The sequence below is a fragment of the Flammeovirga sp. AWQ4_249 genome (assembly GCF_056161045.1).
The window spans coordinates 1-53798 of the sequence record NZ_JBSWYJ010000035.1 but is presented as its reverse complement, the minus strand read 5'-3'; the positions used below and the strand labels follow the sequence as shown (position 1 = coordinate 53798).

Annotated in this window: 37 protein-coding genes; 11 read left to right on the top strand and 26 right to left on the bottom strand. The window is 32.7% G+C overall.

The window, feature by feature from the left end; translation table 11 throughout:
* Positions 1–474 precede the first annotated feature (474 nt).
* A complete protein-coding gene (locus tag ACXAHM_RS20130) occupies positions 475–3396 on the bottom strand; it encodes a PAS domain S-box protein (RefSeq protein WP_474963846.1) in 2922 nt (973 codons plus the stop codon).
* Between the two features lie 107 nt (positions 3397–3503).
* Here ACXAHM_RS20130 and ACXAHM_RS20125 point away from each other — a divergent pair, with 107 nt between their 5' ends.
* Together ACXAHM_RS20125 and ACXAHM_RS20120 are read left to right on the top strand one after the other, a co-directional pair.
* Positions 3504–4361, top strand: coding sequence for an aldo/keto reductase (locus tag ACXAHM_RS20125; RefSeq protein WP_474963844.1), 858 nt, complete (start codon positions 3504–3506; stop codon positions 4359–4361).
* A 19-nt stretch (positions 4362–4380) separates the two neighbouring features.
* Positions 4381–5343 (top strand): ion channel, encoded by a 963-nt coding sequence (locus tag ACXAHM_RS20120; RefSeq protein WP_474963842.1) that lies wholly within the window; start codon positions 4381–4383, stop codon positions 5341–5343.
* A 41-nt stretch (positions 5344–5384) separates the two neighbouring features.
* On the opposite strand, the gene uvrC is transcribed toward ACXAHM_RS20120, so the two are convergent.
* The 11 genes from uvrC to ACXAHM_RS20065 form a co-directional block, all read right to left on the bottom strand.
* Positions 5385–7187, bottom strand: coding sequence for an excinuclease ABC subunit UvrC (gene uvrC / locus ACXAHM_RS20115; RefSeq protein WP_474963839.1), 1803 nt, complete (start codon positions 7185–7187; stop codon positions 5385–5387).
* A gap of 70 nt (positions 7188–7257) precedes the next feature.
* Positions 7258–7755, bottom strand: a complete 498-nt coding sequence (locus tag ACXAHM_RS20110) for a transglycosylase domain-containing protein (protein ID WP_474963837.1) — start codon at positions 7753–7755, stop codon at positions 7258–7260.
* A 319-nt stretch (positions 7756–8074) separates the two neighbouring features.
* Positions 8075–8629, bottom strand: a complete 555-nt coding sequence (locus tag ACXAHM_RS20105; RefSeq protein WP_474963834.1) for a DUF2911 domain-containing protein — start codon at positions 8627–8629, stop codon at positions 8075–8077.
* Between the two features lie 85 nt (positions 8630–8714).
* Positions 8715–9821 (bottom strand): bifunctional histidinol-phosphatase/imidazoleglycerol-phosphate dehydratase HisB, encoded by a 1107-nt coding sequence (gene hisB, locus ACXAHM_RS20100; protein ID WP_474963832.1) that lies wholly within the window; start codon positions 9819–9821, stop codon positions 8715–8717.
* Between the two features lie 26 nt (positions 9822–9847).
* Positions 9848–10681, bottom strand: a complete 834-nt coding sequence (locus tag ACXAHM_RS20095) for a GWxTD domain-containing protein (RefSeq protein WP_474963830.1) — start codon at positions 10679–10681, stop codon at positions 9848–9850.
* Positions 10682–10941: 260 nt separating this feature from the next.
* Positions 10942–11514 carry a MarC family protein gene (locus ACXAHM_RS20090; RefSeq protein ID WP_474963827.1) on the bottom strand — a complete coding sequence of 191 codons (573 nt, stop codon included), beginning with the start codon at positions 11512–11514 and terminating at the stop codon, positions 10942–10944.
* A 17-nt stretch (positions 11515–11531) separates the two neighbouring features.
* The gene (gene aroA, locus ACXAHM_RS20085) at positions 11532–12740 is read right to left on the bottom strand and encodes a 3-phosphoshikimate 1-carboxyvinyltransferase (protein WP_474963823.1); all 1209 of its coding nucleotides are present in this window, start codon (positions 12738–12740) and stop codon (positions 11532–11534) included.
* A gap of 7 nt (positions 12741–12747) precedes the next feature.
* Positions 12748–13473 carry a lipoyl(octanoyl) transferase LipB gene (lipB, locus tag ACXAHM_RS20080; RefSeq protein WP_474963819.1) on the bottom strand — a complete coding sequence of 242 codons (726 nt, stop codon included), beginning with the start codon at positions 13471–13473 and terminating at the stop codon, positions 12748–12750.
* A 142-nt stretch (positions 13474–13615) separates the two neighbouring features.
* Complete coding sequence (locus tag ACXAHM_RS20075; protein ID WP_474963815.1) at positions 13616–13987, bottom strand: hypothetical protein; 372 nt, start codon at positions 13985–13987, stop codon at positions 13616–13618.
* Between the two features lie 238 nt (positions 13988–14225).
* Positions 14226–15161: a UDP-glucuronic acid decarboxylase family protein gene (locus ACXAHM_RS20070; RefSeq protein ID WP_474963812.1), complete on the bottom strand. Its 936-nt coding sequence runs from the start codon at positions 15159–15161 to the stop codon at positions 14226–14228.
* A 29-nt stretch (positions 15162–15190) separates the two neighbouring features.
* Positions 15191–15817, bottom strand: a complete 627-nt coding sequence (locus tag ACXAHM_RS20065) for an L-threonylcarbamoyladenylate synthase (protein ID WP_474963809.1) — start codon at positions 15815–15817, stop codon at positions 15191–15193.
* 120 nt (positions 15818–15937) lie between these two features.
* Here ACXAHM_RS20065 and ACXAHM_RS20060 point away from each other — a divergent pair, with 120 nt between their 5' ends.
* The 3 genes from ACXAHM_RS20060 to ACXAHM_RS20050 all read left to right on the top strand — a co-directional run bounded on the left by ACXAHM_RS20060 (position 15938) and on the right by ACXAHM_RS20050 (position 18133).
* A complete protein-coding gene (locus tag ACXAHM_RS20060; RefSeq protein ID WP_474963807.1) occupies positions 15938–16489 on the top strand; it encodes a GNAT family N-acetyltransferase in 552 nt (183 codons plus the stop codon).
* Positions 16490–16493: 4 nt separating this feature from the next.
* Entirely contained in the window at positions 16494–17075 is a 582-nt protein-coding gene (locus ACXAHM_RS20055) for a non-canonical purine NTP diphosphatase (RefSeq protein WP_474963805.1), read from the top strand.
* 104 nt (positions 17076–17179) lie between these two features.
* Positions 17180–18133 (top strand): hypothetical protein, encoded by a 954-nt coding sequence (locus tag ACXAHM_RS20050; RefSeq protein ID WP_474963803.1) that lies wholly within the window; start codon positions 17180–17182, stop codon positions 18131–18133.
* A 91-nt stretch (positions 18134–18224) separates the two neighbouring features.
* Here ACXAHM_RS20050 and ACXAHM_RS20045 read toward each other — a convergent pair whose 3' ends face one another.
* From ACXAHM_RS20045 to hemC, 3 genes are read right to left on the bottom strand one after another with little or no spacing between them, the layout of a single operon-like run.
* Complete coding sequence (locus ACXAHM_RS20045) at positions 18225–18719, bottom strand: NADH-quinone oxidoreductase subunit C (protein ID WP_474963801.1); 495 nt, start codon at positions 18717–18719, stop codon at positions 18225–18227.
* Positions 18719–19243 (bottom strand): NADH-quinone oxidoreductase subunit NuoB, encoded by a 525-nt coding sequence (nuoB, locus tag ACXAHM_RS20040; RefSeq protein ID WP_474963798.1) that lies wholly within the window; start codon positions 19241–19243, stop codon positions 18719–18721. Before nuoB ends, ACXAHM_RS20045 begins: the two co-directional genes overlap by 1 nt.
* Positions 19244–19267: 24 nt before the next feature.
* A complete protein-coding gene (gene hemC, locus ACXAHM_RS20035) occupies positions 19268–20197 on the bottom strand; it encodes a hydroxymethylbilane synthase (protein ID WP_474963793.1) in 930 nt (309 codons plus the stop codon).
* Between the two features lie 383 nt (positions 20198–20580).
* Between hemC and ACXAHM_RS20030 the strand changes: the two genes are divergently transcribed.
* Together ACXAHM_RS20030 and ACXAHM_RS20025 are read left to right on the top strand one after the other, a co-directional pair.
* Positions 20581–20982: an ArsR/SmtB family transcription factor gene (locus ACXAHM_RS20030; protein ID WP_474963789.1), complete on the top strand. Its 402-nt coding sequence runs from the start codon at positions 20581–20583 to the stop codon at positions 20980–20982.
* Between the two features lie 9 nt (positions 20983–20991).
* Complete coding sequence (locus ACXAHM_RS20025) at positions 20992–21522, top strand: RNA methyltransferase (protein WP_474963785.1); 531 nt, start codon at positions 20992–20994, stop codon at positions 21520–21522.
* Between the two features lie 205 nt (positions 21523–21727).
* Here the strand turns inward: ACXAHM_RS20025 and guaA are convergent, their stop codons facing one another.
* Positions 21728–23257, bottom strand: coding sequence for a glutamine-hydrolyzing GMP synthase (guaA, locus tag ACXAHM_RS20020; RefSeq protein ID WP_474963781.1), 1530 nt, complete (start codon positions 23255–23257; stop codon positions 21728–21730).
* A gap of 189 nt (positions 23258–23446) precedes the next feature.
* Here guaA and ACXAHM_RS20015 point away from each other — a divergent pair, with 189 nt between their 5' ends.
* Complete coding sequence (locus ACXAHM_RS20015) at positions 23447–24691, top strand: hypothetical protein (protein ID WP_474963777.1); 1245 nt, start codon at positions 23447–23449, stop codon at positions 24689–24691.
* A gap of 209 nt (positions 24692–24900) precedes the next feature.
* On the opposite strand, the gene ACXAHM_RS20010 is transcribed toward ACXAHM_RS20015, so the two are convergent.
* The 7 genes from ACXAHM_RS20010 to ACXAHM_RS19980 all read right to left on the bottom strand — a co-directional run bounded on the left by ACXAHM_RS20010 (position 24901) and on the right by ACXAHM_RS19980 (position 41448).
* A complete protein-coding gene (locus ACXAHM_RS20010) occupies positions 24901–26358 on the bottom strand; it encodes a SusD/RagB family nutrient-binding outer membrane lipoprotein (protein WP_474963772.1) in 1458 nt (485 codons plus the stop codon).
* A 32-nt stretch (positions 26359–26390) separates the two neighbouring features.
* Positions 26391–29552 (bottom strand): SusC/RagA family TonB-linked outer membrane protein, encoded by a 3162-nt coding sequence (locus ACXAHM_RS20005; protein ID WP_474963770.1) that lies wholly within the window; start codon positions 29550–29552, stop codon positions 26391–26393.
* A gap of 523 nt (positions 29553–30075) precedes the next feature.
* Complete coding sequence (locus ACXAHM_RS20000; protein WP_474963767.1) at positions 30076–31542, bottom strand: RagB/SusD family nutrient uptake outer membrane protein; 1467 nt, start codon at positions 31540–31542, stop codon at positions 30076–30078.
* A gap of 6 nt (positions 31543–31548) precedes the next feature.
* Complete coding sequence (locus tag ACXAHM_RS19995; RefSeq protein WP_474963763.1) at positions 31549–34683, bottom strand: SusC/RagA family TonB-linked outer membrane protein; 3135 nt, start codon at positions 34681–34683, stop codon at positions 31549–31551.
* A gap of 601 nt (positions 34684–35284) precedes the next feature.
* Complete coding sequence (locus ACXAHM_RS19990) at positions 35285–36679, bottom strand: RagB/SusD family nutrient uptake outer membrane protein (protein ID WP_474963759.1); 1395 nt, start codon at positions 36677–36679, stop codon at positions 35285–35287.
* A gap of 11 nt (positions 36680–36690) precedes the next feature.
* On the bottom strand, positions 36691–39741 hold the full coding sequence (locus ACXAHM_RS19985; RefSeq protein ID WP_474963755.1) for a SusC/RagA family TonB-linked outer membrane protein: 3051 nt from the start codon (positions 39739–39741) through the stop codon (positions 36691–36693).
* An 831-nt stretch (positions 39742–40572) separates the two neighbouring features.
* Positions 40573–41448 carry a TIGR01777 family oxidoreductase gene (locus tag ACXAHM_RS19980; protein WP_474963751.1) on the bottom strand — a complete coding sequence of 292 codons (876 nt, stop codon included), beginning with the start codon at positions 41446–41448 and terminating at the stop codon, positions 40573–40575.
* 171 nt (positions 41449–41619) lie between these two features.
* On the opposite strand from ACXAHM_RS19980, the gene ACXAHM_RS19975 reads away from it, so the two are divergent.
* The 3 genes from ACXAHM_RS19975 to ACXAHM_RS19965 all read left to right on the top strand — a co-directional run bounded on the left by ACXAHM_RS19975 (position 41620) and on the right by ACXAHM_RS19965 (position 46850).
* Positions 41620–44580: an amidohydrolase family protein gene (locus ACXAHM_RS19975; protein ID WP_474963748.1), complete on the top strand. Its 2961-nt coding sequence runs from the start codon at positions 41620–41622 to the stop codon at positions 44578–44580.
* A 54-nt stretch (positions 44581–44634) separates the two neighbouring features.
* Entirely contained in the window at positions 44635–45924 is a 1290-nt protein-coding gene (locus tag ACXAHM_RS19970; protein WP_474963744.1) for an amidohydrolase family protein, read from the top strand.
* Positions 45925–46061: 137 nt separating this feature from the next.
* Positions 46062–46850, top strand: coding sequence for an alpha/beta hydrolase (locus ACXAHM_RS19965; protein ID WP_474963740.1), 789 nt, complete (start codon positions 46062–46064; stop codon positions 46848–46850).
* Here ACXAHM_RS19965 and ACXAHM_RS19960 read toward each other — a convergent pair.
* The 3 genes from ACXAHM_RS19960 to ACXAHM_RS19950 form a co-directional block, all read right to left on the bottom strand.
* Positions 46847–47713: a hypothetical protein gene (locus ACXAHM_RS19960; RefSeq protein WP_474963737.1), complete on the bottom strand. Its 867-nt coding sequence runs from the start codon at positions 47711–47713 to the stop codon at positions 46847–46849. The two genes, ACXAHM_RS19965 and ACXAHM_RS19960, sit on opposite strands and share 4 nt — an antisense overlap.
* Before the next feature lie 161 nt (positions 47714–47874).
* Positions 47875–48636: a triose-phosphate isomerase gene (tpiA, locus tag ACXAHM_RS19955; protein WP_474963735.1), complete on the bottom strand. Its 762-nt coding sequence runs from the start codon at positions 48634–48636 to the stop codon at positions 47875–47877.
* A 1175-nt stretch (positions 48637–49811) separates the two neighbouring features.
* Entirely contained in the window at positions 49812–53039 is a 3228-nt protein-coding gene (locus ACXAHM_RS19950; RefSeq protein ID WP_474963733.1) for a T9SS type A sorting domain-containing protein, read from the bottom strand.
* Positions 53040–53798 lie beyond the last annotated feature (759 nt).

Sequence of the window (53798 nt, the reverse complement as noted above, 5' to 3'; positions counted from 1 at the left end):
TGAACCGAAGTTCAATGATCTGTTATTCAGATTTTTATTTACTTTAAACCGTTGTTTAAAGCTGCCTCGTTTTTCAGAAGCGAGTGCAAAGTTAAGAACTTTTCTTTTTAACTTCCAAATCTTTCTTGAAAAAATTTTGAAGTTTTTTTTGAGTCAATTTTCATTCTCACAACACACTGTTTTTAGCACATCAAAAAGATGTTTTTAAAAATGCCTTTCGTTAAAGGCGAGTGCAAAGGTAAGAAAGGAAATTTAATCTGCAATATCTATTTTGTTTTATTTAGAAACTCATTTAGATAGCTGACTATCAATCCTTTAGGCGTATGCTATACGCCTCTACACACATCATGTTTTTCCTTAGCCGTTTACTGAAGGGAGTGCAAAGGTAATAGAAGGTTTTTTAAATGCAAGAGGTTTTTAGTGTATTTATTTTAAATAAAAATCAACAAACTGATAGCTTCCTGATTTTCAACATTAATTATACCTAATTAATTCCGGTATGTATAAAGAAATTTTACACCCCTTCCCTTTTGTGGAGTTTAGAGAAATAGAACCACCTAAAATATCAACTGCTTCTTTTACGATGAATAATCCTAAACCTGTACCTTCTTTCATTTCTGAAGCTCTGTAGAACATATCAAAAACTTTAGATTGTTCATTTTTGGATATTCCTTCTCCATTGTCTTCAAAAATTATTTCTATTCCTTTATTTAATCTATGAATAGATATATTCAAGTATTTATTCTTCTTTTTTTCATCACAGTATTTTACACTATTCGTAAATAGATTAGTAAGTATACTTCTTAATCTAATTTTATCTGATATAAATTCATGATCAACATTTATATCAATATTAATTGTAAAATCATTGTATAAATAAGATTGATGGGTATCAATTATTAATTTAACTTCATGAAATAAGTCTATCGGTTTTGGCTCAAGTTTTTGTCTATTATTTCTTAAAAATTCTCCAAAGTCTTTTATTAAGTCTAATACTCTATCAACGTTTTTATCCATCATAGGTAGATAAACATTTTTCACTTCATCTGCAGGTTCTTTAAAAGCTAGGTTTAATAAACCTTTCAAAGAAGTTATTGGTCCCTTTAGATCATGAGTGGTACTGTAAAGGAACCTATCTAATTCTTTATTGGTAATCTCTAATTCTTTGTTCTTTGCCAATAATCCTTGTTCGTATTCTTTTCGTTTAGTTATATCATGTGCATTAAAAATTGTATATAACCTACCTTGTATTTTAGCTAAATTGGCTGACAACTCTACATCTACAACTGAATTGTCTCGCTTTTTCATACGCACTTCGATTTTTGAAGGGGTAGAAATATCACCACTTCTACATTGGTTTCTATATTCAAGAATTTTGGAATGATCATCTTTATGAAAGAAATCTAAAAATGTTTTTCCACGAAGATCAAAGTAGTGACTATAACCTAGTAATCGTTGTAGCCCTTTGTTATAATTTGTGACACGTCCTCCAAATTCTGCAATGAAACTATCTTTTGCAGCATTGATCATTGACTTTAGCCAAATTTTCTTGCTTTTATTCAGCTCTTCTGCTCTTTTTCTTTCCGATATATCAGTGACAGCACCTACAAATCTTTTTAATTCTCCATTTTCACCATAAATAACACGGCCTTGAATATTTAAATATTCTACACCATTGATATTTTTAAGTCTATCATTACATTTTATATCGAAGTCGATAGGTTGATGTTTTTGAGATAGTTTTTTAACTGCTTCTTTAAATACAAAACGATAAGGTAAATCGACATAACTTAATTGTCTTCTAAAAGATGGAATACCATCACTCTTTTTAAAGTTAAGTAATGTGTATAAATAGTCAGACCAATAGCTTTTGTTCTCTTTTGCTTCAAAAACCCAGTTTCCAACATGAGTGACTCTTTGGATTTCATCAATGTAGCTTTCGTTTCTTTCAAAGAGTTTCAACTGTTTTTTTTGTGCTGTGATATCTTGAATTCCACCATAAAGTCCCACTACTCTATCATGTCTAATTATAGGTCTTCCTGTTAATCTTATCCATTGCTCTCCTCTATATTTCCTGTAAATCCTTAATTCAAGATCAAAATCAGATTGAGTCCTATATGACTTTAGAAGCTCTTTGTGTGCTTTATTGTAAGATGCCTTATCACACATAGTAAGTACAGCTGAAGGGTTTTTATAAATAAACTCTTGAGATATACCAATCACTTGTGCAACTTCTTCTGTTACATTCATGGTCTTTGAAAAACGATCATAAACCCATCCACATGCTTTTATCAAACGCTGCATTTCTTTAAGCATTTGACTATTTTGTTCTTTTTGGGTAACATTTTTCAACGTAGCAAAAACAGCATATTTATCATCTGATATCTTTACTTTTCGTGTTTGAACATCAAATAATAATGTATTTCCTTGTTTACACCTAAGGTCTATATATAGTTTTTCTGGAGAAGTAACCTCATTTGACTCTAAGATTAATTTAAACTCTCTAACGAAATGACTTCTTAAAGAAGGGTGAATAAAATCGGTGAATCTTTTACCAATTATTTCTTGATTAGGATACTGTAATAAATCTTTCAGATATTGATTTATCTTTACAACTTTTGAATCAGTATCAATAATTGTATATCCTATCGATTTGTTTTCTAAGATAGAACTAAACATCTCTTCTATTGAAGATCTTGCAGTTATATCTTCACTACGAATCACTACTGCATCTACATTATTGTCCAATGTAAAAACAGGCTGATAGTGTGTTTTTAAAAAAATCTGCTCTTGTGAATGGGAAAAGTATGATAGTTCAGAGGTAAATTCCTTGCCTGAGAAAGATTTATCTAATCCAATTTTAAGTCTTTCAAACTTTTTAATAAAAAGATTCATGTTTGACTTTACATCATCTATTTTACCTAAAAGCCTTTTCCCAAGACGTTTTGCTTCATCATTATAATAGAGAAGCTCTAGCTTTTTACTGATAACAAAAATTGCATCTTTAGAATCTTTCAATAGAATTGTATTGAAAAATTTCAAGAAAGATGAATCATTTTGGATATGAGCATTATTCTCAATTGATATAATGTACAAGTCTTTTTGTTGTGTAATTTGAATCGTTTGGTATGTTCCATTTGTATTGTAGAGTCTTTGTTTTAATGAATCGTTGTTATTCAGCTCTGCCAATTCTAAAAAGGAACCTCGAAATATACCATGCCACTCTTGAGGACAAAACGTAAAGAAATTAGTCCCGAGTAGATCATTATTAATGTCTATTCCTAAAATCTCATGCGCTTTGTGACTTTCTAACAAAAAATAATTCCCTTTTTGAATTACAAAAAATGAGATACTTTTGCCTTTCTCTATTAAATTTAAGAAAGTCTTATCTAACATAGTAAGTTTTTAAATTAATTGCCTATAGCTGATAAATAGGTAATTTATAAACGATAAAGCTTAGTCTTTTATTATAACAATTATTTCTAAAAATAAGTAAAAAAGTAATGATCTCAAAAATTGTAACTGGCGTTTGGAATTGGGGCTCTATGAGTTCTGAAGAAATATTACATTTAATTCATACAAGCATTGAAAATGGCATCGATACATTTGACCATGCTGATATTTATGGAGGATATACGATCGAAGAACAATTTGGCAAAGCTTTAAAGCTCAATCCAGAACTTAAACATAGAATGAAAATTGTCACCAAGTGTGGAATTAAATTAACAACACCTAACCGACCTAATCATTCTATCAAGTCTTATGATACAAGTAAAGAGCATATCATTTTTTCTGCTGAAAATTCATTAAAAAATCTTGGTGTTGATGCTATAGATTATTTATTGATTCATAGACCTGATCCTTTATTAAATCCTATTGAAATTGCAGAAGCTTTTTATTCACTTCGAAAAGCTGGAAAAGTAAAAGCATTTGGAGTTAGTAATTTTTTACCACATCAAGTAGATATGTTACATAAAGCATTTCCACTTAGTATTAATCAAATCGAAGTATCTCCTTTACAAATTAATGCTTTTTTTGATGGTTCATTAGACAATTGTTTGATGCATAATATTCAACCGATGGCATGGTCTCCATTAGGGAATGGGAAAATATTTACTGAATCTACTCCTGAAATCTTAAAACTTAAAAAAGTTATAGAAGAAGTGGGTGAAAAGTATCATCTTGGAATTGATCAAACTATATTTGCATGGCATCTAACACACCCTGCCCAAATTGTACCTGTTCTAGGAACAACGAAGGCGAGTAGAATTGTTGATGCTGCTAAAGCGATGTCTGTAACTTTAGAAAGAGAAGACTGGTTCAAAATCCTTGAAGCTGCAAGAGGTTTTGAGGTTGCTTAATTATTTTCACTAACTCTATATGTCTGATAAAACTTCAAAAATAGAAGACCCTGGTGTAGGTGTTCAATACGAACACGAAACCAAAAGAATTATTAATCCAGATGGTAGTTTTAATGTCAAAAGAATTGGAACTGCTAACTTTATTAGAGATGCTTATCATTGGTTAATTACAATTGATTGGATCCCTTTCATTGCTGTAATAGGCGGAATTATTATCGCTACAAATATTTTGTATGCTTTTTTATATATGATTTGTGGTGTTGACAATATCTCTGGCGTCCATACTTCTGATAGTTTGTGGGATGAGTTCGTTCAAGCTTTTTTCTTTAGTGTACAAACTTTTACAACTGTTGGTTATGGAGCCATGTCACCAATGAGTAGAACTATAAGTTTGATTGCAAGTTTAGAAGCATTTTCAGGATTGCTACTTTCTGCATTTTCTACCGGTATTTTGTATGGACGTTTTTCTCGTCCAATGTCAAAAGTAATTTTCTCAAAAAATGCTTTACTCACTAAGTTTAAAAATACTGATAAGGATTGTCTTCAATTTAGGGTAATCAATAAAAGAGCAAATACTTTATTAAATCTAAAAGCTTCTGTTTATGTATCTATCCAAGAAGAATTATTAGATCATAATGGGGAGAAAGAATTCAGAAGGCAATTTTATGATATTTCATTAGAGCGATCGAACATTATGTTTATGCCGCTTTCATGGACTATTGTTCATATGATTGATGAAAAAAGTCCTTTGTATCAGCTTACAATGGAAGATTTAATATTAAGACATGCCGAAATTCTAATTGTATTGAAAGGGTATGATGAAACATTTGGTCAAGATACTTATACTTATCATTCGTATTATGCCACAGACTTTGTAAAAGGTCGACGATTTGTGAGAAATTTCCATGTAGATGATTCTGGTGATATTATCTTGAATGTTAAAGATGTTCACTTGACAGATCGATTATCTCCTAAAAAGTAAAAAAAGGACAGATACTTTTCAATCAAGTATCTGTCCTTTTTTTATGATAAACCGTCTTTTATTTTCTGTGCTTTACTATTCCCTACCAATTGTGCTATTTCTTCTACGGGAGCAGCTTTAATATTGGTGATTGTTTTATAGTGTTTCAATACTTTTTGAATTGTATTTGGTCCTACACCTGGAATATCTTCTAATTTAGAATGAATACTTCCTTTGCTTCTTAGATTTCTATGAAAGGTTATTCCAAACCTATGAGCTTCATCTCTTAATCTTTGAATTAATTGAAGAGATCTGGATTTTTTACTTAAATGTAATGGAATCGGATCTTCTGGGAAAAATATTTCTTCAAGTTTCTTAGCTATACCTATAATTGGAAGCTTCCCATATAATCCAAGACTTTCCAAAGCAGAACAAGCAGAGCTTAATTGTCCTTTACCACCATCTATTATCACTAGCTGTGGTAATTTCTGATTTTCTTCCAACAACCTTTTATACCTTCTATAAACAGCTTCTTCCATTGAAGCGAAATCATCTGGTCCAACTACCGTTTTTACGTGAAAATGTCGGTAATCTTTCTTTGAAGGTTTACCATCCTTAAAAACAACACAAGCAGAAACTGGGTTTGTACCTTGAATATTGGAATTATCAAAACATTCTATATGAACTGGAACATCATTTAATTGCAATTCATTTTTTAGTTGAACTAACGTTTGATAATTACTTTTCTTATCACTGATTTCCCCTCTTGACGTCTCTCTTTCTCTTTTAAAATACATCGCATTTTTAAAAGACAACTGAATCAATTTCTTACCATCACCAATTTTAGGTACTGAAAATTCTATTCTATCATCTTCATCTAAAGAAGGAACTTCGATGTTTGTATATACTTTTCTTGTAGAAGTTTTATATCTATCTCTGAATTCCATTATCGCATGAAGTAGAATATCAGCATCTTCTTCCTCCATACGTTTTGTAATTTGGGTAGATTCAGCATAAATAATTCCTCCATTCATAATTTTAATGAAATTGACATATGCGAATTTATCATCTGAGATAATAGCATATACCTCCATTTCTTTTAATGTTGGAGAAACAACCAGTGATTTAGCTTGATAGTTTGTAATGAGTTCTAATTTTTGCTTCCAAGTATTAGCTTCTTCAAAAGCTAAATAAGCAACCGCTTCTTCCATTTTCTTTGTAAAGTAATCTCTAGCAACAGCTAAGTTACCTTTTAAAATTTGAAGTATTTGCTGGATATCTTCATCATAACTTTCTTCTGTTTGTTTACCTTCACATGGACCAAGACAGTTATTAATATGATATTCTAAACAAACGGAAAACTTTGCAGCAGCTACATTTTCACTTGATAAATTATAAGTACAATTTCTTATTTTATATAGCTGTTTGAATAGATCTAGGAGAGCAGACATTGCTCTTCCATTCGGATATGGACCAAAGTACCTATGTCTTTTATCAGTTGTATTTCGTGTTGAAAATACTCTTGGAAATCTTTCTTTGGTTACGCAGATATAGGGATACGTTTTATCATCCTTCAGTAAAATATTATACTTTGGTTGATTTTTTTTAATTAGGTTATTTTCTAATAACAAAGCATCATACTCAGAATCCACAACTGTGTACTCAATCCCTCTAATTTCTGAAACAAGACGTTTAGTTTTCCTATTCATTCCTGCTTGTTTCAAAAAATAGGAAGATACTCTATTCTTTAACTTTTTTGCTTTTCCTATGTAGATGATTTTCCCTTCTTCGTTGAGATATTTATATACTCCAGGTTGAAGGGGAAGGTTTTTGACTACCTTCATCAACTCTTCTTTGTAATCCATTCTATAAAGATAACGGAGACGCAGTTTTTCATCACTACGTCTCCGTTTATTTTTTTGACAAGAAATTAATTTATTGCATCAACTTATTGAGTAAATTAAATCTTGCTTCAACAATTTTATTTTTATCATATGTTGATGGATCAACTTCTAGAGGTTTTGCTAAAACTGATGCCAATTTTAACTTTTGTCTTCTTGATAAATTTTCAATATCCTTTTTATAGTAATAATCAGCAGCTTCACCTATACCATAGATGTTTTCTCCCCATTCTGAATAATTAAGATATAAATCTAGAATTCTTTCTTTATTCAAAATAAATTCCATTTCAACTGCAGCCAAGGTTTCTAGATATAAACCTAAATTATTATTGTGAGGAAACAGAAACATGCTTCTTGCTACTTTCTGAGAAATTGTACAAGATGAAGTTTCATTATTATATCCACTATGAATATTGAATAGTGGATCATCCAAACCAATAATTGCTGTACGTAGATCTAGTGGTATACTTTCTTGTGGTACATACTTAGGAGTTGTAATATTTTGGATGTTAAAATGAGACCTTGCGCACATATACATTGACAAGGAAGGATTCGCCCATTTTACATAAAAAGATCCGAAAGCGATGTAACAGAAGAATAAAAAATGAACAATTAAAGTAAGTATGGTTAATCGTTTTATAAAGGGAATAAACATGTTAGTAGATCGTTAATAGGTAATAAAATTGAAATTAGCTTTTAACCTTATGAATTATAACTACAATAAACAACGTAGTTATAACTAAAGCACACCAATAATATAATCATTACCTTTAGTTATTTGGAGTTGTTTGCTGTTAGAATACTAACATGCATACTAAAGTTCTAGTATTTCTTTATTAAATAAAAGAAAATTAATCATTTTCTTCTTCTTTTCTGATTGGAACAACAATAGACACTCTTTGCCAAATTGCCACAAGATTACATCCTTCAGGGTCTTCTTGAAGAAAAATAGAGAATTTTCTAAAGATTCTGAACGAATTCAAAGAAGGTAATTTTACTCTAAATACATCTTTAGATTTGTCATACTTAAAAGTTCCCCATTGACCAACTGCTTTATTTACAACAAATGTCCACTCTGCCGTATCTGGAATAGCATATAAAGAATAAGTTCCTGCTTCCAGTGGATGTCCTGCGATAGTTACATCTTTTGTTACAGTAATCTCTGTAGCATCATCATCACCAAAACGCCATAATTTTCGCCAAGGAACTGATACCCCAAATTTTGTATCAAAATCTGATTTCATCATTGGTCTTCCGTAAGTAACTTTTACGTAAGTTCCATCATCCATTGTATAAGTTGCTAAACCTGTTTCACTTTTTCTTGGTTTATGTTCTAATTGTTGAGCATCTACATTTGTATAAAACAGACAAATTAAAAGCAGTGATAATGTGATAATGTTTTTCATGGGTATTTATTAAATATCAAAAATGGACACTATCTAAGCGTTTGTTGTAAGATAATGTCCATTCCAAATATCGTAAAGATTTTCCTTAAAGTACTCCTTTTGTACTAGGAATTTCATTATTACCTTCCTCTATTGCGATTGCCATCCTCATTGCTTTCGCAAAAGCTTTAAAAGTTCCTTCAATAATATGGTGATCATTTTCACCTGATGTTTTAATATTTAGATTACATCCTGAAGTATCAGAGAATGATTTAAAGAAATGCGAAAACATTTCAACAGGGAAATCTCCTACTCTTTCTCTACTTAGCGGAGCATCACAAACAAACCATGGTCTTCCAGAGAAATCCAATGCCACTTGAGCTAATACTTCATCCATTGGAGCTATAAAGAAACCATATCTTGCAATTCCTCTTTTATCTCCCAAGGCTTTTTTGAAAGCTTCACCAATTGCTAATCCAGTATCTTCAATAGTATGGTGTTCATCAATATGTAAATCACCTTCTACCTCTACTTTCAAATCCACTTTTCCATGTCTTGCTACTTGATGTAACATATGATCAAAGAAGCCAATTCCTGTCGATAATTGAGATTTACCTTTTCCATCAAGATTAACTTCGATAAGAATTTTAGTCTCATTCGTAACTCTCTCAACTTTGGCTGTTCGCCCTCCACCTTTATAATTGGATAAGAAGCTATAAATTTCTTTCCAAGATGTTGTTGTTAATACAGCATTAGATTGTTTCTTATCTCCAATCAATATTCCTTTTGCTCCTAAATTTTGCGCTAATTCAATATCTGTAACTCTATCACCGATGACAAAAGAATGTTGTAAATCATAATCACCTGACATATATTTTGTCAAAAGGCCTGTTCTTGGCTTTCGTGTCGGTGCATTATCTTTTTCAAACGTTTTATCAATTAAGATATCTTCGAACTCGATGCCTTCACCTTTTAAGGTTTCTAGCATTTTATTTTGAGCAGGCCAAAAAGTATCTTCAGGAAAACTATCTGTTCCTAATCCATCTTGATTGGTCACCATGACAAGTTCATAGTCTAATTCCTCTGCAATTTTTTGTAATTGAGTAATAGCTTGAGGAACAAAAGCTAGTTTTTCTAATGAATCTACCTGATAATCTACAGGAGGTTCCACGATGATCGTTCCATCACGATCAATAAATAAAGCCTTTTTCATTGTAAAGTTTGTTGTTCGTTAGAAAGTTATTGGATGGTACCGTTTCTCCATTTTTTCACAGTATCAAACCACACACGTTTATAATCATAGGAACGCTTCAATTCATAATGTGTTCCTGTAAATTGATTTATATCTTCTAAAAAGTCAAATTCTACTTGACCATGATTGAGGTTGGATTCGTATGACCATCTAATTCCTCCATCAATATTAGAGATTTCGTCAGGAGCACCAAATATAATATATACGATTCCTCTATCTGTCTTCCACCCTTCTTTATATTCAGAATATTGTTCATTTGCTTCAGAAACTCTTTCAAAATATAATTTGATCAATCTTTTTGCATTTTCAGGAGAACCAGCGACGTTAATCCAAAAATTTTCAAATGCTTCTCTAGGTCTTGATCCACTTTTGAAAGACATCATTTCATTTTGAGTAGAAATATACACCATTGGAGGGTAAATATTTTTCATCTTTTTATACTTTGGAAAATCAGATGGCATTACTGAAAAGCCAACTCCTTCTCTTCCTGTTGTATCTGTTTGAATAAAATAAAGACCTGTATTTTTCACCTCAATAGGTTGATTTGGTGCGACAACAAAAGTAGAGTCAACTACCATCGGGTTACCTGCGTTTGCATTTTCTACCATTGGTGGAGGTGCAGGCATAAAATCCGTAGAAAAATGATAAACATAATATTCTTTAGCATTATCACCTTTTATCGTGAAGTCTTCTCCTACCTTTAAATACTTTGTCGAATTACCAAGATTGATAGAGAAATCGTTTGTACTTTGTGCTTGAAGTAAATGTATTGACAATATGCTTAGTACAACTGACATCATTACAGTAACAGTTTGTCTCATCAATTAAATGTTTTGTCTTTTTAGAATTAATTAATCTGCAGGGTTTCTTAAAGTTCACCGTTTGTTGGTCTACTTAAGTCTGATAGATATTGAGAAACATTTTTCTAAGGTATAGAAATATGCTGACTACCTCTAATTTAATGAATGTATATTAATTATGAAATAGCTATTAGTTTAGTTTCAGATGATTTATGGAAGATTATAAAAAAAAGAGTGTTAGTAAATTTCCTTACCAACACTCTCTAAATTTATTTTCTCTTCTAGATATTTGTCTTGAAAAGTTTAATAGCAATTGCTAATAAAATAATACCAAATACTTTTCGAAGAATATTAGCACCTCCTTGTCCTAATTTTTTCTGTATCCAACCAGAACTTTTTAAGACAATAAATACAAAAACAAGGTTAATAATTATTCCAAGTAAAATACTTAACGTTGAGTATTCTGATTTTAATGAAATAATTGTTGTCATTGTACCTGCACCTGCAATTAATGGAAAGGCTAATGGTACAATTGATCCGGACCCTCCTTCTTCAGATTCATTTCTAAAGAGTACGATTCCTAATATCATTTCTATACCTAAAAGAAATAATATTATTGCACCTGCTATAGCAAATGAGCTTACGTCAATTCCAAACAAACTCAATATTTGAGTTCCAACAATAAGAAAAAGAACCATAATGATTCCAGCTACAATTGTCGCTTTAGCGGATTGAATTTTCCCTTCTTTTTTCCTTAAATCAATAATAATCGGAATAGAACCAATAATATCAATTACTGAAAAAAGAATAAGTGACACTGAAGCCACATCTTTGAAGCTCACTTCTAATTCCATATTTGTATTATTTTATATTAATCTTCCATGATGAACCCTGCCGCTTTTAGATCTTCCCAATAACTAGGGTACGATTTAGCTACAACACCTGGTTCCTCGATATCTAATTCACCTAATAATGATAATGGTGCAAATGCCATTGCCATTCTATGGTCATCATAAGTATCAATTATTTGTCCTTCGATTTGGATACCTCCAGCAGGAACGATGATTTCTTCATCACCGATTACTTCAATCTCAAGACCTAATTTTTTGATTTCATTTTGAAGTGCGGCAATTCTATCCGTTTCTTTGATTCTCAAACTTTGAAGACCAATCATACGACCTTCCATTCCTAATGCAGCAACGAGAGCAACAATTGTTTGTGCTAAATCAGGGCAATGTGTAAAATCAAAATAGAATTTCTCCGCCGTTTCTGTTTTTGTCAACCGTACACCATCTTCTTCGAAAGTACTCTTTACGCCTAATTGTTTCATAATTTCAACAATGGCTTTATCACCCTGTAAAGAATCTTCTCTAAGATTCATGATTTTCACTTCTGCATTTTCTGATAAAGCTACGATGCTGTACCAATAACTTGCTCCTGACCAATCCGACTCGATCGTATAGCTTCCACTTTTATAGTTTTGTGGAGCTACAGTAATTATATTACCTGACCATGTATATTTAACCCCAAAACGCTCCATCAAGCTCAAAGTCATCATAATATAAGGTTTTGAATTGACATCACCTTCTAATTCAATCTTTAAACCCTGCGGTAGAGATGGAGCTACTAATAATAATGCAGAAATATATTGGCTACTTACATCACCTCGGATCTTTACAGTATCTGAAGTTTGTTCAAAATTTTTCACCTTGTGAGGTGGGTAACCTTCTTTATTTAAATATTCGATTTCTCCACCAATAGAACGTAAAGCATCTACAAGAATACCAATTGGTCTTTCTTGCATTCTTTCTGTTCCTGTCATGATTGTAGGACGGTTATTTGCCGTTACAAATGCTGTTAAGAAACGCATTGTAGTACCTGCATCTAAAACGTCTAACGTTTCATCATTACTATCCAACAGACGCATCATTGTTTGTGTATCTCTTGCTTGAGAGATATTATCCAATTGAATTTCTTCTTGTGCCGCTGCTTGAATAATTAATGCTCTATTACTTTCACTTTTTGAAGATACCAATGGCACTTCTAAACTTACATTTCTGTTTGGGTGATAAATTTTCATTTGTCTATTAGTGATTTTGGTTTTCAAATAATTCCATTTCAAAAAGCTGTGCTATATGCTTTTTCAGTACTACTTCTACTTCGTGCATCTCAACTTTTCGACCTAATTCCTGATCCATTGATGTTACAGCTTTATCAGAAATACCACATGGTACGATATTTCCAAAAAACTTAAGATCAGCATTTACATTAAGTGCAAAACCATGCATGGTCACCCATCTACTAGTTTTCACACCCATCGCACATATTTTCCTTGGATTAGGATCATTTTCTTCTCCAATCCATACACCTGTTAAGCCATCAATTCTTCCTGATTTGATTCCAAAATCAGCCAAAGTAAGAATGATTGCCTCTTCTAAAAATCTTAAATATTTATGTATATCCGTGAAGAAATTGTCTAGATCCAAAATAGGGTATCCTACTAACTGACCTGGACCATGATACGTAATATCTCCACCTCTATTTATTTTAAAGAACTCAACATGTTCATCTTCCAAACCTTTTTGATCAAGGAGTAAATGTTCTTCTTTTCCACTTTTCCCTAATGTGTAAACATGAGGATGTTCAACAAACAAAAGATAATTTTTTGTTTCAATTGGTTCTTCCCCTCTATCCGTTCTTTTTCTATTCTCCAACTTCGTTTTTACAATGCCATCAAACAATTCTGTCTGATAATCCCATGCTTTAGCATAAGGCATTTTTCCGATATGCTGGAATTCAACTTTTTTGTTCATATCTCACTCATTTACTGAAGTAATCTATAGCTTCAATGAAAGACAAAATTACTTCATCACGAATATTTATGCGAATTTGCACAAAAAAAACCTCTCCTTTATAAAGAAGAGGTTCATATCTACTAAAAAGTATGTATTTTTTCTAATTGGCAGACTTAATGTACGCTAAAAAGTCACCCTGAATACCTAAAGTGTTCGCTAATTTAAGCATAGCAGTAGCTTCCATCTCACTGATATACCCTTTTCTATTATTGGCATCCCAAGCAAGGCGAATATATTTTAATCTTGTCTCTGGAGGAAATTCCATCATCACATTGGAAAGATAATCTTTTGCTCTATCAAAAGCGTTGACATAATCTTCACCAATAAATTGTGTTGCCCATTCAAGTTCTTCATGACCTTGAATATTGGTCGCTGTTTCCTCCAAGATAGCTTGTTCGTCTTCATCTAAGCCATGATAATGGAATATCACAGATTTGATTAATAGATAAGCTTTTTTCTCTTCACTTGTCATTTTTTCTAATTGGAGGTTTTCGTCTAGACAAATATAACATTAATGTTAGATCAAGCAAATAAACGTTAATGATTATACAAAAAATCTCTTATTAAAATAGTTCAATAATACCCTAAAATGACAATATTGAACTAAATGATAGAGTAAAAATATATTTTCTGATTTTAAGCATAAGTATATTCTTACTCTTCACACATCATCTATTAAAAGACAATTGAAAAATAATATAATACAAAAATCATTTCACTTTCTGCATGAAATATTCAAGAGTTCTTTTTAAACCTTCTGATCTATCGATAGTTGGCTCCCAATCTAAAACTTCTTTTGCTCTAGTGATATCTGGTTGTCTTTGTTTAGGATCATCTTTAGGGAGATCTTTATAGACAATTTTTGAACCTGAGTCTGTTAGCTTAACAATTTCTTCAGCAAATTCCTTTATTGTAATTTCTTGAGGATTCCCGATGTTCACTGGATCATGATAATCTGACATTGTCAATCTGAAAATACCTTCTACTAAGTCGTCTACATAACAGAAAGATCTTGTCTGAGAACCGTCACCAAATACAGTGATATCTTCTCCTCTCAATGCTTGACTCATGAAAGCAGGTAATGCTCTACCATCATTCAGACGCATACGAGGTCCATATGTATTAAAGATTCTTACCATACCCGTATTTACTCCATGGAAAGTATGGTATCCCATAGTAATTGCCTCTTGGAAACGTTTTGCTTCATCATATACACCACGAGGACCAATCGGGTTTACATTACCCCAATAATCTTCTTTTTGTGGATGTACATTTGGATCACCATAAACTTCTGATGTTGAAGCGATCATGAATCGAGCTTTTTTTACTCTTGCTAAACCTAAAAGATTATAAGGTGCCAATGATCCAACTTTTAGCGTTTGAATTGGCATTTCAAGATAATCAATTGGGCTTGCAGGAGAGGCAAAATGAAGAATATAATCTAAATCACCGGGAACGTGTACAAACTTTGTAACATCATGGTGATAAAATTCAAAGTGCTTATTTCCAAATAAGTGTGAGATGTTATCCTCACTACCAGTAAGGAAATTATCCATTCCAACTACTTTAAATCCGTTTGCTAAAAACTTATCACATAAGTGAGAACCTAAAAAACCAGCAGCTCCAGTGATTAGTACTCTTTTCATCTTGTATCTTCTCTATTTATTAGTTTATTCTATAAAAAATCATCGATATCCCCTAATCCTTGTCTAGTTACTTCAAAATCACCATTTGTTAGATTTACTACAGTAGATAAATGGATATTTCCGAATCCACCATCAATTACCGCATCTACCAAATGACCATAATCTTCATAAATCAATTCTGGATCAGTAGGATATTCTTGAATATCATCGTCTCTTTTTAATGAAGTGGTAACTATTGGATTCCCTAACATTCTGACTAATTCTCTAGGAATATTATGATCAGGAATACGAATACCCACTTCTTTCTTTTTAGAGTCGACTAATTTAGGAACAGAATTACTTGCTTGCATAATGAAGGTAAAAGGCCCAGGTAAAGCTTTTTTCAATACCCTAAAAGCAGGCGTTTCAATATGTTTCACATAATTAGTAATGTCTGATAAGTCATAACAGATAAAAGCTAAATTCATTTTATTAGGTTTTATCCCTTTAAAACGGATTAGTTTTTTTAATGCAGCTTGATTCATTAGGTCACAACCCACACCATATACAGTGTCAGTTGGATAAATGATTAAGCCTCCTTTTTTCAAGATATTAACCACTTGATTTAAAATCCTTTCTTGAGGATTATCTGCATTAATTCTAAAAAACTCTGCCATGCTACTAAATTTATTGGTGTGAAGATACTCTATACATTTATAAATTACCTATATCTGACTGCATTCTCAACAAAAGTTTTCATTAATATTGTCAATCTGAATAAAAATTAACTTTACAAGATGGCATATATTACTATTTCGGTAAAAACGTGGTACTTAAGAAAAGAAAAAAGTAATGCGACGCATTTACAATTTCCCTTAAAAGGAAATATCATTTCTTGGCACCCATCTATCAATGAAGAATATTTAAAAGTGTATAGAGAAGTTGGTGATGCTTGGGGTTGGACAGGACGTATCTTAATGGATAAAGATAAACTTAGTAATTGGCTTAAATCTGATCAATGTCAATTGTACCTACTTAAAGTTAAAGATAAAATAGCAGGTTTTATTGAATTTGATTGCACAGACAAAGAGCATCCCGAAATTGTTTATTTTGGATTAATTTCTGATTTCATAGGTAAAAAATTAGGCTTACCTTTCCTTACTCATGCTACTCATTTAATGGAAAGTAATTCTGAATATGTTTGGTTACATACTTGTGAATATGATCATCCTTCTGCAATTAAAGTTTATGAAAAAGCTGGTTTTTCTGTATTTAAAGAATCTATAGATGAAGAACCTTATGATGAAGACTTTTTAAAAGAGTTTAAAGAAAAATATAAATCAAATTAAGGATATGAAAAAAATATGTTTTGCTACAAATAATCCTAATAAATTGAAAGAAATTCAACATCAATTAGATGGATTGTACACTGTTGTTAGCTTAAAAGAAATCGGCTGTAATGAAGAATTACCTGAAACGCAAGAAACTTTAGAAGGTAATTCTTTACAAAAAGCTCAATATGTTTGGGATCATTATAAAGTAAGTTGTTTTGCTGACGATACAGGATTAGAAGTATCAGCTTTAAACAATGAACCTGGTGTTTATTCTGCCAGGTATGCTGGACCACAGAGAGATTCTGAAGACAATATGGATCTAGTTTTAAAAAATCTAGAAGGAAAAGAGGATCGTTCAGCCAGATTTCGAACTGTTATTACTTTACTTTGGGAAGGAGAAATTGAACAGGTTGATGGCATAGCTAAAGGTACAATTATTAAAGAAAGAACAGGTGATCAAGGATTTGGTTATGATCCCATTTTTCAACCTGAAGGACATGAAAAAACTTTTGCTCAACTAACAGCTACAGAAAAAAATAATATTAGCCACAGAGGAAGAGCTGTCACCAAGTTAATTGAATTACTCAAAGATAAAGCTTAGATTTACCTAATAAGAAAATAGAATTAGGGAGGATATCACTCTTCACTCTCTGTTCATTTTCAATGTTTATCTATGTACGATTGGTAACTACTCATTTTTTAATTATGAATAAACTAACATTACATTCTGAAAAAGAATTTAAAAATTTTGGACTTGCCTTTGGTTTAGGCTTTCTCTTAGTTTCTATTTTCCCAATGCTATATGGGCTTTTCAATAGTGAAAATCCAATTAGTGGTACTACGATTGGGATGATATTTTTAAGTGTATTTAGTTCTCCTACCATTTTATTTTTAGCAATTGCATTCTTTAAAGGTTACAAAGAAAAAGCAGTTTTTTGGGTAGGATTTATGGGAATTTGGCTTAATGTGATGCTAAATACTTATCTATTGCATGGTGGTGAGGTGGTTTATCTTGAAACTATTTTTCATGCTTTGTCTAGAAAATTAGTAGCCATGATTATCACATTATTGATTCTAAGACATTTATTCAAATCACATAGTATTATTCAATTATTTGGTGGTTTTGGTTTATTAATCTTAATGGCGATTATTAGTTCTTTTGCTCAATTTAGTGAGCAATTGACAACGAATGAATTGGTAGAACAATCACTTTGGGGTGCACTATTTTATATTTTAGGACTAAGTTTAGGCTATATTTTCTTTAGTATTTTTAATGGAAAAAATGATCATGAAGGTACTGAAGCAGAAGTAACTGCTCCTGACTATAAAAGTTCTCATTTAGTGTTTTATTTCATGATTTTCTGTTTATACTTTGCTGATATTTGGATGGGGCAAACTTCTATGAGAAATGAAATGAATGTTTTATTCCAGTTATTTTTTGCTTCAATTGGTGTTGTTTATTTCACTAAGAATATCATTACAATTGGAATGGCACTTACATTACTTTCATTGATTGGAAGAATCATTGCTTTTTCGAAAGATATGAGTACAATAAATTCAGTGGGAGTTGTAATTACTTTGTTATTCTTAGCATTATTTGAATTATCAAGAAGAAGTGAAAATGGGAAAAATAATGAAAAATTAAGCGTTAAGAATTAAGAACTCATATTATTGAATAAAAAAGAGTGAAGAACAATGTATTTTCATATTATGTTCTTCACTCTTTTTTTTAACTATTCATTCGAAAAAACTAATCTTTTTCGTATTTGATTTTTATACCGTGATAAGTTTCTTCAGGTTCATAATCTTTTTGTAATGGATGACCCACCCAATCATCAGGAGAAAGAATTCTTCTTAAATCTGGATGATTTTCAAAAGTCATTCCTACCAGATCATAGGCTTCTCTCTCATGCCAATCAGCTGCTCTCCAAACTGAAGTAACACTAGGTAATTTAGGTTCATTACGATCCAAGACAACTTTTAATGTTACTTTATTTCCAAAAGGAATAGAATATAAATGATACACTACTTCCATTGTATTGGGTTTAGGACCATTATCAATTCCTGTTAAACAAGATAATGTATCAAAGTAAGTTTGCTCATTTCCATGAAGAAAAGTACAAACATTAAGTATATCTTCTGCTTTAATTACAATTTCATGTTGTGGTTGCTTCATATTCACTTCAACATCACATCCTTGAATATTTTCTGTAATTAACGCTCCTATTTCTTCAGTTGATAACATTATACAGTTTGTTTGTTTAATAGATTTTCAACAGCGGTAGGTGCCATTAAAGTTTCTTCTTTAATCTGATCTCTTAGTTTTAAAATTCCACCAATCAATGCTTCTGGTCTAGGAGGACATCCTGGAACATATACATCCACTGGGATAATTCTATCTACTCCCTTCACTACATTATAGCCATGCTCCCAATAAGGTCCTCCACAATTAGAGCAACTACCCATTGAAATTACATAACGAGGTTCTGCCATTTGTTCGAATAAACGACGAACTCTATCGGCCATTTTAAAGGTTACAGTTCCAGAAATAATCATACAATCAGACTGTCTTGGTGTTGCTCTTGGAATCACTCCAAAACGGTCCAAATCATAATTAGAAGCAAATGTACTCATCATTTCAATGGCACAACAAGCTAACCCAAAACCAAGAGGCCATAATGAAGAAAGACGAGCCCAATTGATCAAGTCATCTACTTTCGATATAATAATTTCCCCTTGACCAAAATTCTGATCCATTAAACCTTTCATAGTAATGCAGTTGAGTTTGTTAGATTAATTTTTTAGCTCAGCCAATAATTCAGCACCACCATTGGCTAAGGTTTCCTTCGCAATTTTAGTACCTGCTGCTTGAACTTCATTAGGTTCTACCGTGTAAGTATATCTTATTTGTGGTTTACCATCAGGTTGAGCTAAACCACCAGTGATATTAATTTTATTATCGTCTGTCCATGTTGCTAAACAGAAAGCAGGAATACTACAACCTCCTTGAAGTTCTTTTAAGAAAGCTCTTTCTCCACGAACACACGTTTCTGTAGCTTCATTGTTTATGGCTTGACGTACAGCTTCTTTTACTTCAGGATCTAAGGTAACCGCTGATTCGATAGCAACACATCCTTGACCGGTCGCAGGCGTAAATGAATCCAATGGAAGTTCATAGACAATCATATCATCATATTCCATTCTGTGTACACCTGCATAAGCTAGCATTAATACATCGCACAAACCATCCTTCATCTTTTGAATTCTAGTTTGTAAGTTTCCTCTAACATCTACGATTGTGGCATTAGGAAAATGACTTTTCAACATCGCCACACGACGAACAGAAGATGTACCAATTACTATCTCTGAATTTTGATCTATTTCTAATCCTTCTTTATGGCTTACAAATACATCATGGCATTCCTCTCTATCAGTGAAAGCGATTAATTCAAAATCATCACCTAAAGAAGCCTGCATATCTTTCGCACTATGTACAGCTATATCAATACCACCATTACGTAATTGATCTTCAAGTTCTTCAGTGAATACACCTTTAGAACCAATTTTTGATAATGAGCGGTCTAAAATTTTATCTCCTTTTGTTTCAATTAATACAAGTTCTGCTTTATGGTTATTATTTTCCAAAAGCTCTTTAACGTGATAAGCTTGCCAAAGTGCAAGTTTACTCTTTCTTGTACCAATTTTTATTGTTCTCTCTACCATATCTTTATCGATCTATTGATGCGAAGATAAGCACTAGGAGTATGAAATTAAAGTTTAGAGAGAGCAATAAAAGCGAATACAAAAAAAAGACATTCAATATGTATCGAATGTCTTTCCACAACTGGTTAATGTTACTGGTGTATCATGCCATATAATAGGTGACTAACCTATTATCTTTACCTAAGACAATGTTACTACATTAAACTTTTATAATGAAGCATTTCTATGAATAAAAATCATTTTCTTAGAATGTTACTATACTTTTTCACGTAAATTTCAATTTTGTTCAATTTTACCTTAAAAAGTATTAAAAACGAGATAAATTATTTATTGAAATTCGATTTTGTATATTTGCAAATGCAAATTAATGCAAGTGCTATTATATGAAACTTAAACATTTTAATCTCTCCATAGGTACTCAAATTATGAAAGCTTTAGGAGAAGAATCTAGAATACGTATTATGCATTTACTTTATGAAAATGAAGAGATGTGTATATCAGATATTGAATTAGTTTTAGACTATACCCAAACCAAAACTTCTAGGCATTTAATCTATATGAAGAATGCTGGATTATTGAATGTAAGGAAAGTAGATCAATGGTCGTTTTATTCTATAAAGGAAGAGATTTCCGGTATTATTGAGACTATTTTCAATTATATGGAAAGAGATATAACCTTAATTGAGGATCAAACCACTTACAATACTTTATTTAGCAATAGAGAATTAGCAATCAATAAGATTGAAAGAAGAAGAATGAGTCATCATTATCCGATTGGAGACTAAAAAATAATCATGAGAAAATTAAGTATGGATGAACTTAACAGAGTTAGTGCTGAAGAGTTCAAAAAACAAGATAAAAATAATATTGTCGTTGTATTAGATAATATCAGAAGTTTAAATAATGTTGGTTCAGCCTTTAGAACAGGTGATGCTTTTGCAATTGAGAAAGTTGTTTTATGTGGAATTACTGGTAAACCACCGCATAGAGATATTCATAAAACAGCATTAGGAGCTCAAGACACTGTAGAGTGGCAACATTTTGATACTACTGTTGATGCTATTCAAGCATTAAAAGAAGAAGGTTATAAAATTATTGCTGTAGAACAAGTTGAAGGTTCTACTTCACTACAAGATTTCAAAACTTCGAAAGAAGAAAAAGTAGCTCTAATTTTTGGTAATGAAGTCATGGGTGTCAGCGAAGAAGCAATCGAAGCCTCGGATATGGCATTAGAAATTCCTCAATTTGGCACAAAACACTCACTTAACGTTTCCGTTACTTTGGGAGTTGTTTTATGGCAAGTTTTACAACAAAAATTAGATTAAAAAAAACCACCTCATTTGAGATGGTTTTGCTAGTTATTAGATAAGACTAGATTATACATTTCGTATTCAAATACAATTCTTAATAATTGTAAATGCAATTTAAACAAGAATAACGGTAAAGCAATAATTGTCATTAAATTATTACAAAAAAAGCCTCATACTTTTATCAGTATGAGGCTTTTTGGTATTTATCATAAAATAATATTTATTCCCATTCAATAGTAGCGGGAGGTTTAGAACTGATATCATATACCACTCTATTCACGCCCTTAACTCTATTAATGATATTATTACTTATTTCTGCTAAGAATTCATAAGGTAAATGTACCCAATCAGCAGTCATACCATCTAAAGATGAAACTGCACGTAGAGCTACTACTTTTTCATACGTTCTTTCATCACCCATAACACCTACTGACTGCACAGGAAGCAACATTGCTCCCGCCTGCCATACATTGTCATATAAGCCATGATCTTTTAGACCTTGAATGAAAATATGATCTACATTTTGAAGTATTTCTACTTTTTCAGGAGTAACATCACCTAGAATACGGATACCTAAACCAGGACCAGGGAAAGGGTGACGTCCTAAGATTTCTTGAGGAATATCAAGTGCTTTACCTACTAATCGTACTTCATCTTTAAATAAAGTATTTAAAGGCTCAACTACTTTTAATTTCATGTAATCTGGCAATCCTCCCACATTGTGATGAGATTTAATCGTCGCAGAAGGTCCTTTGACAGATACAGATTCGATTACATCAGGATAAATTGTTCCTTGACCTAACCATTTAGCGTTTTCTACTTTTTTAGATTCCTCTTCAAAAACATCAACGAAAACTTTACCGATTGCTTTACGCTTATCTTCTGGATCTGTTTTTCCTTCTAATTCAGCATAAAACTTATCTTTTGAATTTACACCTTTTACATTAAGGCCTAAACCATGGTAAGATTTTAAAACGGATTCAAATTCATCTTTTCTAAGAAGGCCATTGTCTACGAATATACAATGTAAGTTAGGACCAATCGCCTTATGTAATAAAACGGCAGCAACTGAAGAATCAACTCCTCCTGATAAACCAAGAATTACACGGTCATCACCTAATTGCTCTTTTAATGAAGCAACAGTTGAATCGACGAATGATTCTGGCGTCCAATCTTGTTCACAACCACAAACTCCAACTACAAAATCTTGCAGCATGAATTTACCGTCAACAGAGTGTGTAACTTCAGGGTGGAATTGTAAACCAAATGTATCCTCGCCTAAAATTCTATAAGCGGCGACAGGAATACTGTTTGTACTCGCAATTACTTTGAAACTGTCAGGAAGGTTTAGGATAGTATCACCATGTGACATCCAAACTTGAGTATCGTTTGGAATTCCCTTCATCATTGGACTTGTGTGATCAATGAAGTCAAGGTTTGCACGACCGTATTCACGGTGCTCTGAACGTGCCACAGTTCCTCCATTTTGGTGAGCTAACATTTGTGCTCCAAAACACACACCTAATAAAGGCATTTTTCCTCTGATGTCTGAGACATCGAAGTTAGGTGCATCTTCTTCTAAAACTGAGTGCGGGCTTCCAGAAAGGATAACACCTTTATACTCAGAATGATCAATCTTTGGTTCGTGATTGAAAGGGAAAATCTCACAATATACATTGAGCTCTCTAATGCGTCTCGCAATCAGCTGAGTGTATTGTGAACCAAAGTCGTAAATAAGGATCTTGTCCATAACAAAGGTTATATTCAGAGATTAATTAAGATGCACGCAAAGATGCTGCTTTTTATTTAAAAAGTAATATTAATCCCTTATTAAATGGTGTTTTTTTTTAAATTGATTCTTCAATCTATTTTTTACTATTCATTGCAGGCTAATATGTTTCTACAAACTTCAATATTTAGACTAATATTTATTTGTTTATTGTTTTTCCAATCAAGCTTTTCATTCGCTCAAGGGCTTTACAAACAGGGAGAAATAACTTATAAATCAGGTGAAAAAGCTACTGTATATATCCAATATAGAAATTGGGAAATTAATCCTTCAATTATTAAAATAAAAAAAGAGAAGGATGGGCCTGTTCAAAAAATATCAGCACTACAAATACAATCATTTACTGTTGATCATCACCTTTATTATGGTGCAGTAGTTACAGAAGAAACTTCACCATGGCAATTTGAAAAGATGCATGATCATCCCTATTTAGAAACAAAATTAGATACTGTATTTCTAGAAGTCATATATGACGGAAATAAAGTCCTTTTATCTAAAAAAAGTAAAGAAGGAAGAGTCAATTATTACATTAAAGAGGGGGAAGCATTTACTCTTCTAAAACAAAAAAAGTACATTAAAAAGAATTACAAAGGGGATCGTCTTGTATTAGAAACAAAAGAGTATATCTCTCAATTGAATGAGTATCTATCCGACTGTAAAACTATTTTCAAACAATTAAGTAAGACTAAATATACTAAAAGTAGCTTATTCAAGCTCTTTAAATATTATTATAGCAATACAAATAATAATGAGATTAAAGAGAATTCTAGAAATGAAAAAGTCTTTACTCAATTGAGTATTAGTGGAGGTATGAGTTTTACTTCATTAAATTTTAGTGGAAGTTTCAAAAAGCATATTTATGATAGTGATTTTTCAAACTCTTTGACCCCAACATTTGGTTTGGAATTAGATATTGTATTTCCAAAAAACAATGAAAAATGGGCTATCTCGAATCATTTATATTTTGATTCCTATTCTGTAGAATCAGATTACCTTCTAAAAGAACACGATAACAAATATACTTCTTATTCAAACTCTATTTCTTATTCATATATTAGCTATAACTTATTATTGAAACATAAATTTTTAATTAGTGAAACTTCTAATATATTTCTAGAAGTAGGTCCATATATTGGCCTTGTTATAAATGCTGATCAAAAAACTAGCTCTCGTCAAGTTCTTTTTGAAGAGCAAAGAAAATATGAAAATGATGCTTTAGAAGACATTTCCTCATCTGAAAATGGTGTATCTGTAGGTATTGGTTTTCAACAGAATAGATTTTCATTAGGAACAAAATTTATTGTTACTAATGGGATGTCTAAATATGTATCATTAAGCTCGATTGTTATGAGATCACAGCTATTATTAAGGTATCAATTAACCTCTACAAAATAGTAATATGTAGAATAGGTCAGTGATTATGAAAGGGTTCATCTTGATAAAATAAGATGAATCCTTTCATATTTTTTGATGTAAAATATTCAATTGATGATTTAGAAATAGATATAGATAATGGAAAGTTAATTGATATCTTTAAAAAAGTAATCAAAAAAAGAGGCAACCAAATTTGGTTGCCTCTCATTGTATTATAAGGTTAGGAAGGATTAGTTAACATCCCACCATACTTTATCGTCAATGTTATTAGCTGGTACATTATCACTGTTAAGTCCTTCTTCAGTGTTTGGATAGAAACCTCTTGTAGGAATTTCAGATGTAAATGCTTCAGCAGGAACAGATAATTGAGGATAATCTAAACGTCTCCACTCAGACCAAGCTTCAACACCTTGTCCATATAATGCACGGTATTTTGCTTCACCAATTGACATTTTCCAATTAGAAGCGTCATAAGTATAAGAAGCTAAGTAAGCATCTCTATCTGCAGCAGCAACACCCCAGAAATCCATAGATGCACCAATTGCTTCTTTTACAGCAGTCTCAGCATCTCCTGAAACAATTCCTCTTGCAATAGCTTCAGCCTCGATGAATTTCAATTCAGAGAATGACATTAAAACTGCAGGTTGTTGCATAGATCTAACACCTGGAAGATCTGGAGATTCTTTTGTTGCACCAGATGGTCTAGAAGTACCATTACCTTGTGACATTTCTAAAGAAGCACCATCAGTCAAACCATAAGTAAGACCTTTATAGATTCCATCTTTGTTTACAGATGCAAACATTGGTAAACGAGGATCATTATCAGCTGCTAACGCATCAACAAAGTACTCTGAAACAGAGTAATCATCACGATTATCTTGTGTTACGTTGAACCATAATGGATTTGATAACTGAATTTGAGCATCAAATACCAACAATGCGTTATCACCATTAGAAGTAAATTGATCAGCAGCAGATAATGCTTCTTGCAATTTAGCTGAAGCACCAGCGTTAGCATCTATCATACGGATAGCAATCTTAGCTTTTAAAGCATTTGCAAACTTTTTCCAAGCTACAAGATCATTACCAAATACGATATCACCACCATTGAATGCATTATGAGATTCATCAATCATTCCGATAGCAGTATCAAGTTGATCAATTAAGTCACTATAAATAGCTTCTTGTGAATCATATGCTGGAGCAGGGAACTCATCAGGATTTAAAGCTTGAGAGTATGGTACATCACCCCATACATCAGTTACAATTTGGAAAGCGTGAGTTTTTAAAATCTTCACGATAGCCAATTTGTTTTGTTTTTCTTTTTCAAGAACATCTGTTGGTGCTTCTGTAGCATTTAATAAACGCTCAACCTCAGTGAAATCTTTTAAAGAATTTGCATAGTAGCTATTCCAAGATGCACCGAAGTACTGTTTGTCGTGCTGGTAACGTGACTCAGAAGCATATTGGTTTTGACCCCAATATTGTACTAATAACATACCCCATTCAGCATTCATTGCTGTACCCCAAGTTCTTGTTGCCATAGCATATTCAGCTTGAGCTAATAAGCCTTCTACAGGTACCTCAGTTGGGTTGTTAGGATCGACGTTCATTTCTTCGAACCCTTTGTCGCAAGATGTCATCCCAAGGACAGCAGCTGCAGACAATGTATATAATAATTTTCTCATTTGAATTCTTTGTTAATTATGATAATGAATCATTACAGTTTGAAGCTCAAGTTAAACGAGAACGAACGAGTCGCTGGAGTTTGAGCGTTTTCTAAACCTTGGATGTTAGAAGTTGAAGTTACCGCTTGTGGATCTAAGTAAGGGATATCAGAGTAAATTAACCAAAGGTTACGACCTGAGATAGTTAAGTTTACATCTCTGAAAGGAGTCTTAGATAATAATTTGTTTGGTAATTGGTAACCAATTGAAGCTTCACGAAGTTTCACATAAGATGCATCAAATACGTTTGGTGCAGCCATGTTCCAGTATGATTGGTAGTATTGTTGAGCTGGGATAGCAGTAGTGTTAGGCTCACCTGATTCAGTTACACCATCGAATACGATACCGTTTTCACGAACACCACCTTCAGCAGTTTCTGGCAATAAACCAGAGTACTTCGCCCATTGTAATGAAGTTGAGTGCATTTTACCACCCATTTGGGCATCGATAAGAACTGAAGCAGTAACTCCTTTGAATGAGAAAGTGTTACGGATACCACCAGTCCAATCTGGCATTACTGAACCTAAGAATACTCTATCGTCAGTGAATAATGGAGCACCGTTAGCACCGATAACCATTTTACCGTCCTCATTATATACATAGTCATTACCATAGATTGACATGTAAGGGTCATTTTCTTTGATTCTTAAGTCTGCAGCCCAAGTATTACCCATACCGATGTAAGGTAAGTTTGGAGCTAATTCAACAACTTTATTGTTGATTTTCGCATAGTTTACAGCTACATCCCATCTGAAACCTGAAGCAGTTTGAATTGGAGTACCAGTTACCATTAATTCAACACCATTGTTGTTCATGATACCAGCGTTAAGTGCTCTTGAAGTATAACCTGTAGTTGCAGATACTTCAACGTTTACGTTTTGATCAACAGTATTTCTGTCGAAGTAAGCAATATCAATTCCTAAACGACCGTTGAAGAAACGCATATCTAAACCAAATTCGATTTCTGATGTAGTTTCAGGTACTAAGTTTGGATTGTTTCTACCGTTAGGTACAGTATATCTTTGATTTCCAGCAAATGCAGGAGTAATTGGAGTGTATACGTCATATAAAGAGTATGCAGCAGCACCTGCAGCAGATTGACCATAAGAAGCTCTAATTTTAGCAAAAGAGATAACTTCTGAGTTTTGTAATGCTGGTAATTCAGAGAAGATAAATGAAGTACTGATACCTGGATATAATTGGCTATTATTTTCAGTAGGTAAAGTTGAGAACCAGTCATTTCTGATTGAACCTTCTACGAAAATCATATCCTTATAACCTACTGAACCATTGAAGAATAATGAGTTGATACCCATTTCTCTTTGGTAAGTACTTGTTGTCGCTGGAGAGGCAGAGTTGTTTACATTCCAATATCCATCTAATGGTAAACCACCTTCAGTACCTGTAGAAGTAAAGCTGTAGCTGTTCTTCATCATGTTACCACCAATGATAGCATTCACAGAGAATTCACCGAAACGGTTGTCATACATGATACGACCTTCAAAGTTATCTTCAGCTTGAGTTCTTACTGTTTCAGAGTAGTTAGAAATATCCACACCACCTGGACGACGACCTTCGAAGAAAGTATGAGTATATCTATCTGTTGAAGCACGACCTACTACTTTTAAACCTTTAGCAATATCATATTCTAAAGTCATGTTACCCATAATACGGTCACGAGTATCACCTTGTACATTTTCGTAACGTACCCAATAAGGGTTATCAAAATAGTTAGGAGATAAATCAGTAGGGCTATTGATGTTCCAAGTTCTTTGAGAACCATCAGCAGACTTATAGTTTTTCAAACGATCAAAGTCTAATTGCGTTTGCCACCACTGAGTGAAACCTTGCATTACGTTGTTATTATCATAACCTGTAGCTGTTCTACCACTTGCATCTTGATTGATGTATGAAGCAGAAAGTGATGCTTTTAACTTATCAGATAAGTTGTAGTTAGCATTGATTGAGAAAGTATTTTTCTTTAACTCAGAGTTAGGAAGAATACCTGTAGTGTTATTGTTAGTATAACCTAAACGGAAAGCACCTTTGTCGTTACCACCTGATAATGCAACACTATTATTGAATGTTTTACCAGTTTCGAAGAAATCTTCGTATCCACTATTTGGAGCAACCCAAGCACGAGTTTTACCATAGTTTTCAGTATCGTTTGGATCGAATGAATCCCAGTGTCTAACCATTAAGTTAGGATCATACTTTGGACCCCAAGAACCATCAAGAGCATAGAAAGGACCAACAACACCATTTCCATAGTCCCACATTTGATCAGATGAGTTAGGGTTGATTTGTCCACCACCATAAATCTTTTGGTGTTCCATTAAGTTCACAGCATTTTCGATAGTAACACCAGTGTTAACTTGAACACCTAAACCTTGGTTTCTTTTACCTGATTTAGTTTTGATGATGATTACACCGTTTGCACCACGTGCACCATATAAAGCTGATGCTGAAGCACCTTTTAATACTGACATTGACTCAATATCCTCAGGGTTGATATCTGAAGCAGCGTTACCGTAGTCATACGCACCTCCACCGAAACCACGAGCTTGAGCACTTGAAGCGTAGTTAGAGTTGTCAATTGGCTGACCGTCTACTACGAATAATGGTTGGTTGTTACCTAAGAAAGAGTTCACACCACGAATAGTGATACGTGATGAACCACCTAAGTTACCAGCAGTACCTTGAATTTGTACACCTGCGATTTGCCCTTGTAAAGCGTTTACTAAGTTAGACTCTCTTGATTGTACTAACTCCTCGCCGTTTACTGCTTGCATCGCATAACCTACAGCTCTTTCAGATCTTTCAACACCTAAAGCTGTTACAACAACTTCATCTAGTTGCTCGATATCTTCTTCTAGTGAGATTGAGATTGATGATTGGCTTCCAACAACAACTTCTTGTGCTTTGTAACCAACTAATTTAAAAACAAGAATTGGATTTTCTCCTGTAGCCATTAGACGATAAGCACCGTCTATTCCTGTTACTGTACCTTGAGTAGTACCTTTAACTACAACTGCAACACCTGGTAAAGTCTCCCCGGCAGGATCTTTTACGACACCAGATATTGTTCTCTCTTGTGCTAATGCAGCAAATGCTACTGTAAGCATAAGAGACACTAATAATAGTGCTCTTTTCATGATAAAAATAATTGAATTGGAACTTAAAGTTTAGCCCTAGACCTAGATTGTAATGTCTAAAAAGTTGGACTTAAAATTACCTTGATGAATAAAATAATGGTAAATAAAAAATTAGTAGAAACTAACTGAGATTGATTTTGAAATTAGAAAGTATTCGTTTAATCATAGTGAAATAAAAAAATGTTTAAAAATAAATTGAATGTTATAGTAGCGGCTTATTTAAAAGCTTGTCTTTGTTTTTTTTTGTATAATGCTAATTTAAAACATTAAGTTGTTAATTCTAAATAAATGTTATTTAAATATTTAGCTTCCTTAACAATTAACTATGGATAGTACTATAGTTTTATTCAAATAGTGCAATTATTGATAGATAAAACACATTGAAATATTAAAAAAGTGCAATTTTAAAAAATGTGAAAAAAAAATTAAATTTTATTACAATCTATTCTCTGTGTTATATAAATAAAAAAAAGCAGTTACAACGTAACTGCTTTTTCTTTATATTAAATTCAAAGGTTAATCATTAATTCTGAACCATATTTGGATTTGCATCCATTTCAGCTCTTGGAATCTCTAAGATCCAACCATCTTCATTTACCTCTTTTTCCATTACTAAGGCAAAACCAGGGTTATGTCCACCATTCGTTCTGTCTAGTCTTTCTTTCTTTCTTAAAAGGTCAAATAAACGATGTCCTTCACCCCAAAGTTCTACTCTTCTTTGGAAAGAGATTTCATCTTGTAAAGCAGCTCCTGTAAGTGCAGTAACATCATGTGTTAAATCTCTTACAGATACTAACTCTTGTAATGTTGTAGCAGCATCACTGTCTTGACCTAACATAGCTTGTGCTTCAGCTTCGATCAATACCATTTCTTCTGCTCTCATTAATACATAATCAGCTGCCCAAGTTGATGGAGTAGCCATTCTGTATTTGTAGTTCATGTAAGGATATGCTGCAAATCCATTTGTAGGATCTACATTAGCAGGATCTAAAATATATTGTTTACGAACGTCAGTTGCATTTAAACGATCAAATAATTGCTTATTGATACATTTCTGCATACCTAAACCAGCATAACCATACGCTGTGTTATCAATATGAGAGAAGTAAGAAGCATAGATAGTACTTTGATCACCAATCACTTGAAGACCCCATAACCAACCATTACCTCTGTCTGCTACACTAAATCCTTCCGCATAAGCACCTGAAGACGCTAAAGGTACACCAGCTCTAGCTTTTGATGCGTAATCAGCAGCTTTAGACCAGTCATTCATTACTAATGCAACTCTTGCAGTTAAACCGTTTACGATATTAGCATCAATAAATGAACTATGCTCTTGTGAGTAATTTACTTGCTCAAATAATCCTTCAGCTGATGATAAATCTGCTAAGATTTGATCATAAACTTCTTGAACAGTTGCTCTTGCTAATGGAGGAGTATCAGGAGTAGATGGCTCTAAGTATAAAGGTACACCTAAAGCTGTCTCGTTACCAACATAAGTATGTTGGTACATTTGTACTAAGTTGAAGTAGAAGTAAGCTCTCAAAGCTAAAGCTTGAGCTTTAACAATTGATTTCTCATCTTCAGTACCAGAAACTCCGTCAATATTTGCAATTAATACGTTTGCATTTGCAATATTTTCATAATAGTAGCTCCATACAAAAGCAGTTCTACCATCAGTTTCTTTATAGTCGTTCCATCTGTAGTCATTGTTGAACCAACCATATCCAATTGTCATGTTATAGAAGTCATCACCTCTTAAATCTAAAGACAATTTGATAGCCATTTCACCAAATGAATCGTGTCTTGAAGTTTGCGTAACATACATGTTTCTGTAGATACCGTTTAACGCTACTTCTGCACCTTCTACTGTTTGGAATAATGATCCTACTGAAATGTCGCCTGTAGGTTGCACCTCTAATTGATCTGAACAACTAGATGACAATGCACCAGCTAAGGCTAATATGCTTAAAAATTTATTTAGTTTCATGTTTTTTTAGATAGTTAAGTTCAATCCGAATGAAATTGTACGTACTGGAGGATAAGTGTAGTCTGTTAATCCTGATGATGACGGGTTAATGTATAAACCTTGACGCTCGTTAGAATACCAGATATTATCTGCAGTAATGTAAGCTCTTACATTAGAAGTTTGGATCTTCTTCGCAATTTGGCTTGGTAAAGTATATCCAATTGTAATGTTTCTGATACCAAAGTAAGTAGCATCAGTTAAGAATCTAGAAGAATATCTATATAAGTTAGATGATTCATCTAATTCGATACGTGGTACATCAGTGATATCACCTGGCTCTTTCCATGCATTGTTAATCGCGTCTGGGTGAATTGCATTACCAGATCTTGGAGCCATTAATGATGCATATGAACTGTCATAAATTTTACCACCTACTGAGTAAGTGAATAAAACTGACATATCAAATCCTTTATAAGCAAAGTTGTTTGTGATTGAACCCATGAAATCAGGAATCGCAGTACCAATGATATAACGATCAGCATCAGCATATACGTTAGTAGTTTCACGCTCACCTGTTGGTTCATTATTGTCATCTAATTTATCTTTGAAGTATAAAGCATCACCTGTTTGAGGATCAACACCTGCATATTCTGGAGCGTAGAAATCAAATATAGAATTTCCTTCTTTGATTTGTTTTGTTCCTCTGATAAATTCACCTTGAGGTAAGTCTAAGATTTCATTTGTGTTTTTAGACCAAAGCAAGTTAATATTCCAATCAAACTCTTGCGTTCTGATTGCATTTACATTTAATGCTACTTCAATACCTGTATTTTGTACTTGACCAATATTCGCTGTGATACTACCAAATCCAGTAGAAGGAGCTAATGGCTTATCCATAATTAGATCTTCTGTAGTACTGCTGTAGTATTCAATTGAACCTGAAACTCTGTTGAATAAACCAAAATCTACACCAACATTTAACATTGCATTTTTCTCCCACTGTAAACCTGGGTTCGCTAATGAAGTCAACAAACCACCTGCATAAGCAGCATTTGAATAACTTAAGTCATACAATGCATCCCAAGGGTAGTAAGAGTTTGTATTCTCATTACCTAATTTACCATAAGAAGCACGTAATTTTAACTCATCAACAAATGAAGTGTTTTTCAAGAAATCTTCTTGTGAAAGTCTCCATGCACCACCAACTGACCAGAAGTTACCAGTTCTTGAATCCGTTTGGAAACGTGAAGTAGCATCTTGACGAAGTGAACCTGAGATGAAGTATTTTTGATCGAAGTTATATTCTAATCTACCGAAGTAAGACTCAATTCTGTGGTCTAATTGGTAAGAACCAGCATAAGTAATTGTAGTTGCAGGGTTTAATTCAGTCAAACCACCAAGAGGGTAACCTGTTTTTGCAGCAGATAAGTATTGGTAGTTCATAGAATAGAATTCATGACCAGCTACAACATTAAAATTGTGCTTATCAAATGATTTTTGGTATGTCAATAACTGGTTGAAAGTATATGACATGTTCATATCATTTGTTCTGTAAGTACGACCACCTACGTTTTGAGCATCACCATATTGCATATTTTGGTGCTCTAAGTAGTTTGTAGCGTAAGTATCAGTAGAGATGTTAGTTGTAAAACCGAAACCTTTACCAAAATCAAATTTTAAGAAACCTCTTGCACCTACTGAATGTCTTTCGTTGTAGTTTTGATCTAAACGAGTTGTTGCCACTACGTTTGAGTTACCAGCGTAAGGTCTTGTTAAACCAGCACCTGTAGGGTCAAGTTGTTGACCTGAACCAAAGTCAAAGATTCTATCTCCATTTTGATCTAATTGGTAGTTACCATCTTGATCTCTTACGTATACAGGGTAAATTGGACCCATTACACGAGTTGAATAGAATGGGTTAGAAGTTGCTGTTCCATCAGCACCTAAGAAGTTACTTTGAGTATAACCGTAGTTTACGTTTAATCCAGCTTTGATCCATCTTTTGATGTCTGTATTTACTTTTAATCTTGCAGTAAACTTTTCAAAACCTGAATTATCAACAATACCTTCTTCATCTAAGTATCCTAATGATAAGTAGTAATCAGCTCTATCTGTAGCACCATTCATATCTAATGAATATTCTTGACGAATACCAGTACCAAACATTTCCTCTTGCCAATCATCTTGATATAATAACTGAGCTGTTTCATTGAATGAACCATCAGCAGCCACTAAAGGTTGACCATTAGAAACACTATATGGGTTATATCCACCAGTAGTGTTTAATAAACTATTTGAAGCAGCGATTGCAGCATCTTCACGAGACATACCACCAGCAACTAACTGATTTTTGTATCCTTCGTGCATTGTTTGCATATATTGCTGAGAACCAATTCTTTCGTATTCTTTAAAAGCTCTATCCGTTACACCATAACGAGCATTAAAGTTAATTTTTGGCTCACCTGATTTACCACTTTTTGTAGTAATCATGATAATACCATTTGTTGCACGAGCACCATAGATTGCAGTACCTGATGCATCTTTTAATACTGAGAATGACTCAATATCAGATGGGTTGATTGCATTTAATTGACCATCAAATACAGCACCATCAACAACGATTAGTGGAGAGTTTGATTGATCAATAGAAGAAAAACCACGAATTGTGATTGCTGGGCTAGAACCTGGCTGACCTGAAATTGAAGTCATTTGTAAACCTGGAACTGAACCTTCTAAAGCAGCAATAGGGTTAGAAGTTTGGATTTTACCAATTTCTTCAGAATCTACTACTGTAGCAGCACCTGTAAATGAAGTTTTTTCTGTAGTACCATAACCGATTACTACCACTTCGTCTAATTGCTCTAAATCTTGAGGTAGATTAACAGTTAAATTAGTTTGTGTTCCAATTGGCATTTCAATTGTTTTGTAACCTACAAAACTAAATACTAGAACATCATTTTCTGATTTTTGAAGGATTTTGAATTTACCATCAATATCAGTAATTGTACCTTGTGTAGTACCTTTAATCACTACTGTAACGCCAGGTAAAGCACCCCCGTTACCTTCTTCAGTTACAACACCTGTAACTGTTCTCTCTTGTGCAAAAGTGTTTACAGCAAAAGCCATAATCAGCACAAATAACGATAGAAGTCGTTTGTTCATAAAAATTGAATTAAGCTTTAAGAATATATTATTGTAAAATAATTGAATTCATAAAAAATTGATCACAATAGAATACATCAAAAAATTAATATTGAATCTTATATTCAAAAAAAATAGGGTTGTGTATGATATAGTATTGTGATATCTGATAAGACTGTCTAACAAAAAATGAATTAGGTGTTCATCATTAGACTTTTGATTGTTGGATAATATGTTTAATCATAAATTAAGTTTATTGAATTGGATATTGTTGTAACCTTTAAATTTTATTACACCCCTAAGCACATGTTAAAATAGAGATGTGATTTATTAAAATTAACCTTTGTTTGATATCGCAATATTCACTTTTTGCTTCACTTTTTTAAATAAAATTTAGTTAATAAAACATAATAAACAAATGGAACAATGTTACATTACTGATTTTAAGTATATTATATAGTTATCTAACATTTGTTAATTATTATTTTAACATAGATATAGCTTTGTTAGCTGTGTTTTATTTAACAAAATCACTGAATTTTGGCTATAAACTCTAAGAATGTTAATAAAAAAAGGTAGTATCTTTATAAATACTACCTTTCAATAAATTCTTTTTTAAGATTTATTCATACCATGAATTTTGTGTCAAATTTGGATTGACATTTAATTCGTTTTGAGGAATCGGGAAATAGAATTGTTTATCGCCTGCAGGTATAGTATTACCGTCATCTCTGACAGATCTAGGTGTACCATCAGAATTAATTAATGTCATATCCATATCGTTTCTTCTAAGATCAAACATTCTATGTCCTTCAAACGCTAACTCTAGTCTTCTTTCATTCAATACATCTTCTACAGTCCCAGTAGAAGCTGGTGCAGTACCTGTCGCATAACGGTTTGTTCTGATCATATCCGTTAAAGTAATTGCACTTGCTGTATTTCCTAAATGTGCATAAGCCTCAGCAGCATTTAAGACTGCCTCTGAATAACGAAGTACTTTAGGCGATGTTAAACCTACTACTCCATCATACTCTGCAAACTTGTTGATGTAATAATATCCGTTATTCAATTCAAAAATTGATTTTCTGATATCATCATCACTCATTACTGTATAAAAATCAGGAGCACAAGTATAAGCACCATATCCAACACGTAAATAGAAGTAACCAAAATCATCTGATCCAGTACTCTGAGCACCTGCAATGATAACTTCGAAAAGTGTTTCGGATAAATTTTCTTTATTGTTAAAGTACTTTACCCAATCTCCTCTAGCAACGACACTTTTACCCGTTATAAGATTATAATGATCAATTACTTTATTCAAATAAGTCGTTTGATCAATTGTATTATCTTCTAAAGCTCTTGTTAAATAAACCCTAGTTGCTAAACCGTGAACTGCATTTACTGAAAAACGAAAAGTATTTTCATTTTCAATTAAAGAAACAGCTTCATCAATATCTGCTTCAATTTGAGCATAAATCTCTTGAGGAGTATTTGCTGCAGGTAATGCTTCAACAACAGATGCTAAGTCTTCATATGGCTCCGTTACTAAAGGCACTTGATCATAGAATCGAACTAAATCAAAATTTAGAAAAGCTCTCAATGCTAAGGCTTGACCTTTATAGTCATCTTCAATACCTTCAGTATGAATTAATGCATTTGCATGATTAAGCACTCTGTAAATCTGACCTAATTGATTTCTGATACCATATGCCCCATCAACAGACTCACTTGTAAATGAATTCTTTTGATTGAAATAGTTGTCTTCAAATCGACCTCCTGAAGAACGTAATACCATATTGTCCGTACCAACATCTCCAAATACCATATTGTTTCGTCCATAATAAGATGTTCTTCCCATTTCTCTATAGGCACCATTCAGAACATCTAATGGCTCGGACATCTCATCAAACTTAACGCTACCACTTACGTTAGGCTCTAAATCTAGGAAGTTACAACTACTTATAAGTCCAATTACTAATAAGTAGATACTTCTCTTATATAATATATTAATCATTGTTTACTTAATTAGAATGAACAGTTTAACCCAAATGTATACGTTCTACCATCAGGATAATCAAAAAACGAAATACCTGACGCATCAATACTAGTTGGAGAATATCCTGAATAGCTGCTCCAAGTAATTAAATTTTGGAATGAGGCATAGAGTCTTAAGTTAGATACACCCCAATTATTCACCATATTAGATGGTAAGCTATATCCTAGTGAAATTGTTCTTAACTGTAAGTAACTACCATCTTCAAGATATCTTGTTGAATGTACATTGCCTCTTACAGGTGTATCGATAACTGGTCTCTCAGCAATATCTCCTGGCTGTTCCCAACGATCATCTAAAGCTATCTTCATTTGTCCATAATAATTACCTCTAAGAACAGAGTTATCTTGATCCATATAACGTCTTGCTGAATTATATATATCATTACCATAATTAAATGTGAACATAAATGATAAATCAATTCCTTTGTACGATAATGTATTGGTTAAACCACCATTAAATTGAGGATATGGATTACCAGAGTCAACTTTTTCAGCCTTCGAGTAATTAGTTGTTGCATAACGACCATCATGATGAACAAATACATCTGCATTCGGGTCATTGATATTGTCTAACTCTGTTTGTGTAGGTTCTCTATTTAAATACCAAGAAGAATATCCATTATCAGTTCTTGCCCCTGCCCATTCTTGCATAAAAAATGCATTTAATGGTTTACCTTCTTCGATCACTTGTGTTGAATATTCTACTCTTTGTCCACCATATAACTTTGTAACCTCATTTTTATTAAATGACATATTTAAGTTAGTAGTCCATGAAAAATCATCATTTTCGATGTTGATTGAATTAATAGTAAATTCAATACCACTATTCCTCATTTCACCTACATTTTGGAATACACTTGAGTAACCTGTCATACCTGCTACAGGTACTTCCATTAATAGATCTGATGTCTGTTCTCTGTAGAAATCTATATTTAATGTAACTACATCAGCAAATGTTAAATCAAGACCAATATTAGCCTTCAACTTTTTCTCCCAAGTCAAATCTGGGTTAGCTACTTGTTCAATTACTGCTGCAGAACTTGTATTGTAGAATGTATAACCATATAACCCCATTGCAGCATAGTTTCCAATACCGGCATTACCTGTTGTACCTACAGAGCCTCTCAATTTACCAGAAGTTAGCACATTTGAATCACCAAAAAATTCTTCATTAGAAAAGACCCAGCTACCACCAACTGACCAGAAGTTACCATATTGATTATCCGCACCAAAACGTGATGAACCATCTCTACGATAAGAAGCTGATAAGTAATATTTTCCTAAATAATTGTACTGAACTTGAGATATGAATGAGAAGAATCTATATTGAGTCTGATACCCATCATTTGCAAAACCAGATGATGTTGAACCCAAGTTATCCACTGTCAATGGAACACCAGCGCCATATCCATATTGGTTAGAAGCATCATATTTTTGAAGTTCTACACCTGCAATTGCATCCACAGTATGGTCACCAAAACTATTGCTATAAGTCAATAAGTTAGTGGAAGTAATCAAAGAACTAAATGCAGAAGTATTACTTACTGAACCATTTGGTGCATCATCTCCATTAAAACCATCATACGTGATAGGTGCAGTATAGTAATCATATCTTGTATCTTGTATTCTTACAGAGTTATTAGATTTTATGGCTAATCCATGTCCAATTTCGTACTTAACATTCCCTTGTAAACCTGTGTTAAAGGACCTTGTTTTTCTATAATTATATTTTAAGTCACTAATAAAGTTGGCTCCAATAGAATAATAGTAATTATCATATAATGATTCTTCTGCAGTCAAGAATGGATTTAAACTAAGATTACCATCCACTGATCTTTTTAAGTCACCACTTTGTGCGTAAGGAGCAATAATTGGAGGATAAAGGTAAGTAGTCATTAGAGGAGATGAGAATAAAGCACCATCAGATGCATCATCTTGTATGATATAAGAAATATCTGCTTTAAATGAATACGATAATCTATCATTAGCCTGATTATCAAAATTTAATCTAGCAGAATATCTATCAAAACTCGACCCTTCTAAAATACCCTCTTGGTTATAATAACCTAAACTTACATAGTGCTTTACTTTTTCATTACCACCTGAAGCAGTTAATTGATAATTCTGAACAGTACCTCTCCTAAAAGCTTCATCTATCCAATCCGTATCTGTTACGAAAGGATTACCATTTACATCAGTATCTCCGTACTTCTGAAACTCAAGGAAATCATCCCTTCTCATCAACTCATAATTACCTTGGAATAAAGTTGAAACACCACCTGATATATTTAATCCAAATTGTGTTTTTCCTTCTTTACCTGATTTTGTAGTAATTACGATAACACCATTTGATGCTCTAGCTCCATAAAGTGCCGTTGCTGATGCGTCCGTTAATATTTTTACATCTGCAATATCTTCAGGATTAATGGCAGACATTGGGTCTCTTTCTGATTGTTGGGTCGCTCCAACTATATCTGTATTATCGATGATCATACCATCAATAACATATAGAGGTTCTTGTGAAGATGAAATAGAACCTACTCCACGAATTCTAATCACAGGTTTCGCTCCAGGTTGACCAGAAGGTGCATTCATTTGTACACCTGCTGCTTTACCTTGTAATGAATTAGCAACATTTGGAGTAACTACATCTGTCACTTTTTCGACACTTGTCACATTAGAAGATTGATCTTGTTTTGCATAACCCATTACGGTTACCTCTTCTAACTCTTCAGCATCTTGAACCATGGCAATGTTAAACTCGGTTTGAGAGCCTACTACTTGTTCAACAGAAGTATAACCGATGAAACTAAAGATTAAAATTTCATCTCCTCCGACAGCAATAGAGAATTTACCGTCTAAGTCAGTAATGGTACCATTTGTAGTTCCTTTTACAATAACAGTTACACCTGGAAGAGGTTCACCATTATCAGTAACTGTACCCTTTACTTGTCGTTCTTGACCTATAGCTGATACTATACAGAGTGTATAAGCTATAAAGAGTAATAATAACTTTTTCATAAATAAGAAATAATTGAGCTTCGAGCGGAGTACATTGATACATTGCAATACATAACAAGTACTGTGAGAGATTGATAAAATTGGTTTTTAAGTTTTTATATAGACTATTTGATTTGTAAGTCTACAATATTACTCCTGCCCTTTCATTTTTGGTTTTTTGATTTAACTAAATGTGATTGAATAAAAGAAAGTTAAGATGAGTCAAAATAAAAGAATAGTTGTTTCAAGAATTGTGAATTTAATAATAGATTGATTTAAATAATTTAAAAACAAAGGCTAAAACAGCCTAAATCAACATAAATTTAATCATTTCATTAACAGGTAGATAAACATTAACAACATTACTTATTGAAATGCAAAATTACATTCTAACTGTACAATAAAGGCAACCCATAACACTTTAAATACGATTTTCATCAATTTCATCTTCTGATTGTTTTCATCCTCTTTCTTTATCAAAAAAGCACTATATAAAATAGTGCTTCTATTAAATGTTTTTTTGATAAAGATTAATTTATTGATTTTAAAATTATTTCATTTTAATAAGTATAAGTAGCATTACACATCATAATGAGATAGGCTAAGTTGTTTAATTAAGAGTATAAAAAGACATTGAATCGTTGTTAAAGTATAAGGTTCTAATTTTTAGCATCAATGTCTTTCATTTTTATTACTATGAAGTAATACTCTTAAAATTTCATAAACGAGTATACTAGTAAAGGCTTTAGATTTCTAGTATTAACACAAAAAAAAAGGGACAATCTTTCGTTTGTTACCCCTTTTTATTGGAATAGTGTAAAATGTTATATGCCTTTTTTATTCTTTTTTTCATTAAAGAACTTTCTCTATTTCACTCTGTGCATATTCATATGTTAGTTCTTTTTTTGAAGACTTTACTTTGTTACTATTCAATACTAATGCAGCACTTTCACCTAACATCATTTTTAATACAAACTCAGGAACATTTGGTAAAAATGAAGGTCTATGATAAAACTTAGCTATTCTTTTTGTTGCTTCTTTATTCGTTAATGGGTTAGGAGCTACAGCATTATAAGCACCTTTAATATTTTTATTTTCTATTGAATGAATAATTAATCCAACCACATCTTCTAGACTTACCCATGACATCCATTGTTTGCCATTTCCCAATGGTGAACCTATTCCAAGCTTGATGGGTAATGTAATTTTATTGAGGGCTCCCCCTTTCTTAGATAATACTACACCTAATCTTAGTTTGACTAATCGACTACTTGTACAATCATCCATTGCTTTTTCCCATTGTGTTACTACTTCCGCTAAAAAGTCATTACCTGCAGAAGCAGATTCATCCACTAATTCATCTCCAGTATTCCCATAGTAACCAATAGCTGACGCACAAACAGTAACTTTAGGTGGTTTATCTAATGCATTTATCGTTTTAATCAGAAGTTTAGTAGAATCGATCCTACTCTTCAATACTTGCTCTTTAAATTTGGGAGTCCATCTTCCTTCTCCTATATTTTTACCCGCAAGGTGTACCACTACATCTACTCCTTCAAAAGCTTTGGAGTCAATAAAATTATTCTCAATATCCCACTTGAAACGAGGAATAAAATTTTCAAAACTTTCTTTCCTTGATAACCAAACTACTTCATTTCCTTGAGCTATTAACTTCTTGGATAATTCAGACCCTACCAAACCAGATCCTCCTGTGATTAATACTTTCATTGTATTTCAATTTTTACTAACAATATAACTAATTATTGAACATGTTGTTTTGCAAAAAATCAAATACTCAGTAAGTTAGGGTATTAAAACATTTGACTTCCAATTCTAAACAATAAACTTTCAAAAATGATTAAACGTAACTTTCTAGGAGTTATACTTTTACTCTTATGCATGTGTTTCGAAGTCTTTGCACAAGAAACCTTCACAATCAACGGAGTAAGAGATGACCGTAGTAATTACTATGCATTTACGAATGCGACACTTCACGTGTCCCCATCTCAAACAATCAAAAATGCTACTCTCGTTATCAAAGAGGGAAAAATTGTCAGTGTAACCAAAGAGGGAACTGTACCAAAAGGAGCTGCAGAAATCAACACTGACGGTAAACACATCTATGCTTCATTTATTGATGTAAATTCTCATTATGGCATGCCTGAAGTTGATAAAGGTAGTTTTTGGTCTTGGACAAAACCTGAAAATATTGGTCCTCAAAATCCAAAAGCTTATAATGCCAATGATGCAATTAAAGCGAATACTTCTGCAGCTGAACTTTTCAAAGAAGATGAAAAGAAAGCGGAGGAAATGCGCAAAATTGGTTTTGGTAGTGCTTTAACGTATTTACCAGACGGTGTTTCAAGAGGTACTTCTTCGTTTGTCACTTTTGGTAAAAGTAGAGCAAATGAATTAATATTAGAAGACCACGTTGGAGCACATTATGCTTTTGATAAAGGTTCTTCTACTCAAATGTACCCTGTGTCAACAATGGGTTATGTCGCTTTACTTCGTCAAACATACTATGACGCTCAATGGTACGCTGAAGGTGGAAAAGAACAATTTACCGATTTAACTTTAGAAGCATTTAATGCTACTCAGAACCTTCCTCAATTTTTTGATACAAAAGATTTATTTGATCTTGAAAGAGCTGCAAAAGTGGGGAAAGAATTCAACAAAAAATACATCTATGTTGGGAATGGTGATGAATACCAAGATTTAGCAACTTTGAAATCAATCCAACCGTCATTGATCATTCCATTACACTTTCCAAAAGCATTTAATGTAAATGACCCAATCGATGCAATGAATGCTAATTTTTCAGAGATGAAACATTGGGAGTTAGCGCCTTCTAATTTGGCGATGCTTGAAAAAGAAGGTTTCCAATTTGCCATTACAGCTTCTAAAGGAGATGGTACGGCCGCTTTCTTCAAAAATTTAAGATTAGCTGTAGAGAGAGGTCTTTCTGAAGAAAAAGCACTAGAGGCATTAACAGTTACTCCTGCTAATTATATTAATGCATCAGATCGTATTGGTACCTTAGAAGTAGGTAAAATTGCCAACTTTATTATTACATCAGATAATATTTTCTCTAAAAAAGGAGATGTTTTAGAAAACTGGATTCGTGGTCATCAATTCATCATTAAAAATTGGAATACGGATAATTATATTGGAGAATATGCATTGACTATAAATGATCAAAAATATACACTAAAAGCATCTGGAGATAATCCTTCTTCTCCTAAATGGGAAGTAAACCTCAATGATTCTACGAAGTTAGATTCTAAAGTAACGATTCAAGAAGGTATGTTGACGTTATCTTTTGCAAAAGATACAGTGAAAAATGCTGCTTCAATTCGCCTTTCAGGTTGGGTAAATACTGACGGAAGTTTCAGTGGTGAAGGAAAAGATACTGCTGGAAATTGGGTTAAATGGACTGCTGTAAAAGCTGAAAATTCTTCAGAAAAAAAAGAAAAAGAGGGTAAGAAAAAAGAGGATTCTCCATCTGAATTAGGTAATGTAATTTATCCATTCAGTGCTTACGGAAGTACAGAAGTAGCGCAACAAGAAGATATACTAATTAAAGGTGCTACTGTTTGGACAAATGAATCAGAAGGTATTCTAGAAAATACAGATGTCTTAGTAAAAGATGGGAAAATCGTTAAGATTGGAAAGGAGCTTAAAGGCAAAAAAGGTACTAAAATTATCGATGGGAAAGGAAAGCATTTAACTTCTGGTATTGTTGATGAGCACTCGCATATCGCTTTATTTAGTGTGAATGATGTTGCGGTTATGTCTTCAATGGTAAGAATGGAAGATGTTGTCAACCCGAATGATGTTGATATTTATCGTCAATTAGCTGGTGGTGTTACATCTGCTCAACTACTACACGGTTCTGCTAACCCTGTAGGTGGACAATCTGCGATAATCAAATTAAGATGGGGTAAAACAAATCCTCAAGACCTACTTTTCCCAAATGCAAAACCATTTATCAAATTTGCTTTAGGTGAAAATGTAAAACGTTCTAGCTGGCCAATGTCTCATCGATTCCCTCAGTCTAGAATGGGCGTGGAAGCTGTCTATAAAGATGGTTTCTCGAGAGCAAAAGCATATGACAAAGCACAAAAAGCATATGAAGGTAAAGGTCCAAAACCTAGAAAAGATCTTCAGTTAGAAGCATTAGCTCAAATCTTAAATGATGAGCGTTTTATTTCTTGTCACTCTTATGTTCAATCGGAAATAAATATGCTCATGAAAGTAGCAGAAAGTTATGATTTTAGAGTCAACACATTTACACACATTTTAGAAGGTTATAAAGTAGCGGATAAAATGAAAGAACATGGTGTAGGTGCTTCAACTTTCTCTGATTGGTGGGCATATAAGTTTGAAGTTTATGAAGCTATTCCTCAAAACGCCGCTCTAATGGCTTCTCAAGGTGTCACAGTAGCCATAAATTCTGACGATGCTGAAATGGCGAGAAGATTGAATCAAGAAGCTGCCAAAAGTGTAAAATATGCTGACATGTCAGAAGAAGAAGCATGGAAGATGGTTACATTAAACCCTGCCAAATTACTTCATATTGATGATCAAGTGGGATCAATCAAAGTGGGTAAAAGTGCAGATTTAGTATTATGGACTGATAATCCACTTTCGATTTATGCCAAATCAGAATATACGATGGTTGATGGTACAATTTATTTCTCTCTTGAAAACGATCAAAAATTAAGAGAAGCAATGAAAACAGAACGTGCTCGATTAGTTTCTAAAATGCAGGAGGCTGTGAAGAATGGTGCTAAAGCAAAAGATGTGGCACCAAAAATTGAGACACATTTCCATTGTGATCACCTTAATCTTGACTAATCAAAAGGTGATTAATAGAGTTAGTTTATTTTGACGAAGCTTAATTGAATTAAAATGAAAAAGATATTTTATATATTTTCTATAATCTGTAACCTGTTGTTTTCAGTAGATATTTATGCACAGGTTCCTACTCCTGCTAAGGCGCAAGAAAAAGGGATTATTTTAAAAGGAGGAGAAATCCATGATGGGGAAGGTAAAGTTATTCCAAACGGAATTATTGCATTCAAAGATGGAAAAATTACGTATGTGGGTGATAACTTTTCTGATGCTTCTTATGAAGTTATCGATATAACAGGTCAAAAGGTTTATCCTGGGTTTATATTGCCAACTTCTGAATTGGGATTAGTAGAAATTGAAGCTGTCTCTGCTTCAAATGATAATAGAGAAACAGGTAGAATTAATCCTGAAGTTCGCTCTGTTATTGCTTTCAATACTGATTCTCATGTAATCCCTACTGTCAGAAGTAATGGCGTTTTAGTAGAACAAGTCATGCCTACTGGAGGTACTTTTTCTGGTCGTTCATCTATTGTACAATTAGATGCTTGGAACTGGGAAGATGCCATTGTAAAAGAAAACGATGGACAGCATTTGCATTGGCCTCGTAAGTTTTATAGTCCATCATGGACTAGCCCTGAAAAAGGATTAATCATTTCAAAAAATTATGCAAAACAAGTTGATTTGATTGAAACAACATTAAGAGATGCTAAGGCTTACAGTGAAGGTCCGTCGACTGCTGTTCCAGATTTTCCATTGGAAGCTATGAAAGGTATTTTTTCAGGTAACGAAAAACTATACATTCATGTGGATGAAGGAAAAAGTATTATTGAAGCAGTTAAAATGGCTCAAAAATATGCGATCAAAAATGTAGTAATTGTAGGTGGTGCTGACGCATGGTTAATTACCGATTTCTTAAAAGAAAATAATATCCCTGTATTACTTACAGATGTTCACAGTTTACCATTAAGAGAACAAGATGATGTGGACTTACCTTATAAAAGGGCACATTTATTACATCAGGCGGGTGTATTGGTTGGGCTAACACACTCTAGTGCTTCTAATTCTAGAAACCTTCCATTTTATGCGGGAACTGTTACTGCTTATGGCGTAGAAAAAGAAGATGCAATCCGAATGATTTCTTTTAATACTGCAAAAATTCTAGGAATAGAACAAAAATTTGGTTCTCTAAAAGTTGGTAAATCAGCAACTATTGTAGTCAGTCAAGGTGATATTCTTGACATGAGAACAAGTAAAGTTAATCATGCTTTTATTGATGGTCGTACAATTGATCTCAATAATAAGCATACAATGCTATACGAGAAATTTAAAGAAAAATATAGTAACTAATTTGGTAAGGGGTAAGAAGGAAGTTAATGCTTTTTGAAGTATTCTGAATGTACTTTATATTTACATTGAATTTTAGATTAAATAAGAAGATACGTCATAAAACTTTCTTCTTACCTCATTCCCATTATACCAATTAGATGTTTACGTTTAAACCTGCCATCGATAAAAAATCAAAGCATCCCATTATCCTTATTCACGGCGCCTTATTTAGCAGTGAAGCTTGGACAGGAAATTTCATGGATTTTTTCCCAGGAATTGGTTACGATACGTATGCTATCAACCTGAGTGGTCATGGTAATCGAGGAAGTAAATTAATGCTCAACTTTTATGGACTTGACCAATATGCAGAAGATGTAATTCAGTTAATCACTACATTACCAGAAAAGCCTATTTTGATAGGGCATTCGATGGGTGGACTTGTGTCACAATTAGTCGCTCAAAAAGTGACATTAGAAGCGTGTGTATTATTGGCTTCTGTTCCACCTTATGGTGTCTTTCGTAGTATGGCTGAATTCTTTATGACATCACCTATTAGTTGGGGTAAATTTGCTGCTTCTACATTATTCCCTTTTGGGAAATTTATCGATTCAGAGCCTCCTGTAGGCATTTACACTACCGTTCCTCCTTTAAAAGTCAGACGTCATATCAATAAAAATACGCAAAGAGAATCTCTAAGAGCAATGCTTGAAATGATTATGCGTGACTTTGAAATTGATGCATCAAAAGTAACTTTTCCGATGCTTCACATTGGTTTTAGAGATGATAAAATCATTTTTCCTGAAGACATCGAAAAGACGGCAAAATTTTACAATCAACCTTCTAAGATTTTTGAAGGAATGGCTCATGCATTTATGTTTGAACCACAATGGAAAGAGGTTGGTATTTTTATCCAAGAATGGCTAGATAATACTATCTATAACAACTAAATTCTTGAATCTGAACCTAAGACTTCACCTTCTTTCTCATTATAGAATTTTAATATCTTAATTAAGTCTTGCTTATCTCTATATTGGAAACCCGTTTCCTTCATAAACTCATGTACCATTTCTCTATACCCTCCAAATAGATTCAAGAAATCTTTTTTCTTTGCAGGAAGATCGATAATTTGTTTATTATCAAGAAGTAAATATTTCGTTTCTTTCAGCTTAAAACTATAATAAACATCTCTATTGTGATACGTATTATTAGGGAGATTACTTCTCGTTCTGTTCACTTCACGTTGTAATCGTTCTTGCTCCATAAACGCAGATGATCTATGAGCTGTTTTTAATAAATAAGGATAAGTAATAAAACCAACTTTACCTGGTACTATAATTTCATAAATTCCCGTTGCAGGGGATTCATCTCGTACAAAAACTTCAGCAGCATTAATAAAATGATGAGGTACTACTTTATCTTCTTCACCTTCTTTTTCTGCTTTGACGTGTGCATCAAAACGAAACTCAGCAATTTGGTGTTGTTCAAAGATTTGGAAGGTTGTATCTAACATCCCTTCACCTCCATAAAATTCTATATTCTCTATTTTTAGAAGTTCAACTTGATCTCTTTCTAAATCATACAATAACGGCACATCATTGATAACTTTTCCATCTTTAAGAACAATAGTTCCTACTTCCCATTGAGAATGAAAAAATACCATACTATCTCTTTCAACATTTGCTTGATTTTCAAGATCTAATGCAGCATTATGTACCATATCATGCTTTTTCTTTTTTTGTTTCTTCTGAGCATGAGTAGTATTTATGTATACGAATGACAATAGTAGTATGAGTGAGAGTTTGTACTTCATTTTATGATCTTGATTTCATTTCATTGTAATAAATTAGCTCCTATTAAGTTCCTATATGTTGATGAATAATACAAATTTTTACATAAAAAAAGAGGTTGAACTATTCATAGAACAACCTCCTTTAAACACGTTTATTTTAAAAGCGTAACGTAATATCTTAATTAGTAAGACTTAGAAATATCGATAAAGTCTCTTGATACTAGAGAAGCACCACCAATTAAACCACCGTCAACGTCAGGTTGAGCGAATAATTCTGGAGCGTTGCTTGGCTTAGCTGAACCACCATATAAAATTGGTGTAGCATCAGCTACTTCTTGTCCATACTTTGCAGCTACCATATCACGAATATCTTTGTGCATTTCTTGAGCTTGGGCTGAAGAAGCTGTTTTACCTGTACCGATAGCCCAAACTGGCTCGTACGCTAAAACTACTTTACCAAAGTCCTCTGCAGAAAGGTGGAATAAACCTTCTGATAATTGTTTTTCAACAACTGCTTTTTGAGTACCTGCTTCACGCTCTTCTAACACTTCACCAATACAGAAGATTGGTAACATACCATTTGCAATTACAGCATCAGTTTTAGTTGCTAACATTGCATTAGATTCTCCAAAGTACTCACGACGCTCAGAGTGACCTAAGATCACATAGTCGATACCATAAGAAGCTAATTGAGCTGCAGAGATTTCACCAGTATAAGCACCTTTTGGCTCAGTGTAACAGTTTTGAGCACCTACAAATACATTTGCAGCGTTACCTACCAATGATTTTACTTTGCTTAAATGAACAAAAGGAGTACACATAATTACTTTAACGTCAGATGGCGTCTCGTCTTTAGCCATGTTTACTACTTCTGATGCTAAAACTTCAGCGTCGTCCTTTAAAAGGTTCATTTTCCAGTTACCTGCAACAATTTTTTGTCTCATGATGTAAATTTCTTTATAAGATGAATTTTTTTATTCAGTCGCGAATATACATACCACTCTTAATTTTCAAAATGAGTTTCGTCATTCTCAACAGGTAATAAACATATTAATTGTTATTGAAAGTCTTCAAATTAATTAATTCATATTAAATATTACTTACATCAATTTACAATTTTCCATAATATGGAAAATGAGTTTCATTTTGAAACTTTTTATTTATTGGTACAATAATAAAATAACCATAAACAGTTGATTTATAGTTATTTGCATATACATTACACTTATGGCATAGTAAGTGAATAAGGTAAAGTGGGTAAAGAAACATAGGTTAGTCACCTATTGTATGGCATGATACACCAGTAACATTAACCAGCTGTGGAAAGACACTTGAAAATTTTCAAGTGTTTTTTTTTGCCCAAAAATAAATTCTTTACAAATGTATACTTGGAAATTAAATAATATAAATTACATTTGTTTACAAGATTGCGTTAGCAATTAATCGCGAACGTAACCTCTTTCACTATTAACAATCTGACAATTGTTTATATACTACTAACTATCTAGAAGGTTTTCCTTTGGATATCTTCTTTCACTATATCATCTAATCCTTAAATAACTAGACATTCTTAACTCCCCTAAAAGAATAATACAAAAAAAAGGCCACCCAATGGATAACCTCTTTCACTATATAATCTAACTACTGTCTATACTACTTTTTATCATTCTATCTGTATTCTATAACGATACTAGTTACTATCATTACTGTAGAATTCTTATTATTTTCTATCAAAATATAACTTTTCAACAGACTGAAAGCATCACAAAACAATAATAGACAGCATTTTATATATTTATAATTGAATATATGAAGCAAAAAAAAAGGCTACCCAATGGATAACCTCTTTCACTATATAATCTAACTACTGTCTATACTACTTTTATCATTCTATCTGATCTTTATAACGGTATTATTAAGTTTATGTATTGATAAATTACTTTTCTATTTTATCAAAATACTCCTATTTACGAATCACTTTTACAAAAGATAATGGTTAAAAAAATGAGTAAGTCAATATTCCCTGTAATTGAGAAATTAGACTTACTCATATTTAAAATTTAGGATAATAAATTGTTTATGATAGAATTCCCATATCAATAGATCAAATCAATATTCTTTACAATAAAGTCTTAAATGATTTTACATTATTATCACATAAATAACGTATTATGTAAATTCCTTTTAAAGAATTTAAATCAATTTTAGCCGATTGACTAAGATTTTCTTTTTGAAATAACATACGTCCGTGGAGATCATAAATTTGTATTGATACCTCTTTATTTTCAGGATTTTGAATAGATAATTGATGAGATGTTTCCTCTACAAAAACTTTTAATGGATTAGTTTCAATTTGTATTTCATTTCTTAACCTCGAATTACTTGCTTCATTATAAATAAAGTTGAGATCATATAATGCAACCATAGAAGGTGTTAAAACTGTTGACGTTAGGTTGAATACACCGGCATTTTCAACTTCAAAAGTAAATGTTGCATTTCCATTTCTTACTTCAGTATCTTCTTGATTTATCGTATTTGTTGAAAACTCACCTCCATCTTTTATTGTTAGTCGACTACTTTTATTGACATCATTATTTAGAGTAATCAAGTTAGAGTTTTTCGCATCAAGTGATCCATAAAGGTTTACCTCTCCTTGTGCATTTGCGCTCAACCAATTCAATGAAGATCCTGTTATACCAAAATGGTTATTTACTTTTATAGTTGAATTTTCAGAAACATCAGCAATAACTTTCTTTTCTGATTTAAAGAGATAATTCTGATCTGTTTCAATATAAGATTGATCTATATTCAGATAGCAGGTATCATAATTTGCATCAAAATACTTGATCGTTAAAGCTTTGATTTCACCAATTCCTGCCATTTGATTATGTATTAATGGTAGTTTCTGATAGATTCTTGCATTTTTTGAAAACTCAGCTCCTTTGTGGATATTACCATCCACAAAGATGTCTCCGTCAATTTTTAAGATCTTATCAAAACTTGCATCGTGTCCAATCTTCAACGTTGCATTTTCTTCTACTTTTAATCGCTTTGCAATCACTAAATTTGTATTGCTATTCAAATTGCTGGTATCCACAACTACTTCAATATTTGAAGGAATCACAACAAAATCATCTTTAGTCGGTACTTCATTTTCCCAGGTAGTGTCTTCCGACCAATTACCACTTTGAATAGCTTTATTTACCTTTGGTGCTAAAATTTCTTGAAAATACATCCCACATACTCCAAAAGTACCATCAGGTTCCACAACCCATTTACCATCAGAATATTGATAAAACATTTCTGCAGGGTATTCTACTCCTTTTTCAAAATTAAACGACTTTGTATCTGTACTGTACAAACTCCAAATGAAGAAATTATTCCATTTTTGAGCAATAGCACAAGCAATGACTTTATCGTACATCTCTTCAACAGTTTTTAAGTTAGCAACTTGTTTATTGATTTGCATCTCATTAATACCAAACTCGCCTATCATAATTGGAGATTCATCAACAATTAAACCTGTAGCATTTGTATAATACTCTAAAATCTCGACACCTTTCCACATTCCAACAGGAAACTCATCTAATGCTTCTGTCCAGACACCATCATAAGACGACCAAGAATTAAAGTCTGTTCTAACATGCGGTAGAATATTCTCTGTTAAACTAGGAACATCAAGGTCCATCATGGTTAATCTTACATCATCAACTCTAGTCCAAAGTTTATTGATTTCAATACCATGTAATACTTGAGCAGTTGCATTTGGAAATTCTTCTCTCGCTCTTTCAACACCTCTTTGTCTTGCTTGGAAAAAACGTATCATTCCTTCAATCTGCTCGTCAACATTTTCAGGAATAGTGCTTGTATCACCTTCCCAATTAACTCCTTGTCCTCTTAACATCCAATCACCTTCCCAATTTTGAAATAAAAATTTCTTGTCAGTATCACCATAGGTTTCTAATATATACTTGGCTAACAGATAGTATTGTTCTTCTTGCTCTTTATAAAGTTGATTATAAGTATAAGCACCATATTTATAGAAGACTACATTTTTAATTCTTTGCTTTTTGGGAGAAATCCATAATACATGTTCTTTATAGAAAGGATCGGATAATAACTCTTGATAATTAGAGTCTTTCACTACATCCACCAAATCATCTGAACCATCCCATTGCATATTGAATGGATAAGATTTTTGCATATTTCCAGGCTCGGCAGACACTTTTGATTTTAAAGTTTTTGAACCTAACTCTTTGTGTTTCTCTTTCCCCTCTCTCATGTAGGGTTCATCTGTAAAGTGATATAAACCACCCGTAAAGGTTGCTCCATACACTTCTTTAAAACTTTCATCAACTACATATCCCTTTGATGGTCTTTTCGCTTCTACTTGATCTAAAATATCATTGACTTCAAGTTGAGTTTCTTTATAAAAAGGACGAATAGTTGCACCAGTCATCACTGTGATCAAGAAATTTTCATCATTTAAATCCCTTGGATTTGATGCACCTTCTTTTAATCTAAATGTACTTCCATCTTTCACGACTAAATGACTTGTTGCGGCTGCATTTTTTAAAGATGTATCTTCATTATTAATCTTTCCTACAGTGACAAACCCATCATTTTTAACGATAAATTTACTGTTTTCTTCAGGGTTTTCATTTTTAGTCAAAAAACTTAAATTCCCTAGCATCATTATTCCTTCAGTAGAAACTTCTGATGAAGTATTATCTTCACTATAAGTATAGCTTTGACCATTTAACCCAAAAGTACCTTTGACATTCAAATAAGAACTTCTTAAAAAATTTACGACCAGTTTATCAACAGATTTAATAAAAAAGTCATTATCGATATTGATATAATGATGATCTATATTCAATTTTCTGTTCGCAGAATTGGCATATATTTTAATAGAGTGAGCATTGATTGCCCCATTTCCTGTAATGACTTGTGGATGTTTTTGTACTTCCACCTCTATTCTTGTATTATACAAAAATGGTGTATTGTTTTCATCTACTCCTTTATAGATTACCCCATCTACAAATAAATCACCAAAGACTTTTACTTTGTTTGTTCTATTTGATACATTATGGCCAATACTTAGAAATGCCTCATCCTCTACAGTTAAATCACTACACAATGGAACAACAGTATAGTTATTCTTATTCATTGTATCTAAAATGATTTGATGTCCTGCAGAGATAATTACATCATCTGTTTTCTGAGGAACTTCTCCATTTGACCAAGTTTGAGGATTGGTCCATAAACCAGATTGTATCGTTTTTACTTGTGCAGTAGTTAACAAAGAGAATAGAAGTGAAAAAAGTAATAATGATAATTGTTTCATTTCATAAAGTGTTTTGCTCCAATACTATTTATTTATCTATATATGCTGTTATATGCTGGATAAAAATCAAACTGTTCAGATTAGATTTTGAACAAAACAAAGGTGTAAAAATAACACTATATAAAGGTTGAGAATCTATTCAATTAGCTTGAAATATTATTCAAAGGGTGATCAATTATTGAACCTAACTTTGATATCAATGATTTGAACAGATATTATACTTGGTCAAGAGAATATGGAATATATAAAGTCTACTCTTGCAAGATTTTTCATAAAAAAAAAGAGACACTCCAAAGGAAAGTCTCTTTCTGTATTTAACTACTGTCTATACTACTTTTTATCATTCTATCTGGTTTATATAACGGAGATTTTATGTTGTAATATTTATAGATTTTGATTTAAAAATATCATTTTACGCCTTTTACACATTGTTATGATAAATTTGAAATAAAAAAAAGAGATCCTCCAAAGGAAAATCTCTTTCTATGAACTAACTACTGTCTATACTACTTTTTATCATTCTATCTGCTTTATATAACGGAGAATTTACATTGTGATATTTATAGATTTCGATTCAAAAATACCATTTTACGCCTTTTACACATTGTTATGAAAGATGTGAAACAAAAAAAAGGTCACCCAATGGATAACCTCTTTCACTATATAATCTAACTACTGTCTATACTACTTTTTATCATTCTATCTGCTTTATATAACGGAGAATTTACATTGTGATATTTATAGATTTCGATTCAAAAA

Excerpts from the sequence above, each read along its gene's own strand:
- ACXAHM_RS20095 (WP_474963830.1), bottom strand. The coding sequence starts at position 10,681 with ATGAGACAAACTGTTACTGTAATGATGTCAGTTGTACTAAGCATATTG.
- ACXAHM_RS20025 (WP_474963785.1), top strand. The coding sequence starts at position 20,992 with ATGAGAAAATTAAGTATGGATGAACTTAACAGAGTTAGTGCTGAAGAG.
- tpiA (WP_474963735.1), bottom strand. The coding sequence starts at position 48,636 with ATGAGACAAAAAATTGTTGCAGGTAACTGGAAAATGAACCTTTTAAAG.
- ACXAHM_RS19990 (WP_474963759.1), bottom strand. The coding sequence starts at position 36,679 with ATGATTAATATATTATATAAGAGAAGTATCTACTTATTAGTAATTGGA.
- ACXAHM_RS20000 (WP_474963767.1), bottom strand. The coding sequence starts at position 31,542 with ATGAAACTAAATAAATTTTTAAGCATATTAGCCTTAGCTGGTGCATTG.
- ACXAHM_RS20065 (WP_474963809.1), bottom strand. The coding sequence starts at position 15,817 with ATGGCAGAGTTTTTTAGAATTAATGCAGATAATCCTCAAGAAAGGATT.
- ACXAHM_RS20105 (WP_474963834.1), bottom strand. The coding sequence starts at position 8,629 with ATGAAAAACATTATCACATTATCACTGCTTTTAATTTGTCTGTTTTAT.
- ACXAHM_RS19980 (WP_474963751.1), bottom strand. The coding sequence starts at position 41,448 with ATGAAAGTATTAATCACAGGAGGATCTGGTTTGGTAGGGTCTGAATTA.
- ACXAHM_RS20075 (WP_474963815.1), bottom strand. The coding sequence starts at position 13,987 with ATGACAAGTGAAGAGAAAAAAGCTTATCTATTAATCAAATCTGTGATA.
- ACXAHM_RS19975 (WP_474963748.1), top strand. The coding sequence starts at position 41,620 with ATGTGTTTCGAAGTCTTTGCACAAGAAACCTTCACAATCAACGGAGTA.
- ACXAHM_RS20045 (WP_474963801.1), bottom strand. The coding sequence starts at position 18,719 with ATGTTATCAACTGAAGAAATAGGAGCGTTAATTACAGAAAATATTCAA.
- ACXAHM_RS20110 (WP_474963837.1), bottom strand. The coding sequence starts at position 7,755 with ATGTGCGCAAGGTCTCATTTTAACATCCAAAATATTACAACTCCTAAG.
- nuoB (WP_474963798.1), bottom strand. The coding sequence starts at position 19,243 with ATGAAAGGTTTAATGGATCAGAATTTTGGTCAAGGGGAAATTATTATA.
- aroA (WP_474963823.1), bottom strand. The coding sequence starts at position 12,740 with ATGAAAATTTATCACCCAAACAGAAATGTAAGTTTAGAAGTGCCATTG.
- ACXAHM_RS20090 (WP_474963827.1), bottom strand. The coding sequence starts at position 11,514 with ATGGAATTAGAAGTGAGCTTCAAAGATGTGGCTTCAGTGTCACTTATT.
- ACXAHM_RS20055 (WP_474963805.1), top strand. The coding sequence starts at position 16,494 with ATGAAAAAAATATGTTTTGCTACAAATAATCCTAATAAATTGAAAGAA.
- ACXAHM_RS20050 (WP_474963803.1), top strand. The coding sequence starts at position 17,180 with ATGAATAAACTAACATTACATTCTGAAAAAGAATTTAAAAATTTTGGA.
- ACXAHM_RS19970 (WP_474963744.1), top strand. The coding sequence starts at position 44,635 with ATGAAAAAGATATTTTATATATTTTCTATAATCTGTAACCTGTTGTTT.
- ACXAHM_RS20060 (WP_474963807.1), top strand. The coding sequence starts at position 15,938 with ATGGCATATATTACTATTTCGGTAAAAACGTGGTACTTAAGAAAAGAA.
- ACXAHM_RS19995 (WP_474963763.1), bottom strand. The coding sequence starts at position 34,683 with ATGAACAAACGACTTCTATCGTTATTTGTGCTGATTATGGCTTTTGCT.
- hisB (WP_474963832.1), bottom strand. The coding sequence starts at position 9,821 with ATGAAAAAGGCTTTATTTATTGATCGTGATGGAACGATCATCGTGGAA.
- ACXAHM_RS19985 (WP_474963755.1), bottom strand. The coding sequence starts at position 39,741 with ATGAAAAAGTTATTATTACTCTTTATAGCTTATACACTCTGTATAGTA.
- ACXAHM_RS20070 (WP_474963812.1), bottom strand. The coding sequence starts at position 15,161 with ATGAAAAGAGTACTAATCACTGGAGCTGCTGGTTTTTTAGGTTCTCAC.
- ACXAHM_RS19950 (WP_474963733.1), bottom strand. The coding sequence starts at position 53,039 with ATGAAACAATTATCATTATTACTTTTTTCACTTCTATTCTCTTTGTTA.
- lipB (WP_474963819.1), bottom strand. The coding sequence starts at position 13,473 with ATGAACAAAAAAGTTGAATTCCAGCATATCGGAAAAATGCCTTATGCT.
- guaA (WP_474963781.1), bottom strand. The coding sequence starts at position 23,257 with ATGGACAAGATCCTTATTTACGACTTTGGTTCACAATACACTCAGCTG.
- ACXAHM_RS20130 (WP_474963846.1), bottom strand. The coding sequence starts at position 3,396 with ATGTTAGATAAGACTTTCTTAAATTTAATAGAGAAAGGCAAAAGTATC.
- ACXAHM_RS20010 (WP_474963772.1), bottom strand. The coding sequence starts at position 26,358 with ATGAGAAAATTATTATATACATTGTCTGCAGCTGCTGTCCTTGGGATG.
- ACXAHM_RS19960 (WP_474963737.1), bottom strand. The coding sequence starts at position 47,713 with ATGAAGTACAAACTCTCACTCATACTACTATTGTCATTCGTATACATA.
- ACXAHM_RS20120 (WP_474963842.1), top strand. The coding sequence starts at position 4,381 with ATGTCTGATAAAACTTCAAAAATAGAAGACCCTGGTGTAGGTGTTCAA.
- ACXAHM_RS20030 (WP_474963789.1), top strand. The coding sequence starts at position 20,581 with ATGAAACTTAAACATTTTAATCTCTCCATAGGTACTCAAATTATGAAA.
- uvrC (WP_474963839.1), bottom strand. The coding sequence starts at position 7,187 with ATGGATTACAAAGAAGAGTTGATGAAGGTAGTCAAAAACCTTCCCCTT.
- ACXAHM_RS20125 (WP_474963844.1), top strand. The coding sequence starts at position 3,504 with ATGATCTCAAAAATTGTAACTGGCGTTTGGAATTGGGGCTCTATGAGT.
- hemC (WP_474963793.1), bottom strand. The coding sequence starts at position 20,197 with ATGGTAGAGAGAACAATAAAAATTGGTACAAGAAAGAGTAAACTTGCA.
- ACXAHM_RS20005 (WP_474963770.1), bottom strand. The coding sequence starts at position 29,552 with ATGAAAAGAGCACTATTATTAGTGTCTCTTATGCTTACAGTAGCATTT.
- ACXAHM_RS19965 (WP_474963740.1), top strand. The coding sequence starts at position 46,062 with ATGTTTACGTTTAAACCTGCCATCGATAAAAAATCAAAGCATCCCATT.